We start from the raw sequence: 43,660 nt of genomic DNA on the forward strand, positions 1-43,660 counted from the left end.
TTTTAAACAAAAAACCATGCAAAGCTATGGTCTAACAGCAGAGCAAGTTGACTGGGCAATGACTGGATCACGAAATCTTCCAAACATTATTAATATTATGAACCGACCGGGTGAAAGTAAGCCATGGTATGACTATAAAACCAATTTCATGTCGGAAAGCACCATTCAACGTGGCGTACGCTTTAAAAGCCAATATGCAGATACCCTAAACCGTGCGGAACAGCAATTTGGTGTTCCACAATCGGTGATTCTGGGCATTTTAGGGGTAGAAACAGGTTTTGGTGCCAACAAAGGCAATTTCATTACCCGAGATGCTTTGGCAACGCTCGCATTTGGCTATGAACGCCGTGCAGCCTATTTCCAAGATGAGCTGTCTGCTCTGATTGCTTGGACCTATAAAGATGGCATTCCCACCAATTCTGTAGTTGGTTCTTATGCCGGTGCTATTGGTTACCCACAATTTATGCCAAGCAACATTCCCAAATATGGCGTGGACTATGATGGCAATGGACATATTGACCTGAGAAATTCAGCTGTGGATGCGATTGGTTCAATTGCAAATTATCTGGCTCAACATGGCTGGCAACGTAATCAACCGATTGGTTTTGCTGCGCGTTACACAGGCTCAACACCTGAAGCGATTATTGCTAAAAATCTAGAGCAACCGACACCGTATGGTGTACTGAAACCACGCGGTATTTCACCGATTAATCCTGTGGTGCACATTGATGATTTAGATCTGGTGAATGTCATCCAACTTGAAGAAAGTTATGGTTCGATCTACTACATTACCTACCCAAATTTCCAAGTGATTACCACCTATAACAAGAGCAGAATGTATGCCACAGCCGTGTGGCAACTGGGGACTGAAATTGCTAGCCGATAAGGTTAGCTTTACCAAAAACAACAAAAGTCAATCTTTTTTTAAAGCTTAAAGTGCATAATTTAAGCTTTTTTCATACTATGTTACAATACTGTATATTTTTTGATCACAAAACAATTTAATTACCTACTTTTTGTAACTATTTCGGTATAAAGACTAGACACTTTATTGGTGGCATGAATATTATCCCTCTCGTCAAATGTAGTTGCACAAGTGAATAAATTGACTCGTTTGCTTGTATTTCAAGGTTTTATTCCTGAATTACTGCCCTACAAACTAGTCTTTAGGAGATTTTATGCATTCTTCAATGAAATATATTTTAGCTATAGCGACCACGTTCGCCCTGAGTCAGTCTCAGGCAGAATTGGTCCAATCATCGTCGTTAAACAATGACAATGATAACTCACGTTTAGCAGCACGTGTTTTAAACAAAGATGCTCAGAGTTTTAACTCTCACTTTTCAAACTTAAATAGCCTTTCAATTACTGAGAGTTCTGGAGATAAAATTCGTCGCGAAACAATCGCAGCGAAAATCGAGATCCCAGCAGATGAGCCTTCAGTCATTGACAAGTTAAATAATGTAGCGTCAAACACTGTTCGTCAATTCAGCCAAACAGGCGTTGCATCTTGGTACGGACGTCAGTTCCATGGTCGTAAAACTGCCAATGGCGAAACATTCGATATGAATGCTCTAACAGCAGCTCATCGCAGTTTACCGCTGAACTGTTACATTCGCGTAACCAACAAAAATAATGGCAAAAGCGTTGTTGTAAAAGTGAATGACCGTGGTCCATTCCATGGTAACCGTGTACTTGATCTTTCTTATGGCGCAGCGAAACAGCTTGGCATCACCAATGCAGGTACAGCTAAAGTTAGTATTGAACGTGTTGCAGGTCCAAACTCATAATTTCACTGCATGCACATTACATTTGACCCCAAAGCCACTTTAAAGTGGCTTTTTTTATTTTCTCATTTAATTAATATGTTATTTTAAAAAAAAGACAAGAAATCGACGACCTCAGGGGGAAAAAGATCCAATGACAAGATCAATCCAATGTCTTAATACTTCACATTTAAAAGTTTTAGCTCTGATGAGCACGGTTTTCTTGTCTGCTTGTAGCTATTCAATCTCCAAACACATCCATCGCGGTGAAAAAGTAGACCCCAAACAAGACGCGACGTTTATTCTTCATGGCGGTCCCATTTTAACCATGCAAGGTGACACCCCTACTTATGTGGAAGCCATGTTGGTTGAAAATGGTAGGATCAAATTTACTGGGTCTTTTGATGCAGCCAAACGACTAAATCAGCGCGCTCAACGTTTCAATCTCAAAAACCACACCGTAATACCCGGACTGATTGATGCGCACAGCCATGTGAACAGTGTTGGATTACAACAAACTGTGGCAAATTTATATTCTCCTCCAGATGGTAAAGTCACTGACATCCCATCCCTTATCCAAACCATGCAAGAATGGCAAAAGAAGAATCCCGAATTTATTCAACAAGCCTCTGGCTGGATTATTGGCAATGGCTACGATGATGCACAGCTTACAGAACAGCGTCACCCGACTGCCACCGAACTGGATGCAATTTCCACAGAGCAACCTGTCATTATTTTGCATCAGTCAGGACATTTAGCTACAGTCAACCACAAAGCACTTGAGCTCCTTAAAATTGATGCCAAAACGCCAAATCCTGTTGGCGGAGTCATCCGTCGCAAGGCAAACTCAAAAGAGCCGAATGGTGTGCTTGAGGAAAGCATCGTTTTTCACGCCATGATCCAGATTTTCCAACATATGCCGCCTGAGGTGATGGAAAAAATGGCGCTGACAGCTGTGCAAACCTATGTGAAAAATGGCTATACCACCATTCAAGAAGGTCGAGCTGATGCAGGCACTTCAGAGTTATGGCGTAATATCGCGCAAAAAGGCAAATTACCTGTAGATTTGGTGGTCTACCCAGACATCAGTACAGAAAAAGACTACATGCTGCAACACGGCACCTCGCGGGACTATAAACACCACTATCGCATTGGTGGGGTTAAAATCAGTTTAGATGGGTCGCCTCAGGGTAAAACCGCTTGGCTGAGCAAACCTTATTTGGTTCCGCCAGAAGGTCAAAAAAAATCATACCGCGGTTATGCAGCATTCCCGCAACAAAGCACAGTTCAAAATCTGATTGATTTAGCCTTCCAAAATCATTGGCAAATTCTGGCACATGCCAATGGTGATGCCGCAATCGATCAATATCTATCGACCATAGAGAAAGCCACTGCAAAATATCCAGCCCAAGATCGACGCAATGTCATTATTCATGCGCAAACCATGCGCGAAGATCAACTTGATAAAGCCAAAGAACTAAAACTAATCCCATCTTTCTTTTCGCTACATACCTACTACTGGGGAGATTGGCATATTCGTGAAACTTTAGGACTACAACGTGCAAAAAATATTTCACCTACAGGTTCCGCACTGCGTAAAGGTATTTTATTTACCGAGCATCATGATGCACCTGTCATTCCACCAAATAGCATGATGACCTTAGATACCACGGTCAATCGAGTCACACGTAGTGGCGTCGTGTTAGGTGCCGATCAGCGTGTAAGTCCTTATCTTGCTCTCAAGAGCATGACCAGCTGGGCAGCCTATCAATATTTTGAAGAAGACATTAAAGGAACCCTGAGTGCTGGGAAATTGGCTGACTTTGTCATTCTTGATCAAAACCCAATGACAGTACCCAGCGATCAAATCAAAAACATTAAAGTGCTCGCCACCTTCAAAGAAGGCAAAGAAGTCTTTCACGCTACAAACTAAGCAATCTTGAATCACTAATTACAGCAGTTTAAAGGGGACTCTTTTAAACTGCTGTAATCCGTATCTACCTAACCAAACATTTATCATAAAATCGAATCTGCGATTTTGACCTCTCCGCAATTCTGTTTTATATTTTCGGTTAAATAAAGGAAATAAAAACGACAACAAATCACACTTCGCAGGAGCGACTTATGAAAACCGTGACAGAATGGTTCGATGAATATAGTGAAAGCCACCAAAATAAAACCAATAAGCTCATTCACTGGTTTTGCGTGCCCACAATTCTATTTTCAATTATTGGCATATTGGCGCATTTCAGCGCTTTGCTCACCGCACTGATTGTGATCTTAACCCTGCTCTTTTATAGCCGCTTGGATATTGTTTTGGCTGTTGCAATGGCTGCACTCATTGTTGTGATGGCATGGCTGATTTATATATTACCTGTCGGTGTTGGTTTTTATACTGCCCTGTTCATTTTTGCATGGATTGGACAATTTTATGGGCATAAAATTGAAGGAAAGAAACCTTCTTTCTTTAAAGACCTCCAATTCCTTCTGATTGGCCCAATTTGGTGTATGGATGCATATCTAAGTAAACTGGTGCCGAAATTTAAGACCCATGCTAGAGCGCAAATGAACGCCATTTAACTCACATACCCAATTTTTACTGTGGAATAGAGCTTTGAGCAATATTTCCACAGTGAATTGATTCAAAAGACCAGCATCTGTAACGCATAAAAAAACAGCAAACTTAAAACCAAACTCAATAAAACCCGACGCAGAAATAAGGACACCAATACACAAAAAATCGTCGCATAAAAATAACTATTGGTAAGTAAGGATCGCCACTCACCTGCATCATAAAAAATAATCGGAATACAAATGGCGGTGAGCAAACAAGGCGCCGAATACTTCAACATACGCTCAAAAAAAACGGGAAACCGAATGGCAACTTTAGGCTCTAAAAACACATAGCGATTAAAAAATACAATGCCAGCCAGCAAGAAAATAAATGCCCAACTCATGCCTTTTTCTCCCAGCGTTCCATATAGACTGACACCCCCATTCCCAGTATGCCCGAAATTAAGATTGCAGCCTCAATGTGTAAGGCGGTGAGGCAAAGGGAACAGATGATTGTCGTGAACACCCCGACCAAACTGACCCAATTTTTAATAAAAGGCACAATAATCGCCACCAGCACTGCAACAATTGAAAAATCCAAATGTAGACTGGATAAATTTGGGATGGTCGATGCCAAATAAATCCCTAACACGCTAAACAGCACCCATGCCAAATAAAAACTTAGTCCTGCACCCAGCAGATAATATGGTCGACGCTGTGATTTTCGCATGGCAACTGCAAACAACTCATCGGTTAATAAAAAACCCAAAGGAATACGGTAATAACTCGCCAAAATAGAAATATCCTTACGAAGCGTAAGTGCATAAATAAAATGCTGACTGGTCAAGAAAAAAACCGTAATTGCAATGGTAATTGCCGTAGCATCGGCTGACCACATTCCCAAACTGACCAGCTGCGCTGCGCCAGCAAATACCACTGCTGACATCGCGACTGCTTGAGGGATTGTTAGCCCCGCATCAATTGCCACTGAGCCCGCCAAGATGCCCCATGGTAGAACTGCAATCGACAACGGTAAAATATCTAAAGCACCTTGCATAAAATCTTGGGATTTTTGATTCGTTGTAGCACTTAATTGCTGTTGAGAGAGATCCATAAACTTATACATCATCAAGAACACTCAAATAAAATAAGGGTTCTCTCGCCTAATTTTCTTGTATAAAATTGCTTATTTCTTTCGTTTTTATATGTAAAAAAAATAATAAAATTATAGATATAAGTAGTTTTAATCTTATATTTCAAATACACCAACTTTTAATTTAACGCAGACTCATTACATACTGCAAAGGTGTCACCCCCATGGCTTTTTTAAAATGGCGATTAAAATGACTCTGATCTGAAAAGCCACATAAGTCAGCCACCAAGGAAATGCTTTCACCCCGCTTTAAAAGCTGTTTGGCGCGATGTAAACGAAACTGAATCAACCATGCATGTGGTGGCAACCCTGTATATTTTTTAAATTGGCGTAAAAAATGCCAAGGACTTAAACCTGCGGTTTCTGCAAGCTCATTTAATGAGAAATCTTTTTCAGGTGTACTCGCCAATAGATCTTTGATCATCAAGATACGATTTTGCGCTTCAGGCAAAGGCAACTCACCTGCTTTAATTCGGCTATGATGCGACATCAAATATGCTAAAGTTGAGAGATATAAGGTTTGTTTAAATAGTTGATTATCTTTATTTTCTAACAAATCAAACAATAAACTCAGTTGTTGAGCCAAACCTTCATCATGAATGACGGCATTGGGAAACCACGGTATCGTTCCAGAGGACTGAAAAAAGTCCTGACTAACATCCTTCAACATTTCAGGGGTTGGATAAATCGCACGATAACGCCACCCTGTCGCTACCGCAGATGAACCTGTATGCACCTCATCTGCATTGACCAAAATAATGTCACCCTTAGGGGCAACATGCAGTGCACCCGTCCGATAAAAAGACTGCGCACCTTCTTCAATCACCCCAATGCAATAACCTTCATGAACATGTTTGGAGAATTGCTTTTGTACATATGATGCATTCAACAACTCTAAGCCGCCCAATTCTTGTACATGCTTAAATTTCACAAACTCATGCTGCATTTCATTCATACAATTGTTCATGCCTACCCACTAACAGCTGACCAATTGCAACATAGCATGACTATTTTGACTGTATAGAACAAAATTGCTGTTTGTATATTTAATTATTGGTAGGTTTTTCCCTGATGTTTTAACCAACCATCTATATGACGTTGCTGTGGATCATGATGCGTCCAGTGAATTACCCCACCTTTAGGGTTGTATTCATACTCTCCATAAAACTCAACCACATCACCCTGTTTTAAATTTTCAATTCTCGGTGCTAAATCAATATTATGTGCCACCAATACGGTCAAGCCATTACTTAAGGATAGAATAAATTTTTGATGTCGTGAACCGTCATTGTCATCTGCTAAAAGCGCTTTGACTCGACCACTAGCACGTACCTGTACATCGCTTTGTTGCTGCTGGAATGCCTGCTGGATTTTTTCACTATCATCTATTCTTGATTGTGTTTCAGACTGAACCACAGCTGACTGCGTATTATCTTGCTGCGAATTTTGATTTTGTTCCCAATCAAATCCTAAGTACGCGCCAATCAGGACCAGAATGACGATACCCACTCTTAAATTTGTTTTATTCATGACTTGTTATCCTTTTTATTCGATATAAAAAAAGCCCCAAATGGGGCTTTTTTTGCAAAATTAAATTATTTTGCAGCAGCTTGAGCAGCAGCAACTTCTTCAGCAAAAGAAAGTTCCGCTTTTTTCTCAATACCTTCACCCACTTCGAAACGAACGAATTGAGCTACAGTTGTACCAGTTGCTTTTAATACGTCAGCAACTTTCTTGTCGTTGTCAATTACGTACATTTGACGCTCAAGAACAACTTCGTTCAAGTATTTCTCAACTGAACCAGTAACCATTTTCTCAACGATGTTCGCTGGCTTACCAGATTCGATCGCTTTCGCTTCAGCAATTTCTTTCTCTTTCGCGATAAGATCAGCAGAAACGCCTTCAGCAGTTACAGCAACTGGGTTGAACGCAGCAACGTGCATTGCAATACCTTTACCAGTGTCAGCTTGACCAGTATAAGCAACTACAACACCAATTTTTAAACCGTGTTTGTAAACTGCAAGGTTTTCACCTTCAACAATTTTCGCACGACGTACTTGGATGTTTTCACCGATTTTTTGAACAAGAGCGATACGCGCTTCTTCAACAGTAGCACCATCTTCAAGTTTAAGTTCAGCGATTTTAGCAGCATCAGTTTCGCCAGCAGCAAGTGCAGCAGCAGCAACTTTAGCAGAGAAACCAGCAAAGTTTTCGTCTTTAGCAACGAAGTCAGTTTGGCAGTTTACTTCTAAAAGAAGCGCTTTGTTACCGTCTTGAGCGATAGTGATCGCACCGTCAGCAGCGATGTTACCTGCTTTTTTAGCAGCTTTAGCTTGACCAGATTTACGAAGGTTATCAATCGCTAATTCGATGTCACCATTCGCTTCTGTTAATGCTTTTTTACATTCCATCATTGCTAAACCAGTACGGTCACGCAATTCTTTAACCATGCTTGCAGTAATAGCAGTCATGTGTATCTCCTAAAAATCGGTAGAAAATGAATTCTTTTTAGAACAGAAACGGCCCAGAGGGATGCTCATGGGCCGTCTGCATACATGACGCTTACTTTGCCACCATTACATGTCGCAAAAATGACAAGCTTGCGTCAAAACGCATTAAGCCTCAGGAGCTTCTTTAGCAGCTTCGTCGCCTTTTGCTTGTGCATTTGCTTGAGTTTGAGCGTACTCTTTACCAGCAAGGATCGCATCAGCCATAGCAGAAGCGTAAAGTGTTACTGCACGGATCGCATCGTCATTACCCGGGATAACGAAATCAACGTTGTCTGGGTTAGAGTTTGTATCAACGATACCGATTACAGGAATACCAAGGTTTTTAGCTTCTTTAATCGCGATTGATTCGTGGTCAACGTCGATTACGAATAATGCGTCAGGTAAACCACCCATGTTTTTCACGCCGCCTAAAGCACGTTCAAGTTTTTCCATTTCACGAGTACGTTCTAAAGCTTCGCGTTTAGTAAGCTTAGCAAAAGTACCGTCTTGAGATTGAGTTTGAAGATCTTTTAAACGGTTGATAGATTGGCGAAGTGTTTTCCAGTTCGTCAACATACCACCTAACCAACGGTGATCTACATATGGTTGACCAGCGCGTTGAGCTTGTTCACGGATGATGTTAGAAGCAGCACGTTTAGTACCAACGAACAATACTTTGTTCTTTTTGCTTGCAAGATTGTTAACAAAGTTCAATGCATCATTTAACGCAGGAACAGTGTGCTCAAGGTTGATGATGTGAATTTTGTTACGCGCGCCAAAGATGTATTGACGCATCTTTGGGTTCCAGAAACGAGTTTGGTGACCGAAGTGAGCGCCTGCTTGAAGAAGGTCGCGCATGCTTACGTTGTAATCTGCCATTTTCTTTACCTTAAAGTTTGGGTTAGGCCTCCATATATCCGCATTCTCCACCTATTGCTAGGCACCCAGAGTAATGTGTCGATATATGTGCGGATTTTATTGCCCCATCGCACAAAGCCCGCGAAATTTATTCACGAAAAAGCATTTGATAAAATGGGCGGCTATTTATACCATAGTCACATACAAATTTCCAAAAGTTTTTAGAGATCATGAACACAACTTATCAAGCTCCACGTCGACTCATTAAAACCCCAGATGAAATTGAAAAAATGCGTGTGGCGGGACGACTGGCGGCAGAAGTGTTGGATATGATCAAACCGCATATCAAGCCAGGGGTGACTACCCTCGAATTAGACACGATTTGTCACGATTATATTGTCAATGTGCAAAATGCCGTTCCAGCTTGTTTAGGCTATGGTGCTGCACCGGGTCGTCCTGCGTTCCAGCACACCATTTGTACGTCAGTGAACCATGTGGTGTGTCACGGCATTCCATCTGAAAGCAAAATCTTAAAGAAAGGCGATATCTTAAATATTGATGTCACTGTAATTAAAGATGGTTATCACGGCGATACCAATATGATGTATGTGGTCGGTGAAGAAACGTCTATTCTTGCAGACCGTTTATGTAAAGTAGCACAAGAAGCGATGTATCGTGGTATCGCAAGCGTTAAGCCTGGTTCTACGGTTGGTGATATCGGTCTTGCAATTCAAAAATATGTTGAATCAGAGCGTTTCAGTGTTGTACGTGAATATTGTGGTCACGGTATCGGCACTGTATTCCATGATGAACCGCAAGTATTGCATTATGGTCAAGGCAACAGCGGCATGATTCTTGAAGAAGGCATGACTTTTACCATTGAGCCAATGGTCAATGCGGGTGTATGGCAAACGAAATTGCTGGGTGATAAATGGACGGTGGTGACCAAAGACCATAAACTTTCTGCGCAATATGAACACACCATTTTAGTGACCAAAGACGGCGTTGAAATTTTAACGGCACGTCCTGAAGAAGATTTATCTCGTTTTCAAACTGAATCAGTGTCATTGGCTTAAAAACTCAGTCAGTGGTCAAAAAGGTCACCTTCGGGTGACCTTTTTTATATCAAAAAAAGATCACCAAAAATAAATTTATTATTCATTTTTAAATATTTATAAAATTTTAAGCAAGCACATCCTCTCTTTTTTGAAATAACACGATTGATTGACAGGTAACAGAATCATAAAAAAATTACGGTATTTTTCACAATTTTTTAAAACTATTCCTGCTCGAAAACAACAGTTTTCTTTTGCTTCAATATTGAATAATGCCCCTGAATAAAAATGATGAAAAATGGACATGGAGTCCCCTATGCAAAAAACAGGATTGGCGTTTTCAGTCGCTATTGCCCTTATGCCCACAATAAGCCAAGCAAGATCTCCATATTTTAGCCTGCAAGATGGAGATGGTTTTAAGCGCTTCTCGATTTCAGTCGGTGCACTACATGTTATGCCTCAAGGACAGGCACACCCCTTTCGAGTCAATACAGCTGTTGCAGAAGGTGAAACAGCGAATGTTGGTAGCATTCAAGCACAAACCGTTTTAGACAATATTCGCCCTGACAGCGAAGTAAATCCCCTACTCAAAGCAACACTTGAAGGTCTGGCAGCAATTGATGCGCCTGTACCTTCAAGCCTAAGTGGTGCAGCTGAAATACACGGTTTGAGTCAATGGGATAATGCAGGTACTGGACTTAAAGCCGACGATGTCACCACTTTAGGCATTATGAGCAATTATTTTTTTACAGACCATGTTTCCTTAGAGGCGAAAGCTGGCATTCCCCCCAAGGTCGATTTACAAGGTCAGGGCAAAATCTATGCGCCCTTTTCAGCGATTGCCAATCCCTTGGGTAGTGCTTTGGGCCAACTCGAATTAGAAAACGATATTTTAATTACCGATTTGGCTGCACACGGGGCAGCCGCTTCTGCTCGAGCTTGGACTCCTGCATTTGAATTGCAATATCACTTTGGCAAAACTGGAGTCAATAAATTTCGTCCCTATGTCGGTTTAGGTGTGATGTATGCCTATTTCAATGAACTTGAAATGAACCCACGCATTGAACAAGACTTAATTGCCGCTGGTCATAGGATTGCCAATATTAAAGAAGGTCATGCTGGCGCTTCTTTGGAAGGGAATACCAGTTCAGCCCATCCTCAAGTTGACCTTGAAGCCTCCGATGCCTTTGCACCGATTGCCACAGTTGGATTCACCTATGATTTTAATACCAATTGGTTTGCTGTCGGCTCGGTCAGTTATGCACAGCTCAGCAATGACACCACTATTACGGTGACCGATGCCAAACTCGGTGAACTGATCCGCTCCAAAGCCGATATTGAGATCAATCCAATTCTTGCCTATGCAGGGATTGGTTATCGCTTTTAAATCCTATACCACTGATATTTCATATCTATATAATATTTATCAAAATATTCTAAATGTAGTGAAATATCTATGGGATTTTACTCAGCGCATTCATTCTCTAAGGTGCATTGTTATGATGCACTTTGGCTGAATACGTTAAAGAATGAATTATTTTTGATCAAATTTCATTCATCTATATTTAAAAATATCATCTCACCATTTAGCCTAATATCAATTCATTTTCATGAGCAGACTCAAGCATTTAATCGCAGTATGGGCTAAATAAAGGGTAAACCAGCAATTTTGGCATATTGCTTGCATTTTAATCTACAAGATGAATCAACGCAGATTCACACAGTAAATAGACGGCCAACGATGTCCGTTCTGATCGGATTACAAGCTACTCAAAAAGCTTGTAAACAAAATGACGCTCAGTTCAGGGGATGGTTATGTCTTCAACAATAAACAGCGACGCTAAAAAAGCGACTCAAATTAAACTTTTCAGTTTCTCTACACCTGCGATGCGTGCTTTTCATATGTCATGGTTAGCATTTTTTGTCTGCTTCTTTGCATGGTTCGCCTGTGCACCATTGATGCCTGTGATTAAAGGTGAATTCAATTTAACCAAAGATCAAATTGCCAATATTAATATTGCGGCAGTTGCCATCACGATTTTAATTCGACTAATCGTTGGACCATTGTGTGATAAATATGGACCGCGTAAAACCTATACCGCACTGTTACTCTTAGGCAGCATTCCTGTATTTGGTGTCGCTGCAGCCAATACCTATGAATCCTTTTTATTTTTCCGTTTGTTGATTGGCGCAATTGGTGCAAGTTTTGTCATCACGCAATATCACACCAGCGTAATGTTTGCACCCAATGTGGTCGGTACAGCCAATGCAGCTACCGCGGGTTGGGGCAACGCAGGTGGTGGTGCGACTCAAGCATTAATGCCACTGATTTTGGGGGCAATCTTAATGTTTGGCGTTGAGCAAACCATGGGCTGGCGCATTGCCCTACTGGTGCCAGGCGTCATGATGGTGATTGTCGGGATTTTATACTGGAAGTTTACTCAAGACTGCCCGCAAGGCAACTTTAACGAACTCCGTGCACAAGGTATTGAGGTGGGTTGCGGTAAAAAAGGTGGAACAGCAATTCTGTTACAAGCTGCACGTAACTATCGCGTCTGGATTCTGTTTGTCTCTTATGCTGCTTGTTTTGGGATTGAGATCTTTATCCATAACATAGCCGCCATGTATTACACCGAACACTTCAATATGGGGCTGAAAGAAGCAGGACTTGCTGCGGGGATTTTCGGTTTATTGGCGCTGTTTGCACGTGCCTTAGGCGGCATTGTTTCAGACAGAGTCGCAATTGCGAAAGGCTTAGATGGACGCACCAAGGTTCTGTTTACCCTTGTTTTGCTTGAAGGTTTATTCTTGATCCTGTTCTCTCAAATGAATACTGCGGTATTAGCAATTATCAGCATGACGGTATTCGCCCTGTTTACCCATATGGCATGTGGTGCAACCTATGCACTGGTTCCATTTATTGACCGCGATGCCTTAGGCGGTGTCGCAGGAATTATTGGTGCAGGCGGTAATGTCGGTGCAGTAGCAGCTGGCTTCTTACTCAAAGGCTTGTTAGATGTACAAACCTGCTTGTTTATCCTTGGCGGTTTGGTCACTTTGGCTGCCTTTAGTGTCATCTTGATTCGCTTCACTGTCGAACATAAAGCAAAAGAAAAACAACTGTTTGAACAGGCTGTTCTCGAACGCAACAGCATGGCTTAAATCTTCCAAATTTGGGGAATGGTAGAGCATTCATCTCCTTCCCCATCTTCCTTGCTCAAAATCTTAGACCTTTATACCTCAGGGAATTTCAATGAAATTACGTATGCTCTCTGTGCTTTCGCTCGCCCTCATTTCCTTAAATTCGGCGTCCGCTGCTGATGATTTCTTTTCCCAAACCAAATTTGGCTTGGACACGCGGTTACGTTATGAAATGGTCGATCAAGACAATAACTTAGAAAATGCAGATGCTTTTACGCTTCGTATTCGCCCCTCCATTCAAACAGGCAGTTGGCATGGTTTCAGCGGCTTTGTGCAAGGTGAAGGCACGATTGAATTAAATGATCAGTTCAACAGTACCCGCAACGCAGAAACAACCTATAGCAGTGTGCCAGATCCTGAAAACCTGCAACTGAATCAGCTCTATTTAAAATATGTCAGCAATCCAAAATTGGATTTAACCCTAGGTCGTCAACTCATTAATCTGGATAATCAGCGTTTTGTTGGTTCGGTTGCATGGCGTCAAAATGATCAGACTTTTGATGCTGTGACGCTAAATCTAAAACCACTGACCAGTGTCGGGTTGTATTATGCTTATATCAATCAAGTGAATACGATTTTTGGGAGTGAAAATCCTGAACCTAAATATGTGCGGGCACAGGATGGCGAGCAAGACAGTGATATTCATTTGATTCAAGCCAAATGGAATTACTCGCCTGCCTTAAATATGACCACTTACGGTTATCTTATGGATTTTAATGATATAGCCGCATGGTCCAATCAGACTTATGGACTGCGCTTGACAGGAAAAGTCAAAAATCTGCGTTATGTTGCTGAGTATGCCAAACAATCTGACTATGCCGATCAGCCGATTGCTTATGATGCTGACTATTACACCGTAGAACTAGGATACAGCCTCGCAGCTAGCAATCCTTTGGGTGAAGTCGCGCTGGGCTACGAAGTTCTTGGCAGTGATCATGGTCAAATTGGTTTTCAGACGCCATTGGCAACTAAACACAAATTTAATGGCTGGACGGATGTTTTTCTTAATACTCCTGCCAATGGTTTAACCGATCTCTATCTCAGTTCAAACCTAAATATTCTGCGCCAAGGGAAATTGGCTACGGAATACCATCATTATCGTAGTGATGAACACAGTCTGGATTATGGACAAGAGTATGCCGTGTCATTTACCCATCCACTCCCTCTGAAGGGCTTATCTGCACTGGCTAAATTTTCTAGCTATCAAGCTAAAGATTATGGGGTAAATACCGATAAATTCTGGCTACAACTGGATTACAAATACTAATTGAATGCTCCGTCCGTTCCACGCTGATTACGGACGGAGCCTGCTTTATTACACTTTTCAAATATTCCATTCAAATATCGAATTTTATCGATCTATTGCGTACAATATCGAGCAATCCTCATTATTGTTATGCAAAAGCTGCTATGTCTGATAGTCAATTTTCCAAACCATTGATTTATATGCTGATTGGTAGTGCAATTATTCTGGCACTGTCATTGGGTGTACGACATGCCTTTGGACTGTATTTGGTGCCAATGAGCCACGAGTTTGGCTGGGGGCATAATGTCTTCAGTTTAGCCATTGCCTTACAAAACCTGATTTGGGGTGCGGTACAGCCCGTCACGGGTGCTTTTGCTGACAAATATGGCAGTAAAATCGTGGTGACGGTGGGTGGTGTACTCTATGCCATCGGCTTGCTGTTGATGTCAGTCAGTTCAACAGGCTTAATGCTGAATGTCAGTGTAGGTCTGATTTTAGGTTTGGCTTTATCTGCAACCTCTTTTCCTGTCTTGCTTTCAGCAGTTGGACGTGCTGCACCGCCCGAAAAGCGCAGTCTTGCGATGGGGATTGCCAGTGCGGCTGGCTCCTTTGGGCAATTTATTATGTTGCCATCAACCTTGTTACTCTTACAAAGTATTGGCTGGTCAGCGGCATTGGTCGTGAGTGCCATTTTAATTGCGCTGATTGTGCCACTGGCGTGGATGCTTAAAGCACCGATGTATGTTGCGCCAAATGCTGCAACGACTGCGGCTCCTGCACTGACCTTTAAACAGATTCTCAACATTGCCAAAGCGCATAAACCGTTTTGGTTCTTGGCGTTAGGCTTTTTGGTCTGCGGCTTTCAGGTGGTTTTCATTGGCATTCACTTACCAGGTTATTTAATAGATCACGGCTTTGATGCCACCACTGGCACAATCTTCCTTGCCTTGGTTGGATTATTTAATATCTTCGGGACTTACGGCGCAGGTTGGTTAGGAGGAAAATTTTCTAAACCGAAACTACTCATGGGTTTATATGCGCTGCGTGGCGTTGCCATGATTGCCTTCTTAGCTTTACCACTCACCACTTGGACAGTGTATAGCTTCGGCATCATTATGGGGCTATTATGGTTATCGACTGTACCGCTTACTAATGGCATTGTCGCCAATATGTTTGGTATTCGCTATTTGTCCATGCTCAGTGGTATTGTATTCTTTACCCATCAAGTCGGTTCATTCTTTGGTGGATGGCTTGGCGGTGTCAATCATGACATGACAGGCAATTATCAGGCAGTTTGGATGGTTTCAATTGCGCTCAGTGTATTGGGAGTGTTGGTACATTTCTTTGTGGATGAAAAGGCGGTGGTACATGAATAATCCATCTCTGTTTTGGCTTAAGACCTCGATTAGCTTAGTCGTACTGGGACTGATCATCGCTGCAATTGCGCTATGGCTCCAAACCCCGCAGCTGTTTGAATACTTTAATCAAGCTTTTTGCCCACATTAATTACTTACAAAACCTCGCTCTATTTTTCATAAACTCAGCATTTATTGTTATTTCAAAAAATGCTGAGTTTTTCTTAGTTTAGAACTACAAGAAATTTAGAGATATAACAATGACCAGCCTGACGCAACTTTCTCAAGCCATACATGATGCACCGCAATGGCATATCCCTGATGCATTTCAAGCGAGTGATGAGATTCAAATTTCCCCGCTTCAAGACAAAGCTCTTGGAGCTATTGTCACCGGTTTAAATGCACGCAAAGCCCAATCAGGTAAAACTATTTATCGGCTCAAGCAGGCTTTGGCAGAACACCTGATTCTAATCTTTAAAAAACAAAGTCTAGATGATCTGCAATTTCTGGCATTTGCCAGTTATTTTGGTGCAATTTTCCGTCCGAGTGCGGACAATCCTGTCTTAGCGAGTCAAAGCGGTACAGGCACACCTCCCGATGTCGTACCTGTTTCAAATGCGGTGGGTCAAGGTGATTACACCGGTCATGGTGAACTAAGCCCACATGCCGATCATCAATGGACGCCTTTACCCTCTTTTGGCTCATTACTATATGCCATTGAATTACCTCAATCTGGTGGCGAAACCAGCTGGTATAACACCATTAAAGCCTACGATGCCTTAGATCCTGAACTTAAAACCCATATCGATCAGCTACAGCTCATTACCTATAACCCTTTTGTCCGAGCCAACAGCAACAAAGGCTCTAATAACTATGCCAATAATAGCCCTTATTACCGCTTTAAAGATCAACCGATTCTTGGACATGCCTATCCACATCCTCTCGTCCGCACTCATCCTGAAACTGGGCGGAAAGCCTTGTGGTTAAATACCCGCTCGGAAGTTGAATTGCTTAATTATGATGATGTGGCAGGCAGTGAACTGATCGCACAACTACGCAAGCATATTCTTAAACCTGAATTTCGTTATGATCATCAGTGGGAAACCGGTGATATTGTGTTTTGGGATAACCAAGTCACCCTGCACTCTCGAACGCCTTTCCCCGCAAATCAACGTCGCCTATTAAAACGAATTAGTCTGGCAGGTGCTCGTCCCTTTTAACGTCCTTATGATTAATCTTGAAATAAAAAAAGCCCATTATTGAAATGGGCCTTTTCCAGAGACCTAAATGCTTAGAACAAACGGTTCATACCATTTAAGGTCGCTACGCGGTAAGCTTCCGCCATGGTTGGATAGTTAAATGTCGTTTCCACAAAATACTTAATCGTATTGTGAGGACTATTCATCACCGCCTGACCAATGTGAATAATTTCCGCAGCATTATTACCAAAGCAATGTACACCTAAAATTTCCAAGGTATCACGGTGGAACAGAATCTTTAATTCACCCACAGTATCCCCAGTAATTTGCGCACGCGCCAAATGACGGAAAGATGCCTGACCAACTTCGTACGGAATTTTTTCTTCAGTTAACTGCTGTTCGTTCTTACCAATTGATGAAATTTCTGGAATGGTATAAATCCCTGTTGGAATATCCACGACAGGTTGAACACCCTCTTCACCACTCATGTTTGCACCCGCGCAACGACCTTGGTCATAGGCAGCAGACGCCAGTGAAGGCCAGCCAATCACATCTCCCGCAGCGTAAATGTTTTCAACTTCAGTTTGGTACTGATCATTCACCATGATTTGACCGCGGCTATTTGGGGTAATCCCGACATTTTCCAGTCCAAGACCATCAGTATTTCCTGAACGACCGTTACACCACAAAATTGCATCAGCTTTAATTTTCTTACCGCTGAGCAAATGCATCACCACGTGATCATCAAACGTTTCGAGATGATCAATTTGTTCATTATGACGAATCAATACACCCTGCTCACGTAAGTGGTACGACAAGGCATCTGAAATTTCATCATCTAAATAGCTCAGCAATTTCATTTGGGTATTGATCAGATCAACTTTATGATCCAGACCAATGAAGATCGATGCATATTCACAGCCAATCACACCTGCGCCATAAATAATGATTTTCTGAATTGAGAAATCCAAATCCAGAATTTTGTCTGAATCAAAGACACGTGGGTGATTGAAATCCAACATTGCAGGGCGATAAGGACGGCTACCTGTCGCAATGACCAACTGCTTAAACATGATGGTTTCTTTAATCCCTTCAGGGGTAAAAACCAAAATGGTATTCTGATCTTGGATATAAGCACGACCGTGGAAAATATCAATTTTGTTACGGTCATAAAAACGTGAGTGCGTCTCTACCTGTTGTTGAATCACTTTGTGTGCATTACGCAACACTTGCTTCATGGTAAATTGTTTCCAATCCCCCACTTTTTGGAACATTGGATCACGTTGGTAACGAATAATGCTCGATACTGTTTGACGTAAAGCCTTACTTGGAATTGTCCCAACGTGGGCACAGTTTCCACCCAATTGCTCACGCATATCAATAATTGCAACACGCTTGCCTGATTTGGCAAGTTTCATTGCCGCGCCTTCACCAGCAGGGCCCGAACCGAGAACAACCGCATCGTATTTTACGAAAGTTCCACTAACGACCTCTTTCTTACGTGGCATTCAACGCTCCTTTTCTATAAATCTGTGTCTATTTTCGCTCTATTATGACTGAAAATAGGTGACTTTGCTGTATTTCATAGTCATATATTGAGTGATAACGACATTTAGAAAATGAATAGTGTTTTCGCCCTATCAATGTGCAATTCCGTTATAATGTTTGCATATCTCTCCGTGTAAACAGTGGAATAGTTGAATATGTCTGAAAGCCGTAAACCTGAACAGGGTGTTAAACTTCGTGGTGCAGAAAAAGTCTCACGTATTCCTGTCAAAGTTGTTCCTACGGTTGAAGTGCCTCGCAAGCCAGACTGGATTCGTGTCAAGATGACAGCGCCTGAGGAAGTTCAACGCATTAAAACAACACTACGTGCGCAAAAATTACATACCGTTTGTGAAGAAGCAGCTTGCCCGAACTTACCTGAATGTTTCGGTGGTGGTACAGCAACCTTCATGATTATGGGCGACATTTGTACTCGTCGTTGCCCATTCTGTGATGTTGCACATGGTCGTCCAAATGCGTTAGACCCTGATGAACCTCGCCATATGGCAGAAACCATTTCTAATTTAGGTCTGAAATATGCCGTAATTACTTCAGTAGACCGCGATGATCTATTGGATGGTGGTGCTCAGCATTTTGTCGATTGTATTAAAGAAGCACGCAGCTTAAGCCCGAAAACTTTGTTGGAAATTCTGGTTCCAGACTTCCGAGGTCGTATGGATATTGCCTTACGCATTATGACGGAATGTCCACCAGACGTGTTTAACCATAATATTGAAACTGTGCCACGCTTATATAAAGCCATGCGTCCAGGTTCAGATTACCAGCACTCGTTAACTCTACTTAAAATGTTTAAAGAATACTGCCCTGACGTTCCAACCAAATGTGGTTTGATGGTCGGTATTGGTGAAACTGAAGAAGAAGTACTTGCGCTACTAGATGATTTACGTGCCCATGATGTGGACTACGTGACTATTGGGCAATATTTACAGCCTTCTAAAGAACATGCACCAATTGACCGTTTTGTCAGCCCAGAAGAGTTTGAGCGCTATGCAGAACATGGCCGTAAACTTGGATTTAGAAATATCTGGTCTGCGCCTATGGTCCGTTCAAGCTACTTTGCAGATCGTCAATACTATGGCGAACCCGTACCAGAAGTGCGTCGTAAAGTCGATCCTGCTAAAAAAATTGCAGTGCAAACCATTGAAGCTTAATTAAAGCTTTAATAAAAAAACCCTTTAAGTCTACGATTTAAAGGGTTTTTTATTGCCTCTTAAAAATAAATGAATACTGGTTGCTAGATCCAATAGACATTAAAACTATAAAAGAACTCATTCACTTCAAAACGTACTTGATACCCCAGTTGAGTCAGTTCAGCCGAAAGCTCCCGAATTTCCACCAAGGGTAAATGCTTCGGTAAAACAGCAAACACCGCCGTATTTCCCTGCTGAGCACTTTCTTCTATTAATTTGGCAAGCCGTTCTTTATATAAATTGATATCAAGCTTGGCTGTGGCTGTCAGAATTTTTGCCTGTTCTGCTGTTATAAAACTCATCATTGTTCTCATTGTATTGATGTGTATTTTTTAATCATAACAAACCCAATAGTGCTTATCGAGAAATTTTCTATACCTTTAATTTTTTAAAATGCATCCATACAAGACCGCTTCAAGCACACTCATCAGCGCCTTTGCATAAATGCTTTTTGCTCTTTTATTCAAATAAACATTTGCTCTATAAACATGCAAATTTTACCTACATGTACAAATGCTCGTTATAAATGCATCATTACAAATCAAATTAAATGTTTAATTTTCACATTATTTTAAAGAAACATTGATTTTACTTATCCAGTTTTATTGGCACATGATTTGCTACATATCAAATACATACATTTAAGAATAATTTATCAAAGGGTAAATATATGTTGAAATTTAAACTTATTTCATTAGCTGTTATAACCTCATTAAGCTCAGCATTCACCTATGCCGATGATTTTGTAATTCTTAAACAATTATCAGAGAAACCAACATTACTGAAAGATGGTACTTACAAAGGAAACTACTATGTACCTTCTACGCTAAATACAATTACATGGGGCTATTTACCTAATCGTGATGCTAAACCAGTCTTAACGGTGAATTCTGGGAGTACGGTAACGTTTGATACAGTATCACATGAAGGTTTATTAGAAGATCAAGGGCGTGATGCTGAAAAATATTTCCAATCCAAAGGCGTAAAATCCGAATACATTTTAGATGAAGCAAAAACAATTACCCAATCTAAACTTCATCATGACTTTCACAAAGATGGTCCTCATATCGTAACTGGACCCGTCGCCATTACAGGTGCTGAACCAGGGGACATTCTGAAAGTTGAAGTGATTAAAGTGGAACCCCGTGTACCTTATGGTGTCATATCGAATCGACATGGTAAGGGAGCTCTTGTGGGCGAGTATCCAAAGAAAACCAAATATGACGATGCCACAGCAGCGAATCCAGAACGCTTTGGTAATGTGTCAATTTTCACACCTATTGAAAAAAATACCCAAGGTGAATACGAAGGTGTCTTAAAAACAGCATCAGGAAAAGCTATTCGTTTCCCCCTTTATCCATTTATGGGCATTATGGGCGTTGCAGCCAATACCTCTGAACCTGTTCATTCAGTACCACCTGCGATGTATGGTGGCAATATAGATATTAACGAACTTGGTGCCGGTGCAACTGCCTATTACCCAGTACAAGTCAAAGGCGCATTATTCTATACTGGCGATAGTCATTTTTCGCAGGGTGATGGTGAAGTCGCCCTTACTGCTTTAGAAGCATCTGCACGAGCAACGCTTAAATTTACTTTATTAAAAGCAGGTAAAGATAAAATTCCAGGGCAAGACATTAAACAGCCTTTAGCAGAAAATGCGGAATTTTGGATCACCCCAGGTTTAGATACTGATTTAGATGAAGCAATGAAAAAATCGACGCGTGAAGCAATTCGCTTTTTAAATCAAGAATATGGTATTGATGAAGCAACCGCTTATGCATACTTAAGTGCGGCCACTGATTTTGAGGTATCTCAAGTGGTCGACAGAACTAAAGGAATTCATGCGAAAATACGTAAAGCTGATTTTAAAGAATTCGAATAAGATAAACCCAGCAAGTAACTTAAGTTGAATATGAAGGTGATCTTTGATCACCTTCTTTTATTTATAGAGATGACCCCTTTTAAAATTCACCATTCCTTACATCTCATAACGCATTATAAACAGCACATAATTGATTAAATGATGATTAAAAAATAAACTATTCATATAACAAAAAATGGGGCATAAGAATGATCATTCAAAAGAAACTACTCCTAACTACATTCTTCGTGGCTTTTTGCTTAATATCAACGCCAATGGTTATGGCTGCGAGTGATATACGTACCGAACAAGTCCAATTCAAAAAAGGCGCATCCAGTGCCATTATTTCTTCGTCCATCAAAGGCTATGAAATAGTGGACTATGTCCTTCGTGCCAATGCTGGGCAAGTCATGAATGCCAGTTTAGCCACAAAAAATACTGCAACTTTTTTTAATATTTTGGCACCTGGGGAAAATGAAAGCGCTATGTTTATTGGTTCCAATAGCGGTAATCAATTTGAAGGTGTCTTACCCAAAACTGGCACATATAAAATCCGTGTTTATATGATGCGTTCAGCTGCACGTAGAAATGAAGTGGCTCCCTATCGGCTAGAAATTATGATTAGTGGTAAGGCTGCACAAACCACTTCACATGATGCCAAAGTCGCAGGTACACCGTATCATGCCACTGGCAAAATTCCATGCGCAGCCATGTCTGGTCAACCGATGGGAACTTGCCAATTTGGGGTGAAACGACAAGGCAACGGTAATGCTTTAGTTACAGTGATGCATAACAATGGCAAAAAACGCGTCATCATTTTCCAAAATGGACGAGCAACTGGATATGACCAAAGTCAGGCTGATCAATCAAAATTTAGCAGCACTAAAGATTCCGATCTAAGCATCATCAAAATTGGATCTGAACGCTACGAAATACCAGATGCTGTCGTTTACGGTGGATAACTCAAGATTAAGGAGGTTTGTATGAGTTTTTTAGCGAGCCTACTGGTGGGGAAACCTCTTACTATATTTTGGATTGCTGTTGCTTTTTTTATTGCTTATTTGATTGTTCGCAATTTTAGCCACAAACGACGTGCCAAATATTTGGGCATTACAACCATATTATGGCTGCTCTATGCTGCATGGGAATTCCTGATTAAAATAAAAACGCCAGATGCAGATATTCGTGTGGACCTATTGGTGATTTGGCCTATCCTTTTTATTCTGTCTCTGTTTTCAATTATTCTGCTGTTTTTTAAATGTGAAAAATAAATCAAGCGAAGACCTTAGATTAAAAAAAGATTGAACAAAAAAAACCAGCCACTCAGGACTGGTTAAGGAAAAAATACGATTTCATCTAAAGAACATGACATTCTTTTATGGCTGGATGAAACCCTATTTGATCATTAATTTTTATTATTGTGCGGTATAGCCACCATCCATCACGACAGCCTGCCCTGTAATACCCACACCTTTGTCACTGGCTAAGAAAATGGCATAGTCTGCAATTTCTTCTACACTCAATAAACGTTTTTGTGGCACCATCGCCAAAATCACATCTTCAAGTGCAGAGTCTAAACTCACATTACGCGTTTTCGCTAAATCGGCAATTTGCCCGCGTACCAACGGCGTATCTACATAGCCCGGACAGAGTGCATTCACGGTAATACCATCACGTGCACATTCTAAGGCTGCGACTTTGGTGAGACCAATCACACCATGTTTGGCGCTGTTATAACCTGCTTTACCAGCAAATCCAATTAAGCCATTAATTGATGCCATATTGATAATACGACCTGATTTTTGCGCTTTCATAATTGGAAAGGCATGTTTAATCCCAATAAAAGAACCTGTTAACATCACTTCAATCAACTTTTGATAGACTGCTGTTGGGAATTCTTCAATCGGGGCAACATGCTGAAATCCAGCATTGTTAATCAGAATATCCAACGTACCAAAAGTCGCTTGGGTGAGTTCAATTGCAGCTTGATATTGTGCTTCATCGGTCACATCACAAGGCGCTGAAAGTGCCTGAAAACCCTGTGCTTTTAATGCTTCAGCTGTTTTCTGACATTTTTCAGCATTCATGTCAGAAATAACAACTTTGGCGCCTTCTTGAGCAAATTTCTTGGCAATTTCCAAACCAATACCGCTGGCTGAACCGGTAATAAATGCAACTTTATTTTCTAACTGCAAACTCATTACTTACTCCTTTTACATCTTGCCTGCATCCGCAGGCGTAAACTGCAATGTAAACTTAAACAATACCGAAAATTGTAAATGCAGCAATCACGACAAATACTGCTATGGTTTTAATAATCGTGACTGCAAAAATATCTTTATACGATTGTTTATGCGTTAAGCCTGTGACTGCAAGCAAGGTAATGACAGCACCATTATGCGGTAAGGTATCCATCCCGCCTGATGCCATAGAAACCACACGGTGCATCACTTCTGGTGGAATTCCTGCAGCTAAAATTGCCGCATTGTATTGATCTGCCATCGCACTCAACGCAATACTCATACCACCTGAAGCCGAACCTGTAATCCCGGCTAAGACCGTCGTAGTCACTGCACCATTCACCAATGGATTGGTAAAAGTCGAACTTAATCCATGACTGATCAAAGCAAAGCCTGGTAAGGCCGCAATAATGGCACCAAAGCCATATTCCGAAGCGGTGTTCATAACTGCAAGTAAAGCACCGCTGATACTGGTATTGACGCCTTCTTTGAATTGCACAATCACACGTTGATAATCATATAAAAATGCACTGATGATCCCGACAATTAATGCCAAGCCAACCGCCCAAATCGCACCTGTTTTAGCCACATCAACCGTATAGTTGGCTAGACCAATCGCATTAAAATCAAACCCATTTGGATACCACTTCGGAATCGCTGTCGACAAAAACTTGTTCATCACTGCTACTAAAATGAGGGGCACAAACGCGAGAGCTTGACGTGCTTTAGAACCATTTGGTGTATCTAAAATATTCGATGTTGCAGCAGTCGCTGTTGATTCAGGTTGTACTTGTGTATTGGTAAAACCTACATAGCCCTCACCAGCTTGTGCAGCAACGCGACAACGCCATTGCAGATACAGCAAACCCATACAAAGGACGAAAATTGCACCGATAATCCCTAAGAATGGCGCGGCATAAATATTCGTACCAAAAAAGGTCGTTGGAATCACGTTTTGAATTTGCGGTGTACCAGGTAACGCATCCATGGTGAAGGTAAATGCACCGAGTGCAATGGTTCCTGGAATCAAACGCTTTGGAATATTCGCTTCTTGGAATAACTGGTTTGCAAATGGGTAAACCGCAAATACCACCACGAATAAACTCACGCCACTATAGGTCAGAATTGAGCCTAACAAGACCACTGTTAAGATTGCACGTTTAGCACCAATCAAACTAACAATCGTTTTCGCAATCGAAGAGGCAATCCCCGACATTTCCACGACTTTCCCGAAGATTGCACCCAACAAGAAGACCAAGAAATAGTCTTTGATGAAATTCACCATCTTCGGCATAAATACGCCCGAATAGAAAGGTAAAACATGGTTAGGTGCAATTAAAAAAACAGCAAGTAAGGCACACAGCGGTGCCATCAGAATAACTGAAAATCCTTTATAGGCTGTATACATCAACAAGCCTAAAGACAGCAGGATGACAAAGAAATCCCACATATTCTTTTCTCCCTGATAAAGAATATTGAAGGGCTCACACATTGCAAAACACAATGTGATAGACCTTTATTTTTTGACCGAAAAAATGCTTAATTTTATTAAGAGTTATCCTAAACTCCGTATAAAAACAATAAGCATAAATATTTTAACTACCACTTATAGTATTTAAAAAAATAACACCAAAAAATTAAAAAACAACATTTAAATATATAAAATAAATCACACATAAATATAATTTAATATATTTCAATATCTTAAAAAAACAATTTATACAAAAATATAATATATTAAAAAACATGATTAATTGTTTTAAAAAACTCATTAATTAATTTTTATAATATAAAAAACTCCACCCATAATATTAAAAATTCATTTTAAAATATAAAAATTAAATAAAGTTAATTTCTTGTAACTTCATTGTTTTTTTGCATTTCATGTGAAAAAGGCTCAAAATCAAAGCAGTTCTTTTTCTTCGCTTCGACCTCTTGGTACACATCAGCCCATGACTTTAAAACAATTAAAAGCCTTTCTTGCCCTCGCGCGTAGCCTAAACTATGCCAATGCATCGAATGAACTCCATCTCAGTCAGTCAGCTCTCAGTCTTACCATCAAAACCTTAGAAGAAGAACTGGGCGGAAAGTTATTTAAGCGCAATACGCGTCGGGTTGAACTCACATTTGAAGGCAAATCACTCATTCCCTATGCCAGAAAATTATTGGCAAACTGGGAGGACATGGAAAAAGACGTGAAGCAACGTTTTAAACTTCAGCGCGGTACACTCAACATTGCTTCCATGCCTTTTGTCACACACGGGATCATGCCGAATGTGATTCAAAACTTTTTGAGCTTACATCCAAATATCAATTTTTCCATTCACGACATTACCAATGAAAAAATTATTGAAAATGTGCTGGATGGTATTTTCGAATTAGGCATTTGTTTTGAACCGCAACAGATCGATTCTCTCGAATTCCTACCCTTGTTTAACGAGGATTTTCTGGCCTTATTGCCCAAAGCACATCCCTTAGCAAGCGCTACATCCCTGACATGGCAAGAGCTCTGTGCCAATCCTTTTGTCACTTTGCAGCAACCCTCGATTGTGCGCTATCTGATTGAAGAGAATTGTTCCAAAAACAATATTCAATTGGACTTAAAGGTTGAATGCCACCAAATCAGTTCTTTATCCAGTTTTGTGGCTCTAGGTATTGGAGTCAGCGTCATTCCTCGTCATTTCCAGCAATTCATTGATACTGAAAAAAATGTGCTGATTGAATTACAAGATCAGGATCTGTTTAAGCCTGTTGGCATTATCTATAAAAAGAATTTTGAAATTTCCAATATCACGGCGCAATTCATTGAAACCCTGAAGCAGTATGATTATAAAAAACACATATAAATGAACAAATTACAATTAATCCTACTCAACTTCGCCCATTTCTCTTTTATCCCATTACAAGATTCAGCCCAATTGAAATGCTGAATCTTGTCTATTTTTCACTCCATTATTGAGTTTTTCTGATTAACTGTTTGAAATTTTCAACTTCCTTATCCTGATGGGCAATGCTAATAATGAGTTCATACAAACCTAAGGGATTTAGAGAAGTTAATATGAATAAGTTATATTCAAATGCCGCACTTGCTTTGCAAGATGTCGTTAAAAATGGACAAACGATTGCAGTCGGTGGTTTTGGCTTATGTGGTATTCCTGAAGCCTTGATTGAAGCCCTGAAACAAACTGGTGTAAACGAACTCACCTGTATCTCTAACAATGCAGGTGTCGACGATTTTGGTCTTGGCAAACTGCTACAAACCAAACAAATTAAAAAAATGATTTCATCTTATGTGGGTGAAAATAAAGAATTTGAACGCCAATATTTAAATGGTGAACTTGAAGTGGAACTCACCCCACAAGGCACACTGGCAGAAAAATTACGTGCGGGTGGCGCAGGCATCCCTGCTTTCTTCACGCAAACAGGTGTTGGCACGCTCATCGCGGAAGGTAAAGAACAACGTGAGTTTGAAGGTAAACCGTATATTCTTGAAAACTCATTAACGGCTGATGTTGCCTTAGTCAAAGCCTATAAAGCAGATAAAGCGGGCAATCTAATCTTCCGTAAAACCGCACGCAACTTCAATCCTGAATGTGCAATGGCGGGTAAATTTACCGTGGTTGAAGTAGAACACGTGGTCGAAATTGGTGAACTCGATCCAGATGATATTCATTTACCAGGTATCTATGTTAATCGCATTATCCTGAATGCCACCCCAGAAAAACGCATCGAACAATTAACCATTAAGCAGGAGGCTTAATCATGGCTTGGACACGCAATGAAATGGCTGCACGTGCTGCCCTTGAACTTGAAGATGGATTTTATGTCAATCTTGGCATTGGTTTACCGACCCTTGTCGCAAACTATATTCCAGAAAATATCAATGTTTGGTTACAGTCTGAAAATGGTTTATTAGGTATTGGTGAATTCCCAACGGCAGAAACTGTTGATGCCGACCTAATTAATGCGGGTAAACAGACAGTTACCGCACGTAAAGGCGCAGCATTTTTCTCCAGCTCTGAATCTTTTGCCATGATTCGTGGTGGTCATGTCAACATCGCCATCTTGGGTGCCATGGAAGTGTCTGAACAAGGCGATCTTGCCAACTGGATGATTCCAGGTAAGAAAGTTAAAGGTATGGGCGGTGCAATGGACTTGGTTGCAGGCGTACAAAAAGTGGTTGTACTGATGGAGCACTGCGCCAAAGATAGTAGCCCTAAAATTGTAGAGCAATGTACCCTACCACTGACAGGTCAAGGTGTGGTGAATCGTATCATCAGCGATTTAGGCGTGATGGATATTACTCCAGAAGGTGTTAAATTGATCGAGCTTGCCACAGATGTTAGCTTGGAACACATTCAAGCGGTTACAGGCGTACAATTGATTGTCGATGACATTCAAGAAACTGTAAGTGCATAAATCAGATTGTTTAAAGCAGCTTCGGCTGCTTTAATTTTGATTCAACAAGAACGGAACACAGATATAAATACACGGAGATAAATATGAATAAAGACATCGTCATTGTTGCTGGTAGCCGTACCGCGATGGGAAATTTTCAAGGTGCATTATCTAGTCTTTCAGCACCAGAACTTGGCGCAGCCGTTATTCAGGATACATTGAAGCGCGCCAATGTTGCCGCTCAAGAAATTGATGAAGTGATTATGGGTTGTGTACTGCCTGCGGGTTTAAAGCAAGCTCCAGCCCGCCAAGCCATGCGTCTTGCCGGTGTGCCTGATCATGTGGGTGCAACCACCATCAACAAAATCTGTGGTTCTGGTATGAAAGCCGTGATGCAAGCTGCCGATGCCATTTGTGCTGGCAATGCTGAAATTGTGATGGCGGGTGGTATGGAATCCATGAGTAATGCACCCTACTTACTGCCAAAGGCACGCTCAGGTTACCGTATGGGACATGGTGAAATTAAAGATCATATGTTCCAAGAAGGTTTGGAAGATGCTGAAACTGGGCTTTCGATGGGTGTATTGGCACAGCAAATGGCCGATAAAAAAGGCTATACCCGTGAGCAACAAGACGAATTTGCCATTCGTTCTTTAACTCGTGCGCAATCAGCAATTCAAAATGGTTTTTTACAAGCTGAAATTACCCCAGTTACCGTGTCTAGCCGTAAAGGTGAAGTTGTTGTCGCTCAGGATGAAAATCCGTTTAATGCCAACATAGACAAGATTCCCCACCTTCGCCCTGCCTTTGCCAAAGATGGCACCATCACCGCAGCCAATTCAAGTTCGATTTCTGATGGTGCTTCCGCAGTGCTGGTCATGTCAGCTGAACAAGCTGCTGCTCGTGGTTTAACACCGTTGGCTCATATTCGTGCAACGGCAACCAACTCCCAACACCCTTCAGAATTCACCATCGCACCTGTTGCTGCCATTGAAAAAGTATTGAAAAAAGCAGGCTGGTCTATAGAAGATGTTGATCTTTGGGAAATTAATGAAGCCTTTGCCATGGTGGCGATGGCGGCAATTGATGCCTTTAATTTAGACCCAGAAAAAGTCAACGTAAATGGTGGTGCATGCGCATTGGGTCATCCATTGGGTTCATCAGGTTCACGCATTATTTTAACCTTAATCTATGCGTTAAAGCGTTTGGGTAAACACAAAGGCGTAGCCACCCTCTGTATCGGCGGTGGCGAAGCAACCGCAGTTGCGGTTGAGCTTACCTAACTGCTTAGTTTTAGAAAAATGATACAGATCAAGGTGATAAAAGGTTAAACTTTTATCACTTTTTTAATGCAGAAGAGTGACACAGATGTCTCAACAAGATTATGAAAATGGATTAAAAGTACGTACCGAAGTCATGGGGGAAAGTTTTGTTAAACGCGCCCAAGACAATACTGTACCTTTTACTCAGCCACTACAAGATTGGATTAATGAACATGCTTGGGGCTCGACTTGGCAACGTGAAGGTGTATTACCACGTAAATACCGCTCATTGATTACGATCGCCTTTTTAACTGCACAAAAAAGCCCAACAGAGCTGAAAGGACATATCCGAGGTGCACTGAACAATGGTGCAACAGTTGAAGAGATTCAAGAAGTCCTCTTACACAGCCTGCCATACTGCGGTGCTCCTGCAACGCAAGAAGCTTTTCGTGCTGCTTTAGAAGTGATTACTGAATATCAAAAGCAGAGTCTTTAAAATAATTTAAAGCATTTAAAGCAACCATTCAGCTGCTTTAAATGCTTTATTTACTTGATATTATAGATTTTGTGCAATCGCATAGCCGAGCATCAAACTCACTTGCAAACCTACCACAATTGCAAACCACTTCCAGCCTTTTTGCTTTAACACGATTTTATTCGGATATATTGCTATTTTTATCATTCTCTATCTCCAATACACTTATCGTTTAAACGGAATAAACATATATTTCGATTATTTATACAGCAAATTCTACACCAACTTTTAAAACTGTTACTTAATCATGAGTGTTTCAAGCCATATACGCTCAATTTAAAATATTTTCTAAATTCAATTATTAGAGCTGATAAAATATAACCTATAAAAATAAACATTGTGATCCATATGAAGCACAAACCTATTTTCGTTCTATTTCTGCTTTTGCTCATCAGCCCACAAATTTCCTATGCCAATTTCTTTCAAAATCTTAATATTTTTCAAAGAAAAAATAGCACCAGCAATATTTCGTATGGTACAGACGTATTACAAAAAATAGATGTCTATTTGCCCAAATCCAGCACACATAAAACTCTGAATCAACAATTATCACCCATTTTATTCATTGTACATGGTGGGGCTTGGCGTATTGGTGATAAGTCTCATCGAGGCTTAATTCAACATAAAGTCGATTACTGGAATCAGCAAGGCTGGGTGGTAATTTCAGTCAATTATCGCTTAGTTCCGAACGTTACGGTGCAACAACAGACCCAAGATATTGCCGATGCACTCAACTTTGTGCAAATGAATGCCGCTGATTGGCACGCAAATGCTCGCAAAGTCATGCTTATGGGACATTCTGCAGGTGCTCATTTGGTTACCTTACTGTCTACCCGCCCGGAATGGATCTCAAATTTTCCAAAACCGTGGAAAGCCACCATTGCTTTAGATAGTGCTGCCTATGACTTAGAAACACTCATGACAAATCAACATGCTCAATTCTATGATTTTGTGTTTGGCTCTTCTGTCGAGAACTTGCGCTTAGTTTCACCTAAAGTCCAATTAAAACACCCCCTTCCTGCTTTTCTGTCCGTGTGTTCTACCATTCGTCCAGATCAACCTTGCACACAAGCGCAGGCTTTTACAAACCAAGCGAAATCTTTAGGCTCGACGACAGCCTTCTTGCCAGTTCCTTTATCTCATGCAGACATTAATCGCAACTTAGGGCTCAATAATGACTATACCCAACAAGTCGATCAGTTTATGCAACAGCAGATAAAAGATTAAATTTATGATTTAAATAAAAAAGCCACCCGAAGGTGGCTTTTTAATAGGTTATGGATTAACCGATAAACTTACGTGCGTTACGGAACATACGTAACCATGCACCATCTTCAGTCCACTCTTCTGGTTTCCAAGAATGTTGAATGGCACGGAAATTACGCTCTGGGTGCGGCATCATAATGGTTACACGACCATCTTTAGAGGTTACACCTGTAATCGCTTCTGGAGAACCGTTCGGGTTCAATGGGTAGTGCTGAGTTGGGTTACCATGGCTGTCTACATAACGTAAAGTCACTTGGTTGCCCGCATTTAGCGCAGCCAATTGCTCCGCAGTTGCAACCACACGACCTTCACCATGTGCAACCGCAATTGGAAGAATCGAACCTTCCATGCCTTCAAGTAAGACTGAGTTTGATTTCTCAATACGTACATTCACGCTACGTGCTTCAAATACTTCTGAAGTGTTGCGATGGAAACGTGGCCAAGCATCTGCACCAGGAATTAACGGTGCAAGTTGTGACATCATTTGACAGCCGTTGCATACACCTAAAGTGAATGTTTCTTGACGGTTAAAGAATTTCTCAAATTGATCACGTAAGCGTGGGTTAAATAGGACTGATTTTGCCCAACCACCGCCAGCACCCATGACATCTCCGTAAGAGAAGCCACCACATGCCACTAGACCTTCGAAGTCATTTAAGTCAACGCGCCCAGCAAGTAAATCGCTCATATGAACATCGACAGTATTGAAGCCGACTTTATCAAATGCAGCTGCCATCTCAGTTTGACCATTCACGCCTTGTTCACGCAAAATGACCATGCTTGGACGACGTAAATTAATAAATGGCGCTTCAACTGGCTCATTCAAATCAAACGTCGGCTGTGCAATGATACCTTGATGTGTACTATCTGCAATTAAGGCAAACTCTTGGTCAGCAGTTTCGGAATTGTCACGTAAACGTTGAATTTGATGTGATACTTCAGCCCAAGCATGTTGCAAGTCAACACGTAGCAAAGTCAATCCATTTACAGTCAATTGATCTGTAGTATTCACATAACCAACCACTGAAATTGCATCTTTCAAACTTGAGGTAGTCACTTCAAGTTGTAATGCTTCCCAATCTGCTGTCGCGATTTGGAGAACTGCACCAATTTCTTCCGCGAATAATGCAGCCGTGGTTTGATTTTCTAATGCAACACCTAAACGCGAAGCAAACATCATTTCCGCAACAGTTGCCAATAAACCGCCATCACCAATGTCATGGTAGGCTTGAATTAAGCCGCGGTTGTTCCAGTCTTGAACCAAATCAAAGAAGGCTTTGAACTCAGCAAAACTGTCGACATCTGGAGTAACCGAACCAATCGCTTTGTACACTTGCGCAAGGATCGAACCGCCTAAACGGAATTGACCTTTAGACAAGTCAATACGGACCAATACAGAATCGGTATTTTTCAATTCAGGAGTTAAGGTTTTACGAACATCATTCACAGGAGCAAATGCGGTAATCACACCACTCATTGGTGAAGTCACTGACTTGTCCTGACCTTCGTCATTCCAAGTAGTACGCATTGAAAGTGAGTCTTTACCGACTGGAATTGCAATACCTAAAGCAGGACACATTTCCATACCAATGGCTTTTACACCTTCAAACAAGGCTTGGTCTTCACCTTTTTGCCCTGCTGCTGCCATCCAGTTTGCAGACAATTTAATGTCGCTAATCTGTTCAATGTTGGCACACATGATGTTTGAAATTGACTCAGCTACTGCCAAACGTGCTGATGCTGCTGGGTTGAGTAATGCCACAGGTGGACGTTCACCCATTGCCATCGCCTCACCAGTATAACCCTGTAAGCTTGTAGTGGTGACTGCTGCATCTGCCACAGGAACTTGCCAACGACCCACCAACTGATCACGTGCAACCATACCTGTAATTGAACGGTCACCAATAGTGATTAGGAATGATTTAGACGCAACGGTTGGGTTCTTTAATACACGGAAAATCGCGTCTTTCAAGTCCACTTGTGATGCATCAAAATCGTCACCTTTGCGCTCGATGGTTTCGTATGAACGGCTCATACGTGGTGTACCGCCAAGCATCACTTGCATTGGCATATCCACCGCTTTGTTGTCAAACAATGGATCGTTCACCGTCAATTGACGTGCTTCAGTCGCTTCACCTAATACCGCAAATGGGCAGCGTTCACGCGCACAAATTGATTCAAATAACGCTAAAGATTCTGGTTTAATCGCAAGGACATAACGTTCTTGTGCTTCGTTTGACCAGATCTCCATTGGAGACATGCCTGATTCAAGTGAAGGAATCTTACGAAGATCTAAAATTGCACCGAGTTCATGGTCATTCACCAATTCAGGCATGGCATTCGAGATACCACCCGCACCGACGTCATGTACAGATACGATTGGGTTTTCATTTTCCATGCGCCAGCAGGTATCAATCACTTCTTGGCAACGACGTTCCATTTCTGGGTTTTCACGCTGCACCGAAGCAAAGTCTAGGCTTTCACCCATGGTACCACTGTCTACAGATGATGCAGCACCACCACCCAGACCGATTAGCATCGCTGGACCACCCAATACAATGAGTAAGTCACCTGGCTGGATCGCATCTTTTTCTACATGGTCAGGACGAATGTTACCGTAACCACCGGCAATCATAATTGGCTTGTGGAAACCTTTCACTTCACCATTGACGTTTTGTTCGAAGGTACGGAAGTAACCATTTAACGCAGGACGACCAAATTCGTTATTAAACGCAGCACCACCTAATGGGCCTTCAATCATGATTTGAAGTGGCGATGCCATACGAGATGGTTTACCGTAATTTTCTTCCCAAGGTTGTTCAAAACCAGGAATGTTCAAGTTAGAAACTGTAAAGCCAGTTAAACCTGCTTTTGGCTTACCACCACGACCTGTTGCACCTTCATCACGAATTTCACCGCCCGAACCTGTTGCTGCGCCTGCAAATGGTGCAATTGCTGTTGGGTGGTTATGCGTTTCCACTTTCATGAGGATATGAGCAGCTTGGCTCTTATACTTATAAGTATAATGACCTGTGTCTTCGTCTTTTTTCGGATAGAAACGCTGTGTGTCATAACCCACAATCACCGATGCGTTATCTTTATATGCCGATAAAACGTCAGTTGGTGATTCTTTGTAGGTATTTTTAATCATTTGGAACAATGATAACGGTTGAACTTCACCATCAATAGTCCACTCAGAGCCGAAAATTTTATGACGGCAATGTTCTGAGTTGGCTTGAGCAAACATCATGAGTTCGATGTCATGCGGATTACGACCCAGCTTGATAAATGCTTCAGTTAAGTAATCAACTTCTTCATCAGACAAAGCAAAACCAAATTCAGAGTTGGCTTGAACCAATGCCTGTTTACCTTGACCCAAAATATCAATGGAGTTCAAAGGTTTTGGCGCAGTTTCTTGAAATAATGCGGTTGCATCTTCAATACTGCCAAATACGCTCTCAGTCATGCGGTCGTGTAATGCCAGCTTTACTTCATTCGATACTTCAGAAATACCTTTTAAAGTAAACAAAACACCGCGTTCAAGGCGGTGTATCGGGGTATTACAGTTGGCGAAGATATCCGTTGCTTTAGAAGACCACGGTGAAATCGTACCCACGCGAGGTGTCACCAAAATCTGGACTTCATCACTTGCAGCTTGGCGGATTTGGAAGCTTTCGCCTTCATTTAACAATTGTAAAGCAGATTGCTGCTGTTGCTCGTTGAGCGCTTGGTCAAACAGATAGACCCATTGGCTTTCTATTGATTGAACAGAACTAATTGACGCTAGACGTGATAATAGTTGAGTTTTCTTAAAAGAAGAATGTGCTGGTGCACCGGCCACGATAAACATGCTGATTTTGGCTCCACGGGCAAGTCTTTTGAACTTTACCGCAATGTGACTTTGAAGAGAGCACATATTCTACTGTGAAAAGGAAAAATCAGCTAGATAGATAAACTCAATTATGTAACCTAATCCTGCAATAAAATTGTGTATAAGCCCTTGCTTTTATTTTTTTAAGAAAAAATGAACGACAAATAAGGAGTTGGTGAGTGCAATACATTTAAAATCACATCACCAACAGAAAATCGTATGATTTTCACCCTCCCCCTCACAACTCCTCTTTCTCCGTGAATACCACTCAAGTTTCCAACTAGATCCGTGAGTCAGTTTAATCTGTATTTTTACATTCCAACCGTCAATTCGTGTCGCACCGCTCTAGTGCAACACTGCATTTTTTGGCATGATTTAAGCAATCCTTCTATGAAACATAATAAATGGAACAAATGCGTTGGTTAGAACTGCTTTCCACAGTTCGCATTGGCAGTAAAAAACAAAGTTCAGAACAAGCTCGAAGCCCTTTTCATAAAGATTATGACCGTATTATCTTTTCGCAAAGTTTTAGACAACTCAATCGAAAAACTCAAGTCCATCCACTTACGCAACATGATGGGATTCATACCCGACTTACCCATTCTCTAGAAGTCTCTTGTATTGGTCGCTCACTAGGGATGTTGGCGGCTGAAAAAATTAAGGATGAACTCCCCGTTTGGATTTCCCCTGCCGATGTTGGTGCGATTATTCAAGCCGCATGCTTGGCACATGATATTGGCAACCCGCCATTTGGTCATGCGGGTGAATATGCCATTCGCGAATGGTTCGATGATGCCTCACATGGCAATTTTTTAGCAAAGCTCACTGCTGAAGAAGAAGCCGATGTACGCCAATTCGAAGGTAATGCACAAGGTTTACGCTTACTGACCAAAATTGACTATCATCCAAACGATGGTGGAATGCGCCTGACCTATGCCACTTTGGGGGCGTACTTGAAATATCCATGGTTATCCAAAACCATCGCAGAGCAAGGCAATACCCCTGCCAGCATGCGTGCCAAATTTGGCTGTTATCAGGCGGAAAAAGACATTTTGGGGCAAATTGCCGAACAACTCGGTTTAATTCAGTTGGCACCAGATCGTTACTGTCGCCATCCACTGACCTATTTATTAGAAGCCGCAGATGATATTTGCTATGCCCTGATTGATTTAGAAGATGGCATTATTCTAAATATGCTCAGCTATGAAGAAGTCGAACCCATCTTTCTCGATCTGATTGCAGACTATGGCAGACCTTCAGAATTGTCTATGGATACCACTTGGCAGCAAAAAATTGCCGCTTTACGTGGTCGGGTGATGAAACGTTTGGTGGATGAAGTGACTACTGCTTTTGCCAAACATCATTATGAAATTCTGACAGGTCAGCTTAAAGGCAGCTTATTGCAGTATTGTTCTGAAGATATTGAACTCGGCATTAACCGTGCCAAAGAATTGGCGCGTGATAAAATTTTTGAACATCCACAAAAAGCAGGTTTGGAAATTATTGCCCATCAAAGTTTGCAGAATATTTTAGATGCCTTTATTCCCCTGACTACGCCACACAAAACCTTAAGTTTTAAAGAACAACGGCTGTTTACCATTTTAAAGCGTTCAGGTGCGCGTTTTGGCAACAATCATTATGAAAATATTATGCAAGTACTGGATATTATTTCGAAGTTTTCAGATCATCAAGCCTATAATCTTTCGCAAGAATTGCAAGGCAACAAGTCTGGCTTGATGTAACACAAATCGCCGCACACGAAATGTCTTCCAGAGTATTTCTAAATGCGTGACTGAAACATAATTTAATTTGTCAGATTGACAACCGTATACACCTAAAATAGTGAAGTTTTAAAAATGATTGGATGTTTAATTGGCGAAGTGTTTGCCCTCGAAGCCCCAACAGTACTGCTCAATGTGAATGGCGTGGGCTATGAGATTGACACCCCATTGTCGACATTTTGCCAATTACAGAAAGGACAAAAAGTCACTTTATGGACGCACTTAGCAGTTCGTGAAGATGCGCAATTGCTGTATGGTTTTTTACATCAACAAGAAAAACTCATTTTCCGCACACTATTAAAAGTCAATGGTGTCGGTCCTAAAATGGCATTAGGCATTCTTTCCACATTAAGTGTAGACATGCTGATCCATACGGTTGAGCATGAAGATGTGAATACACTGGTGAAAGTGCCTGGGGTCGGTAAGAAAACTGCTGAACGCCTAATGATTGAATTACGCGATCGTTTTAAAGCGATGTCCTCAGGTACAGTTCCAAGCAACTCTACGCTAGAACAAATCCAATTCACAGGAAATTCAGCCGTTGCCGAAGCTGAAGCCGCTTTGCAATCTTTAGGCTATAAACCATTAGAAGCGCAAAAACTGGTGAATGCTGCAAAAGGTGATTTTACTGAAGCCAGTGACATTATCCGTGCTGCACTCAAGTCGATGAATAAATAAAGTACTGTATTCAAGACGTCAAACGATACATATAAACATCATTCGCAACTGTTCGAATCAGGAGACATTTGCACATCAATGTTTCTGCGATATAGTCGATACGAACTTTCATTCGATGAGTTTTGCGATGAGGTGCATTGCACCGCAAGTGGTTTTCTTGCGAAGCATTGCTTCCCATTTTGCCAAAACAAAAGTAAGGCGAACCGCAGGTTATGCCTAAATTTCGCTCGAAGCTGGAAAGACTGCTCCAAGGTACACACTTTTTTTTCTGACATTTTGCTACGAAGCATATTCACTTAAAGTTTAAATAATATATGCAAGACCGTCTCATCGGTGGTTCCGAAAAACCCGAAGATCATTTTGATCGCGCCATTCGACCAACCTCACTGGATGACTATATTGGTCAACCTGTAGTACGCGAACAAATGGAAATCTTTATTGGTGCTGCACGCGGTCGTGCCGAAGCACTTGACCATACTCTGATATTTGGTCCACCTGGTTTGGGTAAAACCACGCTGGCCAATATTATTGCGCGTGAAATGGGCGGAAACTTAAAGTCGACTTCAGGACCTGTATTAGAACGTGCAGGTGACTTGGCTGCTATGCTGACCAATCTTGAAGAGGGCGATGTATTATTTATTGACGAAATTCACCGTCTTTCGCCTGTGATTGAAGAAATTCTCTACCCTGCAATGGAAGATTACCAACTCGATATCATGATTGGTGAAGGTCCCGCAGCCCGCTCCATTAAATTGGATTTACCGCCCTTTACTCTTGTCGCAGCTACCACCCGCGCAGGTCTACTCACTTCTCCGCTGCGTGATCGTTTTGGTATTGTGCAACGTCTCGAATTTTATTCAGTCGCGGACTTAACTCATATTGTGACCCGTTCAGCCAATTTAATGGATGTGCCTATTACCCACGATGGTTCGGCAGAAATTGCAAGACGTGCCCGTGGTACGCCTCGTATTGCCAATCGACTATTACGACGTGTCCGTGACTATGCACAAGTCAAAGGGACTGGTGAAGTCAACCAAGAAATGGCTCAACGTGCGTTAGATATGCTGAATGTGGATAAAGATGGTTTGGATACTTTAGACCGTCGATATTTATCCATGTTACTTGAACGTTTTGATGGTGGTCCTGCGGGTGTAGAGGCTTTAGCTGCAGCGATGGCAGAAGATTCAGGAACGCTTGAAGATGTGATCGAACCTTATTTAATTCAACAAGGTTATGCGATGCGTACCGCACGTGGACGAATTGCCACCAATATGGCGTATTTACAGTTTGGAATGACACCACCTGAACCGAAAGAGAAATAATAAAAAAAAGGGAGCTTGTCTCCCTTTTTTTCCTTTAAATAAAAGCTGCACGCATTGCAAATAAACAGATCGAAGTACACGCGTTTTAGGTAAAGTGTTCTACCCTTCATACCTTTCAGATAACTAAATATATTTATACGGTTTTTGTCTTATCTTAAGCACTGTGACATATTTTATAACCTAATTATAATATTTGCCTAGGCTCTGTAATTCATGAAAAGATTTCAACTACCTTTAATTTGTGCATCCCTTTTACTTTGTAGTCCTTCAAGTTTTGCAGATTGGGTCAATGACTCGGTCAATAGAGTCGAAGCGCATACCATTCAATTACGTCAATACATTCACCAACATCCTGAACTAGGCAATATGGAGTTTCAGACCTCCAAACTGGTACAAAAAGAACTTAAGTCTTATGGCATTGAAGTGAAATCTGGATTTGCCAAAACAGGGGTTATTGGAATTTTAAAAGGAGCTAAAGCAGGTCCAGTCATGGCATTACGTGCAGATATGGATGCTTTACCTATTGAGGAAAAGACCAACCTTACCTTTGCTAGTAAAGCCAAAGCTATTTATCAAGGCAAAGAAGTTCCGGTCATGCATGGTTGTGGACATGATGCACATACTGCAATGTTGCTGGGCGCTGCAAAAGTCTTAGCTGAGAATCGAGATCAGCTTGCTGGAACCGTTGTGTTTATTTTCCAACCTGCAGAAGAAGGTGGTGCTGACATTGATAATTTCACACAAGGGGCTGAAATTGGCTCACGTAAAATGATTGCAGATGGCGCACTCAAAAACCCGAAACCAGAAGTAATCTTTGGTATGCATGTTATGGCAGGTATGCAAAGCAACAATCTATTTTATAAAGAAGGTGTGATGCTGAATAGTGCGGATCACCTACGTATTCAAGTCAATGGAAAACAAGTGCATGGTTCTACGCCTTGGGATGGGCGTGATCCAATTTACGCTGCTTCGCAAATGATTGACAACTTACAAAGTCTGATCAGCCGCAGATCCAATCTAACTCAAGGGATAGGAGTCATTAGTATCGGCAGCATTCAGGCTGGAACAGCAGGAAATGTCATTCCTGAACAAGTGAATATGGTCGGTACAATCCGTTCCAACAATGAAAACATTCGCCAGAACCTGTTAAAAAATATTCCCATCATGTTAGAACACAATGCTTTAGCCAATGATGTGCAGGCGAAAGTCGAAATTGCTGCCTATGCACCTGTCACGTCAAACAATCCTATCCTGACACAACTGATGCAACCAACACTCAAACATGTTGCAGGTAAAGATAAACTCCATGTACTCAATAACAATGCAAGCGCCAGCGAAGATTTTTCATATTATGGTCAGCTTATGCCATCCCTCTTTGTGTTTTTAGGTGCAACACCACCATCACAAAAAATGGATCAGGCAGCACCGAATCATAATCCATACTTTATCGTAGATGATGCCACACTAAAAACTGGGGTAGAACTTCATGTCCGCTTTATCCAAGACTACCCTAAGGTTGCTACTGGAGTACAAAGCCAGTGGAAGCAACAAAATGAAAACTCTAATTAAAATAATATGAAGACAAGGTGATCTCTCAGGATCACCTTTTAATTTGTTAGGCTTTCTAGATCATCAAGCAATTCCAGCTAAGTCCAGATGGTCAATCTGCCACAATACTTATAGTTCCTTCACCTCTTCCACCAACATCAATTCACATGCTCCATCACCTGTATCATTCCGCGTAAGAGAACTACGCCAAGTCCAGCCATCTGCCGCTTTCACTTCGACCAAATGCCCTTTTAAATAAATCAGGTCATCTTGGTCAATATCTGCCAATTGTTTTGCGATTGAAGAATTTGCAGGAATCAGATGTGTATTGGCACTCTGTGTTTCAATTTCATGGTGTGGAATTGGTGGTTGATTTTCATAACGCCAATAATACCAACGATTACTTTGGCGTATCGAAACCTGTTTATAGACAGATGGATCTGCCATCGCTCCCCAACCGAGTGCAAAATCGACAGGACTGAGTTCTGCTTCACGTCCCGAACGATAATTTTCCCGTGAAAGTACCCGGAACTGACCTTCATAAGCAGCCAAATTGGTCATGGTATAACCATTAAAGGTTTGTACCTCAGTACTTACCCGTTGATAGTTCTGAGCACTTTCAACATTGGGGCTTGGTTTCCACCAATAGTTGAGTCCAGCAACAATCACAATCAACCAAACTAAATAGGCTCGACGGCTCATCTTTCCCCCAAAATTATCAATGCAAAGTATCCATTTTTATTCTTCAAACTCAGTCTCATCTGTTTTCAGATTGAAATCTTGTGCCATTGGACGGTCATTTCAAACTGCTAAACTTCAAGGCATTACTTAACCCATAATACCGACTAATCTATTCACTGCAATTCCTCCCAGCAGCTTTAGACAGTCATGGGTTTGAAACACAACATTAAATCTAGACATGGAACACTATCATGGCGAATAAGTTCGAATTTCAGATTCGTGTATATATTGAAGACACTGACGCAGGCGGTATTGTCTATCATGCCAACCATATTCGCTTTATGGAACGTACCCGTACCGAATGGTTACGTGCCTCTGGTGTAGACCATTACTGGCACCAAAAAGACTACAACTTCGTGGTGCATAAAATTAATGTCAAATATCAACGTCCAATCTTAATGGATGATCTAATTACTGTTACAGCAAGTGTAGTTTCGTGTAAAGCTACGTCATTTGTATTGCAACAAAATATTTATCGTGGTGAAATCTTGTTGGCATCTGGTGAAGTTGAATTGGCGTGTATCAGCGCTGAAATGCGACCTCGTCGTTTGCCAGATGAAATTCGCGATCTAATTCGTAAAGAGTTAGAACAAATTTAAAAAACTCAACTCAGTGTAACTATGGCAAATCAATTAGACACCACTCTTCACGTTTCAGACCTCATTTTACAAGCAAGTCCTGTCGTACAACTGGTGATGCTTTTACTCTTATTCGCATCTATCTATAGTTGGTTTCTAATTGCCAAGTTACATCTGAGCTATAAAAAAGCTCAGGCAGATGATGAACATTTCCAAAAAATCTTCTGGTCTGGTGCCGAACTCAATACCCTGTACAACAATGCCCAGCTCAACTCTAAACGTGTCGGGCTAGAAGATATTTTCTATCAAGGTTTGGGTGAATACCTGAAACTTAAAAAACGTCATGCGCCAACGCAACAAACCATTGAAGGCACTGAACGTATTTTGCGTGTCGGTTTAAGCCGTGATCAAGGTGGTTTAGAACAAGGTTTAGGTGCTTTAGCCAGTATTGGTTCTGTTGCACCTTATGTCGGTTTATTCGGCACCGTTTGGGGCATTATGAATGCCTTCATTGGTCTGGCAGATGTCGATCAAGTCACTTTAGCGACCGTTGCACCGGGTATTGCAGAAGCCTTAATTGCAACCGCGATTGGTTTATTCGCAGCAATTCCAGCCGTTCTAGCATTCAACCATTTTACAGCCAAAGGCGAAATGGTTTATTCAGACCGCGCTTTGTTTGCGGAAGAAATGGTGGCGCTATTACAACGTCAGTCAGTAGGTTCTGTTCAGGAAAATGACTGATGGCGATTCAACGTTCAGGACGCTTTGAGCGCATAAAAAAACCCTTAAAAAGTGACATGAATGTCGTACCGTACATTGATGTCATGTTGGTGCTGTTGGTGATCTTTATGGTCACTGCGCCCATGATTACCAGTGGCATTAAAGTCGATTTGCCACAAGCCAATGGCACTCCGCTTCAGTCAGAAGATGCACCTTCAATTGTGTCATTAAAAGCCGATGGAACGTACTTTTTAGAGCAAAAAGGACAAACGACTGGACCACTTGCACTTGCTGAACTCACTCAATTGCTAGTCGAGTCTCAAGCACAAGCTGAACAAGAGAACAAAAAATTAAATGTTGTGATCAATGGTCATCAAACTCGTCCTTATGGCGAGGTCATGGCTTTAATGTCGAGCCTTCAAGATGCAGGCTTAACCCAAGTGGGTTTACTGACCGAACCTTTAAAGTAATATGAAGAATTTTCAAAAGCCACCTTTCAAACAAAACGCAATTGCACTGGGTTTTACCTTCGGTGTACACGTCCTTGCGGTTGTTGGCTTGCTTTATTTAGGGATGAGTAAACCACCTAAGCCACCAGAGCAAATCAAAACCGTATTGATTAAACCGCAGGATTTACAGCCATCTCCGCGCGAAGAAACTGAATTTACAGAAACTGCGCATGAGAATATTGCCCCTGAAATTACGCAAACGGCTGAACCCAGTGTAGAACCTGCTCCTGTCATTCCTGTTGCGACACCTAAGACCAATACTGCTGAACAACAAGCAGCTCGTTTAGCTCAGGAAAAAGCTAAAGCGCAAGCCGATGCTGCCGCAAAAGCTAAAGCACAAGCGGATGCCGCAGCCAAAGCACAAGCAGATGCCGCTGCGAAAGCCAAAGCACAAGCCGATGCCGCTGCAAAAGCTAAAGCACAAGCCGATGCTGCCGCAAAAGCTAAAGCACAAGCCGATGCCTCTGCAAAAGCTAAAGCACAAGCCGATGCTGCTGCAAAAGCTAAAGCTCAGGCAGATGCCGCCGCAAAAGCTAAAGCTCAGGCAGATGCCGCCGCAAAAGCTAAAGCTCAGGCAGATGCCGCCGCAAAAGCTAAAGCTCAGGCAGATGCTGCAAAAGCTAAAGCACAAGCCGATGCTGCTGCAAAAGCTAAAGCACAAGCCGATGCTGCTGCAAAAGCTAAAGCACAAGCCGATGCTGCTGCAAAAGCTAAAG

General features: G+C 41.5%; 41 protein-coding genes and 1 pseudogene (1 of these 42 cut by a window edge). 29 read left to right on the plus strand and 13 right to left on the minus strand.

The features are described from left to right. The 4 genes from mltB to MKI85_RS02850 form a co-directional block, all read left to right on the plus strand. On the plus strand, positions 1-886 hold the 3' portion of the coding sequence (mltB, locus tag MKI85_RS02835) for a lytic murein transglycosylase B (protein ID WP_241624778.1). 116 nt of this gene lie to the left of the window's left edge; 886 of the gene's 1,002 nt are visible here — the last part of the coding sequence; the start codon falls outside the window, past its left edge; its stop codon occupies positions 884-886. 292 nt (positions 887-1,178) lie between these two features. Further along, positions 1,179-1,790 (plus strand): septal ring lytic transglycosylase RlpA family protein, encoded by a 612-nt coding sequence (locus MKI85_RS02840; RefSeq protein ID WP_241624780.1) that lies wholly within the window; start codon positions 1,179-1,181, stop codon positions 1,788-1,790. Between the two features lie 130 nt (positions 1,791-1,920). Next, complete coding sequence (locus tag MKI85_RS02845; protein ID WP_241624782.1) at positions 1,921-3,699, plus strand: amidohydrolase; 1,779 nt, start codon at positions 1,921-1,923, stop codon at positions 3,697-3,699. Between the two features lie 191 nt (positions 3,700-3,890). Next, a complete protein-coding gene (locus tag MKI85_RS02850; RefSeq protein ID WP_241624784.1) occupies positions 3,891-4,346 on the plus strand; it encodes an Mpo1 family 2-hydroxy fatty acid dioxygenase in 456 nt (151 codons plus the stop codon). 62 nt (positions 4,347-4,408) lie between these two features. Here the strand turns inward: MKI85_RS02850 and MKI85_RS02855 are convergent, their stop codons facing one another. From MKI85_RS02855 to rpsB, 6 genes are all read right to left on the minus strand, one after another. Beyond that, a complete protein-coding gene (locus tag MKI85_RS02855) occupies positions 4,409-4,723 on the minus strand; it encodes an AzlD domain-containing protein (protein ID WP_241624786.1) in 315 nt (104 codons plus the stop codon). Next, the gene (locus tag MKI85_RS02860; protein ID WP_241624861.1) at positions 4,720-5,433 is read right to left on the minus strand and encodes an AzlC family ABC transporter permease; all 714 of its coding nucleotides are present in this window, start codon (positions 5,431-5,433) and stop codon (positions 4,720-4,722) included. The genes MKI85_RS02855 and MKI85_RS02860 overlap by 4 nt, the downstream gene beginning before the upstream one ends. 163 nt (positions 5,434-5,596) lie before the next feature. Then, complete coding sequence (locus MKI85_RS02865; RefSeq protein WP_241624863.1) at positions 5,597-6,418, minus strand: AraC family transcriptional regulator; 822 nt, start codon at positions 6,416-6,418, stop codon at positions 5,597-5,599. Positions 6,419-6,522: 104 nt separating this feature from the next. Then, positions 6,523-7,002 (minus strand): DUF3465 domain-containing protein, encoded by a 480-nt coding sequence (locus MKI85_RS02870; protein WP_241624788.1) that lies wholly within the window; start codon positions 7,000-7,002, stop codon positions 6,523-6,525. Between the two features lie 65 nt (positions 7,003-7,067). Then, on the minus strand, positions 7,068-7,943 hold the full coding sequence (gene tsf / locus MKI85_RS02875) for a translation elongation factor Ts (RefSeq protein WP_241624791.1): 876 nt from the start codon (positions 7,941-7,943) through the stop codon (positions 7,068-7,070). Between the two features lie 144 nt (positions 7,944-8,087). Further along, positions 8,088-8,840, minus strand: coding sequence for a 30S ribosomal protein S2 (gene rpsB, locus MKI85_RS02880; RefSeq protein ID WP_016167395.1), 753 nt, complete (start codon positions 8,838-8,840; stop codon positions 8,088-8,090). A 209-nt stretch (positions 8,841-9,049) separates the two neighbouring features. Between rpsB and map the strand changes: the two genes are divergently transcribed. The 7 genes from map (at position 9,050) to MKI85_RS02915 (ending at position 16,896) form a co-directional block, all read left to right on the plus strand. Then, the gene (map, locus tag MKI85_RS02885; RefSeq protein WP_241624792.1) at positions 9,050-9,895 is read left to right on the plus strand and encodes a type I methionyl aminopeptidase; all 846 of its coding nucleotides are present in this window, start codon (positions 9,050-9,052) and stop codon (positions 9,893-9,895) included. Between the two features lie 295 nt (positions 9,896-10,190). Next, on the plus strand, positions 10,191-11,261 hold the full coding sequence (locus tag MKI85_RS02890) for an OmpW/AlkL family protein (RefSeq protein WP_241624794.1): 1,071 nt from the start codon (positions 10,191-10,193) through the stop codon (positions 11,259-11,261). Positions 11,262-11,689: 428 nt separating this feature from the next. After that, complete coding sequence (locus tag MKI85_RS02895; protein WP_241624796.1) at positions 11,690-13,036, plus strand: MFS transporter; 1,347 nt, start codon at positions 11,690-11,692, stop codon at positions 13,034-13,036. A gap of 91 nt (positions 13,037-13,127) precedes the next feature. Further along, a complete protein-coding gene (locus MKI85_RS02900) occupies positions 13,128-14,342 on the plus strand; it encodes an alginate export family protein (RefSeq protein ID WP_241624798.1) in 1,215 nt (404 codons plus the stop codon). A 143-nt stretch (positions 14,343-14,485) separates the two neighbouring features. Further along, positions 14,486-15,697 carry an MFS transporter gene (locus tag MKI85_RS02905; protein WP_241624800.1) on the plus strand — a complete coding sequence of 404 codons (1,212 nt, stop codon included), beginning with the start codon at positions 14,486-14,488 and terminating at the stop codon, positions 15,695-15,697. Next, a complete protein-coding gene (locus MKI85_RS02910; protein ID WP_241624804.1) occupies positions 15,690-15,827 on the plus strand; it encodes a hypothetical protein in 138 nt (45 codons plus the stop codon). The genes MKI85_RS02905 and MKI85_RS02910 overlap by 8 nt, the downstream gene beginning before the upstream one ends. Before the next feature lie 109 nt (positions 15,828-15,936). After that, positions 15,937-16,896: a TauD/TfdA dioxygenase family protein gene (locus MKI85_RS02915; RefSeq protein WP_241624806.1), complete on the plus strand. Its 960-nt coding sequence runs from the start codon at positions 15,937-15,939 to the stop codon at positions 16,894-16,896. Positions 16,897-16,967: 71 nt separating this feature from the next. On the opposite strand, the gene sthA is transcribed toward MKI85_RS02915, so the two are convergent. Beyond that, positions 16,968-18,383 (minus strand): Si-specific NAD(P)(+) transhydrogenase, encoded by a 1,416-nt coding sequence (gene sthA, locus MKI85_RS02920; protein ID WP_241624808.1) that lies wholly within the window; start codon positions 18,381-18,383, stop codon positions 16,968-16,970. A gap of 195 nt (positions 18,384-18,578) precedes the next feature. On the opposite strand from sthA, the gene lipA reads away from it, so the two are divergent. Then, positions 18,579-19,592: a lipoyl synthase gene (gene lipA / locus MKI85_RS02925; RefSeq protein WP_241624810.1), complete on the plus strand. Its 1,014-nt coding sequence runs from the start codon at positions 18,579-18,581 to the stop codon at positions 19,590-19,592. Positions 19,593-19,675: 83 nt separating this feature from the next. Here lipA and MKI85_RS02930 read toward each other — a convergent pair whose 3' ends face one another. Then, complete coding sequence (locus MKI85_RS02930; protein ID WP_241624812.1) at positions 19,676-19,933, minus strand: hypothetical protein; 258 nt, start codon at positions 19,931-19,933, stop codon at positions 19,676-19,678. Between the two features lie 368 nt (positions 19,934-20,301). Between MKI85_RS02930 and MKI85_RS02935 the strand changes: the two genes are divergently transcribed. The 3 genes from MKI85_RS02935 (at position 20,302) to MKI85_RS02945 (ending at position 22,766) form a co-directional block, all read left to right on the plus strand. Continuing rightward, a complete protein-coding gene (locus tag MKI85_RS02935) occupies positions 20,302-21,516 on the plus strand; it encodes an acetamidase/formamidase family protein (protein ID WP_241624813.1) in 1,215 nt (404 codons plus the stop codon). Positions 21,517-21,704: 188 nt separating this feature from the next. Further along, positions 21,705-22,457, plus strand: a complete 753-nt coding sequence (locus tag MKI85_RS02940) for a hypothetical protein (protein WP_241624815.1) — start codon at positions 21,705-21,707, stop codon at positions 22,455-22,457. Between the two features lie 21 nt (positions 22,458-22,478). Further along, complete coding sequence (locus tag MKI85_RS02945) at positions 22,479-22,766, plus strand: hypothetical protein (RefSeq protein ID WP_241624819.1); 288 nt, start codon at positions 22,479-22,481, stop codon at positions 22,764-22,766. 144 nt (positions 22,767-22,910) lie between these two features. On the opposite strand, the gene MKI85_RS02950 is transcribed toward MKI85_RS02945, so the two are convergent. Next, complete coding sequence (locus MKI85_RS02950) at positions 22,911-23,696, minus strand: 3-hydroxybutyrate dehydrogenase (RefSeq protein ID WP_241624821.1); 786 nt, start codon at positions 23,694-23,696, stop codon at positions 22,911-22,913. 55 nt (positions 23,697-23,751) lie between these two features. Further along, a complete protein-coding gene (locus MKI85_RS02955; protein ID WP_241624823.1) occupies positions 23,752-25,185 on the minus strand; it encodes a GntP family permease in 1,434 nt (477 codons plus the stop codon). 502 nt (positions 25,186-25,687) lie between these two features. On the opposite strand from MKI85_RS02955, the gene MKI85_RS02960 reads away from it, so the two are divergent. The 5 genes from MKI85_RS02960 to MKI85_RS02980 all read left to right on the plus strand — a co-directional run bounded on the left by MKI85_RS02960 (position 25,688) and on the right by MKI85_RS02980 (position 29,891). Further along, positions 25,688-26,581: a LysR family transcriptional regulator gene (locus MKI85_RS02960; RefSeq protein WP_241624825.1), complete on the plus strand. Its 894-nt coding sequence runs from the start codon at positions 25,688-25,690 to the stop codon at positions 26,579-26,581. Between the two features lie 212 nt (positions 26,582-26,793). After that, positions 26,794-27,495, plus strand: coding sequence for a CoA transferase subunit A (locus MKI85_RS02965; RefSeq protein WP_241624827.1), 702 nt, complete (start codon positions 26,794-26,796; stop codon positions 27,493-27,495). Between the two features lie 2 nt (positions 27,496-27,497). Further along, a complete protein-coding gene (locus tag MKI85_RS02970) occupies positions 27,498-28,154 on the plus strand; it encodes a CoA transferase subunit B (protein WP_241624828.1) in 657 nt (218 codons plus the stop codon). Positions 28,155-28,237: 83 nt separating this feature from the next. Then, the gene (locus tag MKI85_RS02975; protein WP_241624830.1) at positions 28,238-29,416 is read left to right on the plus strand and encodes a thiolase family protein; all 1,179 of its coding nucleotides are present in this window, start codon (positions 28,238-28,240) and stop codon (positions 29,414-29,416) included. A gap of 85 nt (positions 29,417-29,501) precedes the next feature. Next, positions 29,502-29,891 carry a carboxymuconolactone decarboxylase family protein gene (locus tag MKI85_RS02980; protein ID WP_241624833.1) on the plus strand — a complete coding sequence of 130 codons (390 nt, stop codon included), beginning with the start codon at positions 29,502-29,504 and terminating at the stop codon, positions 29,889-29,891. 60 nt (positions 29,892-29,951) lie between these two features. On the opposite strand, the gene MKI85_RS16900 is transcribed toward MKI85_RS02980, so the two are convergent. Next, positions 29,952-30,077, minus strand: a complete 126-nt coding sequence (locus MKI85_RS16900) for a hypothetical protein (protein WP_281070015.1) — start codon at positions 30,075-30,077, stop codon at positions 29,952-29,954. 201 nt (positions 30,078-30,278) lie between these two features. Here MKI85_RS16900 and MKI85_RS02985 point away from each other — a divergent pair, with 201 nt between their 5' ends. After that, a complete protein-coding gene (locus tag MKI85_RS02985; protein WP_241624835.1) occupies positions 30,279-31,157 on the plus strand; it encodes an alpha/beta hydrolase in 879 nt (292 codons plus the stop codon). A gap of 55 nt (positions 31,158-31,212) precedes the next feature. Here MKI85_RS02985 and purL read toward each other — a convergent pair whose 3' ends face one another. Beyond that, entirely contained in the window at positions 31,213-35,046 is a 3,834-nt protein-coding gene (gene purL, locus MKI85_RS02990) for a phosphoribosylformylglycinamidine synthase (protein ID WP_241624837.1), read from the minus strand. Positions 35,047-35,471: 425 nt separating this feature from the next. On the opposite strand from purL, the gene MKI85_RS02995 reads away from it, so the two are divergent. From MKI85_RS02995 to MKI85_RS03010, 4 genes are all read left to right on the plus strand, one after another. Further along, on the plus strand, positions 35,472-36,809 hold the full coding sequence (locus tag MKI85_RS02995; RefSeq protein ID WP_241624839.1) for a deoxyguanosinetriphosphate triphosphohydrolase: 1,338 nt from the start codon (positions 35,472-35,474) through the stop codon (positions 36,807-36,809). A gap of 114 nt (positions 36,810-36,923) precedes the next feature. Beyond that, positions 36,924-37,526, plus strand: coding sequence for a Holliday junction branch migration protein RuvA (gene ruvA, locus MKI85_RS03000; RefSeq protein WP_241624841.1), 603 nt, complete (start codon positions 36,924-36,926; stop codon positions 37,524-37,526). A gap of 314 nt (positions 37,527-37,840) precedes the next feature. Then, on the plus strand, positions 37,841-38,848 hold the full coding sequence (ruvB, locus tag MKI85_RS03005) for a Holliday junction branch migration DNA helicase RuvB (RefSeq protein WP_241624843.1): 1,008 nt from the start codon (positions 37,841-37,843) through the stop codon (positions 38,846-38,848). A 213-nt stretch (positions 38,849-39,061) separates the two neighbouring features. Then, positions 39,062-40,417 carry an amidohydrolase gene (locus MKI85_RS03010; protein ID WP_241624845.1) on the plus strand — a complete coding sequence of 452 codons (1,356 nt, stop codon included), beginning with the start codon at positions 39,062-39,064 and terminating at the stop codon, positions 40,415-40,417. Positions 40,418-40,525: 108 nt separating this feature from the next. Here MKI85_RS03010 and MKI85_RS03015 read toward each other — a convergent pair whose 3' ends face one another. Beyond that, positions 40,526-41,098: a hypothetical protein gene (locus tag MKI85_RS03015; protein ID WP_241624847.1), complete on the minus strand. Its 573-nt coding sequence runs from the start codon at positions 41,096-41,098 to the stop codon at positions 40,526-40,528. A gap of 230 nt (positions 41,099-41,328) precedes the next feature. Here MKI85_RS03015 and ybgC point away from each other — a divergent pair, with 230 nt between their 5' ends. The 4 genes and pseudogenes from ybgC to MKI85_RS03035 form a co-directional block, all read left to right on the plus strand. Beyond that, the gene (gene ybgC / locus MKI85_RS03020) at positions 41,329-41,736 is read left to right on the plus strand and encodes a tol-pal system-associated acyl-CoA thioesterase (protein ID WP_087526929.1); all 408 of its coding nucleotides are present in this window, start codon (positions 41,329-41,331) and stop codon (positions 41,734-41,736) included. Positions 41,737-41,757: 21 nt separating this feature from the next. Then, on the plus strand, positions 41,758-42,456 hold the full coding sequence (gene tolQ / locus MKI85_RS03025) for a protein TolQ (protein WP_241624849.1): 699 nt from the start codon (positions 41,758-41,760) through the stop codon (positions 42,454-42,456). Further along, entirely contained in the window at positions 42,456-42,905 is a 450-nt protein-coding gene (tolR, locus tag MKI85_RS03030; RefSeq protein ID WP_241624851.1) for a protein TolR, read from the plus strand. Before tolQ ends, tolR begins: the two co-directional genes overlap by 1 nt. Before the next feature lies 1 nt (position 42,906). Beyond that, a pseudogene (locus MKI85_RS03035) lies at positions 42,907-43,660 on the plus strand (cell envelope integrity protein TolA); the annotation flags it as partial.

This window comes from Acinetobacter zhairuonensis, assembly GCF_022601715.1.
In the GTDB taxonomy this organism is placed as follows: domain Bacteria; phylum Pseudomonadota; class Gammaproteobacteria; order Pseudomonadales; family Moraxellaceae; genus Acinetobacter.

Coding starts and splice junctions, on each gene's coding strand:
- MKI85_RS02850 (WP_241624784.1), top strand. CDS start 3,891: ATGAAAACCGTGACAGAATGGTTCGATGAATATAGTGAAAGCCACCAA.
- MKI85_RS02975 (WP_241624830.1), top strand. CDS start 28,238: ATGAATAAAGACATCGTCATTGTTGCTGGTAGCCGTACCGCGATGGGA.
- ybgC (WP_087526929.1), top strand. CDS start 41,329: ATGGCGAATAAGTTCGAATTTCAGATTCGTGTATATATTGAAGACACT.
- MKI85_RS02955 (WP_241624823.1), bottom strand. CDS start 25,185: ATGTGGGATTTCTTTGTCATCCTGCTGTCTTTAGGCTTGTTGATGTAT.
- ruvB (WP_241624843.1), top strand. CDS start 37,841: ATGCAAGACCGTCTCATCGGTGGTTCCGAAAAACCCGAAGATCATTTT.
- MKI85_RS02855 (WP_241624786.1), bottom strand. CDS start 4,723: ATGAGTTGGGCATTTATTTTCTTGCTGGCTGGCATTGTATTTTTTAAT.
- MKI85_RS02840 (WP_241624780.1), top strand. CDS start 1,179: ATGCATTCTTCAATGAAATATATTTTAGCTATAGCGACCACGTTCGCC.
- MKI85_RS03015 (WP_241624847.1), bottom strand. CDS start 41,098: ATGAGCCGTCGAGCCTATTTAGTTTGGTTGATTGTGATTGTTGCTGGA.
- MKI85_RS02940 (WP_241624815.1), top strand. CDS start 21,705: ATGATCATTCAAAAGAAACTACTCCTAACTACATTCTTCGTGGCTTTT.
- MKI85_RS02845 (WP_241624782.1), top strand. CDS start 1,921: ATGACAAGATCAATCCAATGTCTTAATACTTCACATTTAAAAGTTTTA.
- tolR (WP_241624851.1), top strand. CDS start 42,456: ATGGCGATTCAACGTTCAGGACGCTTTGAGCGCATAAAAAAACCCTTA.
- MKI85_RS02950 (WP_241624821.1), bottom strand. CDS start 23,696: ATGAGTTTGCAGTTAGAAAATAAAGTTGCATTTATTACCGGTTCAGCC.
- rpsB (WP_016167395.1), bottom strand. CDS start 8,840: ATGGCAGATTACAACGTAAGCATGCGCGACCTTCTTCAAGCAGGCGCT.
- map (WP_241624792.1), top strand. CDS start 9,050: ATGAACACAACTTATCAAGCTCCACGTCGACTCATTAAAACCCCAGAT.
- ruvA (WP_241624841.1), top strand. CDS start 36,924: ATGATTGGATGTTTAATTGGCGAAGTGTTTGCCCTCGAAGCCCCAACA.
- MKI85_RS02860 (WP_241624861.1), bottom strand. CDS start 5,433: ATGGATCTCTCTCAACAGCAATTAAGTGCTACAACGAATCAAAAATCC.
- tolQ (WP_241624849.1), top strand. CDS start 41,758: ATGGCAAATCAATTAGACACCACTCTTCACGTTTCAGACCTCATTTTA.
- MKI85_RS02895 (WP_241624796.1), top strand. CDS start 11,690: ATGTCTTCAACAATAAACAGCGACGCTAAAAAAGCGACTCAAATTAAA.
- MKI85_RS16900 (WP_281070015.1), bottom strand. CDS start 30,077: ATGATAAAAATAGCAATATATCCGAATAAAATCGTGTTAAAGCAAAAA.
- MKI85_RS02960 (WP_241624825.1), top strand. CDS start 25,688: ATGACTTTAAAACAATTAAAAGCCTTTCTTGCCCTCGCGCGTAGCCTA.
- MKI85_RS02890 (WP_241624794.1), top strand. CDS start 10,191: ATGCAAAAAACAGGATTGGCGTTTTCAGTCGCTATTGCCCTTATGCCC.
- MKI85_RS02905 (WP_241624800.1), top strand. CDS start 14,486: ATGTCTGATAGTCAATTTTCCAAACCATTGATTTATATGCTGATTGGT.
- MKI85_RS02935 (WP_241624813.1), top strand. CDS start 20,302: ATGTTGAAATTTAAACTTATTTCATTAGCTGTTATAACCTCATTAAGC.
- tsf (WP_241624791.1), bottom strand. CDS start 7,943: ATGACTGCTATTACTGCAAGCATGGTTAAAGAATTGCGTGACCGTACT.
- MKI85_RS02995 (WP_241624839.1), top strand. CDS start 35,472: ATGGAACAAATGCGTTGGTTAGAACTGCTTTCCACAGTTCGCATTGGC.
- MKI85_RS02970 (WP_241624828.1), top strand. CDS start 27,498: ATGGCTTGGACACGCAATGAAATGGCTGCACGTGCTGCCCTTGAACTT.
- MKI85_RS02945 (WP_241624819.1), top strand. CDS start 22,479: ATGAGTTTTTTAGCGAGCCTACTGGTGGGGAAACCTCTTACTATATTT.
- MKI85_RS02965 (WP_241624827.1), top strand. CDS start 26,794: ATGAATAAGTTATATTCAAATGCCGCACTTGCTTTGCAAGATGTCGTT.
- MKI85_RS02865 (WP_241624863.1), bottom strand. CDS start 6,418: ATGCAGCATGAGTTTGTGAAATTTAAGCATGTACAAGAATTGGGCGGC.
- MKI85_RS03010 (WP_241624845.1), top strand. CDS start 39,062: ATGAAAAGATTTCAACTACCTTTAATTTGTGCATCCCTTTTACTTTGT.
- MKI85_RS02870 (WP_241624788.1), bottom strand. CDS start 7,002: ATGAATAAAACAAATTTAAGAGTGGGTATCGTCATTCTGGTCCTGATT.
- MKI85_RS02930 (WP_241624812.1), bottom strand. CDS start 19,933: ATGAGTTTTATAACAGCAGAACAGGCAAAAATTCTGACAGCCACAGCC.
- MKI85_RS02900 (WP_241624798.1), top strand. CDS start 13,128: ATGAAATTACGTATGCTCTCTGTGCTTTCGCTCGCCCTCATTTCCTTA.
- lipA (WP_241624810.1), top strand. CDS start 18,579: ATGTCTGAAAGCCGTAAACCTGAACAGGGTGTTAAACTTCGTGGTGCA.
- purL (WP_241624837.1), bottom strand. CDS start 35,046: ATGTTTATCGTGGCCGGTGCACCAGCACATTCTTCTTTTAAGAAAACT.
- sthA (WP_241624808.1), bottom strand. CDS start 18,383: ATGCCACGTAAGAAAGAGGTCGTTAGTGGAACTTTCGTAAAATACGAT.
- MKI85_RS02915 (WP_241624806.1), top strand. CDS start 15,937: ATGACCAGCCTGACGCAACTTTCTCAAGCCATACATGATGCACCGCAA.
- MKI85_RS02910 (WP_241624804.1), top strand. CDS start 15,690: ATGAATAATCCATCTCTGTTTTGGCTTAAGACCTCGATTAGCTTAGTC.
- MKI85_RS02980 (WP_241624833.1), top strand. CDS start 29,502: ATGTCTCAACAAGATTATGAAAATGGATTAAAAGTACGTACCGAAGTC.
- MKI85_RS02985 (WP_241624835.1), top strand. CDS start 30,279: ATGAAGCACAAACCTATTTTCGTTCTATTTCTGCTTTTGCTCATCAGC.